This is a genomic window from Stenotrophomonas sp. YJH_SMC_64 (genome assembly GCF_059371375.1).
In genome coordinates this window covers 54656-112326 of sequence record NZ_JCAFUN010000017.1, presented here as the reverse complement: position 1 = coordinate 112326, position 57671 = coordinate 54656, and the positions used below count along the sequence as shown (strand labels likewise).

Sequence of the window (57671 nt, the reverse complement as noted above, 5' to 3'; positions counted from 1 at the left end):
TGATCGGCGCGATCAACGCCAACCACGCCCTGCTGGCCAAGCGCGCCGGCTTCCGCGCCATCTACCTGTCCGGCGGCGGTGTTGCCGCGGGCTCGCTGGGCCTGCCGGACCTGGGCATCAACACCCTGGAAGACGTGCTGGTGGACGTGCGCCGCATCACCGATGTCTGCGACCTGCCGTTGATGGTCGACATCGACACCGGCTTCGGCCCGAGCGCGTTCAACATCGCGCGCACCGTGAAGTCGCTGATCAAGGCCGGCGCGGCCGCCTGCCACATCGAAGACCAGGTCGGCGCCAAGCGCTGCGGTCACCGCCCGGGCAAGGAAATCGTCTCGCAGGGTGAAATGGTCGACCGCGTGAAGGCGGCTGCCGATGCCAAGACCGATCCGGACTTCTTCCTGATCGCGCGTACCGACGCCATCCAGGTGGACGGCGTGGACAAGGCCATCGAGCGCGCCATCGCCTGTGTCGAGGCCGGTGCCGACGGCATCTTCGCCGAGGCGGCCTACGACCTGGACACCTATCGCCGCTTCGTCGACGCGGTGAAGGTGCCGGTGCTGGCGAACATCACCGAGTTCGGCGCCACCCCGCTGTTCAGCCGCGATGAACTGGCTTCTGCCGGCGTTGCGATCCAGCTGTTCCCGCTGTCGGCCTTCCGCGCCGCCAACAAGGCCGCCGAGAACGTCTACCAGGCGGTGCGCCGCGATGGCCACCAGCGCAATGTGGTGGAGACCATGCAGACCCGCGAAGAACTCTACGACCGCATCGGCTACCACGCCTTCGAGCAGCAGCTCGATGCACTGTTCGCCGCCAAGAAATAAGCAGTACCCTGCACCATCAAGTTTTCGGAGGGAAACATGAACGATACGACCGCAACCCCGACCTTCAAGCCGAAGAAGTCCGTCGCCCTGTCCGGCACCGCTGCCGGCAACACCGCGCTGTGCAGCGTGGGCCGTAGTGGCAACGACCTGCACTACCGTGGCTACGACATCCTGGACCTGGCCAACACCAGCGAGTTCGAGGAAATCGCCTACCTGCTGGTGCACGGCAAGCTGCCGACCCGAGCCGAGCTGGTTTCGTACAAGGCCAAACTGAAGTCGCTGCGTGGCATTCCTGCTGCGGTGAAGGCGGCGCTGGAAGAGCTTCCGCCGTCGGCACACCCGATGGACGTGATGCGTACCGGCGTGTCCGTGCTCGGCTGCGTGGCGCCGGAGAAGGACGACCACAACCATCCGGGCGCGCGTGACATCGCCGACAAGCTGATGGCCTGCCTCGGTTCGATGCTGCTGTACTGGTACCACTGGAGCCACAACGGCCGTGCCATCGACGTGGAAACCGACGATGACTCGATCGGCGGCCACTTCCTGCACCTGCTGCACGGCGAGAAGCCGCAGGAATCGTGGGTGAAGGCGATGCACACCTCGCTGATCCTGTACGCGGAGCACGAGTTCAACGCCTCGACATTCACCTGCCGCGTCATCGCCGGCACCGGCAGCGACATGTACAGCGCGATCTGCGGTGGCATCGGCGCGCTGCGCGGTCCGAAGCACGGCGGCGCCAACGAAGTGGCGTTCGAAGTGCAGAAGCGCTACGACAGTCCCGATGAGGCCGAGGAAGACATCAAGGCCCGCGTCGAGCGCAAGGAAGTGGTGATCGGTTTCGGCCACCCGGTCTACACCGTCTCTGATCCGCGCAACAAGGTGATCAAGGACGTGGCCCGCGAGCTGTCCGAAGAGCAGTCGAGCATGAAGATGTACAACATTGCCGAGCGCCTGGAATCGGTGATGTGGGACATCAAGAAGATGTTCCCGAACCTGGACTGGTTCAGCGCTGTCAGCTACCACATGATGGGCGTGCCGACCGCGATGTTCACTCCCCTGTTCGTGATCGCCCGCACCGCCGGCTGGAGCGCGCACATCGTCGAGCAGCGTATCGACGGCAAGATCATCCGCCCGAGCGCCAACTACATCGGTCCGGAAGACCGCGACTTCGTCGCCATCGACAAGCGCGTCTGATCCACCTGCCGTACCCATCCGGCCGGCCGCGTGCCGGCCGGGTGCTTTCGCCGCCGCACCGCCGGCACCCGGCCCGCCCCAAGTACTCCGCCAGCCCATGAATACCGATTACCGCAAGAACCTCCCCGGCAGCGCGCTGGATTATTTCGACGCGCGTGCCGCTGTCGATGCGATCCAGCCCGGCGCCTACGCCACCCTGCCGTACACCTCGCGCGTGCTGGCCGAGAACCTGGTGCGTCGCTGCGACCCGGCCACGCTCGGCGATTCGCTGAAGCAGCTCATCGAGCGCCGTCGCGACCTCGATTTCCCGTGGTTCCCGGCGCGCGTGGTCTGCCACGACATCCTCGGCCAGACCGCGCTGGTGGACCTGGCCGGCCTGCGTGATGCGATCGCCGACAAGGGTGGCGACCCGGCCAAGGTCAACCCGGTTGTGCCGGTGCAGCTGATCGTCGATCACTCGCTGGCGGTGGAGTGCGGTGGTTTCGATCCGCAGGCGTTCGAGAAGAACCGCGCGATCGAAGATCGTCGCAATGAAGACCGTTTCCACTTCATCGACTGGACCAAGCAGGCATTCCAGAACGTGGATGTGATTCCGCCGGGCAACGGCATCATGCACCAGATCAACCTGGAGAAGATGTCTCCGGTGATCTACGTGCAGGACGGCGTGGCCTTCCCGGATACCTGCGTGGGCACCGACAGCCACACCCCGCACGTGGATGCGCTGGGTGTGATCGCCATTGGTGTGGGTGGTCTGGAAGCGGAGAACGTGATGCTGGGCCGCGCGTCGTGGATGCGCCTGCCCGACACCGTCGGTGTCGAACTGACTGGCCGCCCGCAGCCGGGCATCACCGCCACCGACGTGGTGCTGGCGCTGACCGAGTTCCTGCGCAAGGAACGCGTGGTCGGCGCGTGGCTTGAATTCTTCGGCGAGGGTGCCGCGGCACTGACCATCGGTGACCGCGCCACCATCTCCAACATGTGCCCGGAATACGGCGCGACCGCCGCGATGTTCTACATCGACGCGCAGACCATCGATTACCTGCGCCTGACCGGCCGCGAGGAATCGCAGGTGGCGCTGGTGGAGAACTACGCACGCACCACCGGCCTGTGGGCCGATGACCTGGTGACCGCGCAGTACGAGCGCGTGCTGCGCTTCGACCTGTCCAGCGTGGTGCGCAACATGGCTGGCCCGTCCAACCCGCACAAGCGCGTGGCCACTGCCGAGCTGGCCGAGCGCGGCATCGCCGACGAGGCCAAGCTGGAAGCGGGCAAGGCCGAGCAGGCGCAGGGCCTGATGCCCGATGGCGCGGTGATCATCGCGGCCATCACCAGCTGCACCAACACCTCCAATCCGCGCAACGTGATCGCCGCCGCACTGCTGGCGCGCAACGCCAACGCACGTGGCCTGCAGCGCAAGCCGTGGGTGAAGTCGTCGCTGGCGCCGGGTTCCAAGGCCGTCCAGCTGTACCTGGAAGAATCCGGCCTGCTGCCGGACCTGGAGCAGCTCGGCTTCGGCATCGTCGCCTTCGCCTGCACTACCTGCAATGGCATGAGTGGTGCGCTGGATCCGAAGATCCAGCAGGAAATCATCGACCGTGACCTGTATTCCACGGCCGTGCTGTCGGGTAACCGCAACTTCGATGGCCGCATCCATCCGTACGCCAAGCAGGCCTTCCTGGCGTCGCCGCCGCTGGTGATCGCCTATGCCATCGCCGGCACCGTCCGCTTCGATATCGAGAAGGACGTGCTGGGCGTGGATGCCGACGGCAACGAAGTGCGCCTGAAGGACATCTGGCCCAGCGATGCCGAGATCGACGCGGTGGTGAAGGCCTCGGTGAAGCCCGAGCAGTTCCGCAAGGTCTACAACCCGATGTTCAACGTGCGCGTGGAGCACGGCACCGCGGTCAGCCCGCTGTACGACTGGCGCCCGCAGAGCACCTACATCCGCCGTCCTCCGTACTGGGAGGGCGCACTGGCGGGCGAGCGCACGCTGGCAGGCATGCGCGCACTGGCGGTGCTGCCGGACAACATCACCACCGACCACCTGTCGCCGTCCAACGCGATCCTGGCGTCCAGTGCCGCCGGCGAATACCTGGCGAAGATGGGCCTGCCGGAAGAGGACTTCAATTCCTACGCCACGCATCGCGGTGACCACCTGACCGCGCAGCGCGCCACCTTCGCCAATCCGAAGCTGTTCAACGAGATGGTGCGCAATGACGACGGCAGCGTGAAGCAGGGTTCGTTGGCGCGCGTGGAGCCGGAAGGCAAGGTGATGCGCATGTGGGAGGCGATCGAGACCTACATGGAGCGCAAGCAGCCGCTGATCATCATCGCCGGTGCCGACTACGGCCAGGGCAGCTCGCGTGACTGGGCCGCAAAGGGCGTGCGTCTGGCTGGCGTCGAGGCGATCGTGGCCGAGGGCTTCGAACGCATCCACCGCACCAACCTGATCGGCATGGGCGTGCTGCCGCTGGAGTTCAAGCCGGGCACCACCCGCCTGACCCTGGGGATCGACGGTACCGAGACCTTTGACGTGATCGGCGAGCGTACCCCGCGTGCCGAGCTGACCCTGGTCATCCACCGCCGCGACGGCCAGGACGTGATCGTGCCGGTCACCTGCCGCCTGGACAGCGACGAGGAAGTGGCGATCTACGAGGCCGGCGGCGTGCTGCAGCGCTTCGCCCAGGACTTCCTGGAAGGCGCCAAGGTGGCGTGATAGCCGGCTGAATGCCCGCCCCCGGAGGCCGGGGGCGGGCTTGTCCGACCCCAGGGCAGGGCGCACACTGGCTTGGCAAAAACTGCCAAAGGAGAGTTTCATGGCCACCATGAACATTTCGCTGACCGATCCGCTCAAGCAGTTCGTGGACGAAGAAGTGCGCGAAGGCGGCTACTCCAGTACGTCGGACTATGTGCGTGACCTGATCCGCCAGCGCCAGCGCAGCAAGGCCGAAGAACTGCTCAAGCAGCTGATTGCCGAGGGGCTGGCCTCTGGTCCTTCGGCGCCTCTGGCGCCGGATCACTTTGACAAGCTGCGTGAGCGTGCACGGAACCGCAAGTGAAGCCCTCGCACTGGTCCCCCGCAGCGGTTCGAGATCTTGACCAGGCAGCAGGCTGGTATGCAGATCAGGGCGGAGAAGTGCTGGAAATCGGCTTCATCGATGCGGTGGAATCCGTTGTAAAGCTGATCGAGGCCCACCCGGGTGCTGGTTCCGCACTGCATGCGGGTCTGTTGCCCTCGCTGCCAGCGCCGTTGCGTTTTCATCCGGTTCGTCGCTTCAACGGCTACCTGATCTACTACGTGGAGCTACCTGCGCACGTTTCCATCGTGCGTATCTGGAATGCTTCGCGGGGCATGGAAGCACTGTTCGAAGACGAGAAGCTCAACCCCGATATTGGTTCGTCGCATCCAGGATACTGATCCATGACCTTCCTCCCGCAACTCCGTACTCCCGCCACCTACATGCGCGGTGGCACCAGCAAGGGCGTGTTCTTCCGCCTGCAGGACCTGCCCGAGGCCGCGCAGGTGCCGGGCGCCGCACGCGATGCGCTGCTGATGCGCGTGATCGGCTCGCCCGATCCGTATGGCAAGCAGACCGATGGTATGGGCGGTGCAACGTCCAGCACCAGCAAATGCGTGATCATCTCCACCGCTTCGGTGCCGGACCACGATGTGGACTACCTGTACGGCCAGGTCTCGATCGATACCGCCTTCGTCGACTGGAGCGGCAATTGTGGCAACCTCAGCACCGCGGTGGGTCCGTTTGCGATCGCCAATGGGCTGATCGATCCGGCCCGGGTGCCGCGCGATGGCCTGTGCACCGTACGCATCTGGCAGGCCAACATCGGCAAGACCATCATCGCCCATGTGCCGATGCGCGATGGCGAAGTGCAGGAGACCGGCGATTTCGAGCTGGATGGCGTGACCTTCCCGGCGGCCGAGATCCAGCTGGAATTCATCGATCCGTCCGATGACGGTGATGCGGGCGCGATGTTCCCGACCGGCAATCTGGTCGATACATTGGACGTGCCCGGCGTGGGCAGCTTCGAGGTGACCATGATCACCGCCGGCATCCCGACCATCTTCCTCAACGCCGCCGACCTCGGCTACACCGGTATCGAGCTGCAACCGGCGATCAACGAGGACAAGAGAGCGCTGGAGCGCTTCGAGAAGATCCGCGCCTACGGCGCCTTGCGCATGGGTCTGATCAAGAACCTGGAGGACGCGGCGACGCGCCAGCACACGCCGAAGGTGGCGTTCGTTGCACCGGCTCAGGACTATGTGTCGTCCAGTGGCAAGGCCATCCCGGCCTCGGCGATCGACCTGCATGCGCGCGCGTTGTCGATGGGCAAGCTGCACCACGCGATGATGGGTACCGCCGCCGTAGCGATCGGCACTGCGGCGGCGATCCCGGGCACGCTGGTCAATCGCGCCGCCGGCGGCGGCGAACGCGAAGCGGTGACGTTCGGTCATCCCTCGGGCACGTTGCGCGTGGGTGCACAGGCAGGTCTCGTTGACGGCCAGTGGACAGTGACCAAGGCCATCATGAGCCGCAGCGCCCGCGTATTGATGGAAGGCAAGGTGCGGGTACCGGCCGAGTGATGCGTTGGTAAACGCCAACCAAGGTTGGCGACTACCGGGCCGCAGAGATCGATTGCTTTGGTAGATGCCAACCTTGGTTGGCATGGTGCACGGGCAACCGTGCACCGCAACGAGGAGATTGACGATGTCCGACAGCCACACCCCATCCAACGAGCGTGCAGCGTGGGATGCGCTGCTGGTGGACATCGTCGATTACGTGCGCGACGCACGCATCGACTCACCGCTGGCGTTCCAGACCGCGCACCACTGCCTGCTCGATACGCTTGGGTGCGGACTGGAGGCACTTTCTTTCCCGGCCTGCAGCAAGCTGCTCGGTCCACTGGTGCCGGGCATCAGCGTGGTCAACGGCGCGCGCGTGCCGGGCACGCACTACGTGCTGGACCCGGTGCAGGCCGCCTTCAATCTCGGCGCAATGGTGCGCTGGCTGGATTTCAACGACACCTGGCTGGCTGCCGAGTGGGGCCATCCTTCCGACAATCTCGGCGGCATCTTGGCTGTTTGCGACTGGCTGGGGCGCAACGCGCAGGCCCTGCGCCGCCCGCCGCCGACCGTGCACGACCTGCTGCTGGCGATGATCAAGGCGCACGAGATCCAGGGCGTGCTGGCGCTGCAGAACTCCTTCAACCGGGTCGGGCTGGACCACGTGGTGCTGGTCAAGGTGGCCACCACGGCCGTGGTCGCCCAACTGCTCGGGCTGGACCGCGAGCGCATGCTCAATGCGCTGTCACTGGCCTGGGTCGATGGCCAAGCGCTGCGCACCTACCGGCACGCACCCAACACCGGCTCGCGCAAGAGCTGGGCGGCCGGCGATGCGACCAGCCGTGGCGTGCGCCTGGCCTTGATGGCGGCCAGTGGTGAGATGGGCTATCCCAGCGTGCTCAGCGCGCCAACCTGGGGCTTCGAGGCCGTGTCCATGCGCGGTCAGGCACTGACGCTGGGGCGACCGCTGGGCAGCTATGTGATGGAGAACGTGCTGTTCAAGATCAGCTACCCGGCCGAGTTCCACGGCCAGACCGCAGTGGAGGCCGCGGTCATGCTGCACCAGCAGTTGCGTGCGATGGGGCGGCGGGTCGAGGACATCGCGCACATCGCGATCCGGACCCAGGAAGCCTGCATCCGCATCATCGACAAGCAGGGCCCACTGCATAACCCGGCCGACCGCGACCACTGCGTGCAGTACATGGTCGCCATCGCATTGCTGCATGGGCGGCTGGTGGCAGAGGACTACGAGGACGATGTGGCGGCGGATCCGCGCATCGATGCGCTGCGCGCGAAGATGACCTGCCATGAAGACCCGCAGCTCAGCGCCGATTACCTGGACCCTGACAAGCGCAGCATCGCCAACGGCCTGAGCGTGCGCTTCACCGATGGCACCGAGCTGCCCGAGGTGCTGGTGGAGTACCCGCTCGGCCATGCCCGCCGTCGCGAGGAAGGCATTCCGCTGCTGATGGACAAGTTCCGCCGGCACTTGGCCCACCGCTTCCCGACCAGCCAGCAGCAGCGCATCCTGGCCGCATCGCTGGACCCGGTGGCCCTGGCGGCAATGCCGGTGACCGACTACGTGGACCTGTACCTGCCGGGCTAGGGCGATCGGTAGTGCCGGCCGCTGGCCGGCAATTCCATCCAACCTGCCATGCCGGTTGCCGGCCAGCGGCCGGCACTACCCGCGCCTGGGGCAATTGCCGAAATCGCGTCAACACCTTGACGCGGCCTGCCTATAATGGCCGCCTCGATCAAGGAGTGACGACATGAGCGGTCCGGCACGGCGGAAGCGGTGGGGATGGGCGGCGGCGGTACTGGCAGGAGGCCTGTTGCTGGGGCTGGCCGGCTGCCGCAATGACAGCGGGCAGCTGCCCAAGGCCAGTGGTGAGGCGATCACCACCAAGGCCGAGCAGGTGAAGGAATTCACCCTGCTGCGTGCCTACCCGGACCAGAAGAATGACGGCCTGTCGCTGGCGCTGGAGTTCTCGCGCCCGCTGGTCGGTACCCAGGATTTCGACAAGCTGGTGCGCTTCGAGGAGAAGGTCGGCACCGACGACAGCAGCTGGACGCTGTCCGATGACGGCCTGACCCTGCGCTACCCGTTCGTCGAGGCCGGCAAGGAGTTCAGCCTGGTGGTCTCGCCGGACCTGCTGGCCGCCGATGGCAGCCGGCTGGGCAAGGAGCTGAAGCAGAAGGTGTTCAGCGGCGAGCTGAAGCCGGTGGTCGGCTTCGCCTCGCAGGGCAGCGTGCTGCCGGCCAAGGACAGTCGTGGCCTGCCGGTGGTCTCGGTGAACGTGCCGGAGGTCGACGTCGAATTCCTGCGCGTGCGCGAGAAGGACCTGCCGACCTTCTTCAGCCAGTACCAGCGCGGCGGTCGCCGCGGCAGCTGGGAGCTGAGCAGCGACTACGAGCGCAGCCCGATCAACAAGCTGGCAGAGCCGGTCTACGTCAACCGCTTCATCCTGGGGGGCAAGAAGAACGAGCGGGTGCTGACCTACCTGCCGACCCAGGACATCAAGGAACTGCAGGAGCCGGGCCTGTACTTCGCCCTGCTCAAGCGCACCGGTGACTACGAAGGCGAGTTCGATACCGCGTTCTTCTCGGTCAGCGACATCGGCCTGCATACCCGCGCCTACAAGGACAAGCTGTTCGTCCATACCGCCGGCCTCAAGGACGGCGCGCCGCTGAAGGGCATCGACCTGCGCGTGCTCGATGCCAAGGGCGAGGTGGTGCTGAAGGGCAGCACCGACGGCAATGGCAATGCGCTGCTGAACTACACCCTGGATGCCACCCACGTGCTGGTCGCCAGCACCGGCAAGGACACCAGCTTCCTGCCGTTCAACCAGCCGGCGCTGGATCTGAGCGAATTCGCCGTGGCCGGCCGTGACAATGCCTGGTTCGACGTCTACGCCTGGTCCGGTCGTGACCTGTACCGCCCGGGCGAGACCGTGCGCCTGTCCGCCCTGCTGCGCGACAACGACGGCAAGCCGGTCAAGGCGCAACCGGTATTCCTGCGCCTGAAGCAGCCCGACGGCAAGACTTTCCGCGAGACCCGCCTGCAGCCGGGCGACCAGGGCTACATCAACTTCGAGCAGGTCATTCCCGCCGAGGCGCCGACCGGGCGCTGGCAGATCGAGTTCCGCACCGACCCGGCCAGCAAGGAAGCGATCCAGGGCATGACCCTGCGCATCGAGGAGTTCCTGCCGGAACGCATGAAGCTGGACCTGGACAGCGCGCAGAAGACGCTGAAGCCGGGTGAGGACCTGCGCCTGCAGGCCAATGGCGCCTATCTGTATGGCGCGCCGGCCGATGGCAACCGCTTCACCGCGCGCATGGCGGTGGCCGCCGAGCAGAAGCCGGTGGAGGGCCTGCCGGGCTATTTCTTCGGTGACCCGACCCTGCAGCTGCCGCGCGAGGCCAAGGACGTGATCGATACCACGCTGCCGGGCAACGGCCAGCTGCGTGAGGACATCGCGTTGCCGGAAGAGGCAGCCAAGGCCAAGGCGCCGATTGCCGTAGTGCTGTCCGGCAGCCTGTATGAAACCGGTGGCCGCACGGTCACCCGTACCCTGAAGCGGGTGATGTGGCCGGCCAACGCCCTGGTCGGTGTACGCCCGCTGTTCAACCCGGAGGACGGTGCCGATTCCAACGGCAACGCGCGCTTCGAATTGATGCGCGTGGATGCTGCTGGTACGCCGCAGCCGGCCAAGGGCCTGAAGATCACCCTGGTGCGCGAGCTGCGCGACTACCACTGGACCTTCAACGACAACCGCTGGGACTACGATTTCACCCGCCGTTTCGAGAACAAGGAAACCCGCACCGTCGATGCCGGCAGCAGTGCGGTCGCCTTCGATTTCCCGGTGGAGTGGGGCGAGTACCGGGTGGACGTGTTCGACCCGTCCACCGGCCTGACCAGCCGTTACCCCTTCCGCGCCGGCTGGAGCTGGGGTGATGACAACCGCGGCCTGGACGCGCGCCCTGACAAGATCAAGCTGGGCCTGGACAAGACCGGCTACAAGGCAGGCGACACGCTTGAGGTGACGGTGACCCCGCCGCACGCCGGCAAGGGCATCCTGATGGTCGAGACCGATCGCATGCTGTACGTGCAGGACATCGACGCCAAGCCGGGTTCGACCTTCAAGATTCCGGTCACTGCTGACTGGGAGCGCCACGACGTCTACATCACCGCGCTGGTGTTCCGCGGCGGCAGTGCGCCGAGCAAGATCACCCCGGCCCGTGCGGTGGGCGTGGTGCACGTACCGATGGACCGCAAGGGCCGCACCGTGGCCGTCGGCCTGGCAGCGCCCAAGCAGATGCGACCGGAACAGGACCTGCCGGTGACGGTCAGCGCACCGCAGCTGGCCGGCAAAATGGCGCACGTCACGGTCTCGGCGGTGGACGTGGGCATCCTCAACATCACCCGCTTCCCGGTGCCAGATGCCGGTGCGCACTTCTTCGCCCAGCGTCGTCTCGGCATCGATGCCTACGACATCTACAGCCGGGTGATCGAGAGCTTTGACGGCGGTGCCGGCAAGCTGAAGTTCGGTGGCGACATGGCGCTGCAGGCGTTGCCGCAGGCCAAGCGCCCGACCGCGCGCGTGCAGACCGTGGACCTGTTCTCTGGCCCGGTGCAGCTCGATGCCAAGGGCATCGCCCGCATCCGCCTGAAGGTGCCGGACTTCAACGGCACCCTGCGGGTGTCGGCACTGGTCTACAGCGATGACCAGTACGGCAAGCGCGACGTGGAAACCGTTGTGCGTGCGCCGATCCTCGCCGAAGCCAGCATGCCGCGCGTGCTCGCTCCGGGCGACCGCAGCACCGTGACCCTGGATGTGCAGAACTTCACCGGCAAGCCGGGCCAGTTCAACGTGAAGGTGGAAAGCGAGGGCCCGCTGAACCTGGGCGAAGGCAGCCGCAGCGTGCAGTTGAATGCCGACGCCAAGACCACGTTGAGCTTCCCGCTTTCGGCACGCGAGGGCCACAGCGTGGCCAAGGTGCGGGTGCGGGTGGACGGCAACGGCTTCAAGGCCGATCGCCGTTACGACCTGCCGGTGCGTGCGGCGTGGCCGCAGGTGCTGCGTTCGCAGGTGCGCACGCTTGATCCGTTGGCCGCGGTCAGCCTCGACAACAGCCTGACCGATGGCCTGATGGCCGAGTCGGTGAATGCCCGCCTGCTGGTCAGCCCGCTGCCGCCGATCCCGTTCGCCAGTGCGCTGCAGGGTGCATTGAACTACCCGTACGGCTGTGCCGAGCAGACCACCAGCAAGGGTTACGCCGCGCTGATCCTGGACCAGGCCACTTCGTCGATGCTCGGTGCCGACGGGCTGGATGCCAAGACCCGTCGCGAGCGCATGGAAGGTGCGTTTGGCCGCCTGGCGTCGATGCAGGTGGCCAATGGCAACTTCTCGATGTGGGGTGACGACGGCTACGTGAACCCGTGGCTGACCCCGTACATCACCGAGTTCCTACTCGATGCCAAGGACGCCGGTTTTGCGGTGCCCGACAACGTGCTGCAGAAGGCGCTCAACCGCCTCAGCGAGGATCTGCTGTCCGGTGGCAACCAGTTCTATGGGCAGGACGACCGCGAGAAGCTGAAGTTCGCCAACCAGGCGTACTCGGGCTACGTGCTGGCCCGGGTCAACCGTGCGCCGCTGGGTACCCTGCGCACGCTGTACGACAACGAGCGCAGCAAGGCGGTCGGCGGCCTGTCGCTGGTCCACCTGGGTGTGGCGCTGTCGCTGCAGGGTGATGCCAAGCGTGGTCAGGCCGCGCTGGCGGCGGCCTTCGCCAAGTCCAGCAGCGAACGCCCGTCGTACTTCGGCGACTACGGCAGTGCGATCCGTGATGACGCGCTGATGATCGCGCTGACCCATGAAAACAAGCTGGCCAAGCCGGCCTGGGATGCGCGTGCGGTCGATCTCGGCCGTGGCCTGGATGCGCGCCGCAATGCCGGCTGGATGTGGCTGAGCACACAGGAACAGGTGGCGATTGCCCGCCTTGGCAAGGCGCTCGCCGCCAACCAGAAGGCGCTGGTGGCCGGTGAACTGGTGATCGGTGGCAACACCGAAGCCATCGGCGAACGCAAGCTGTTCGGCCGCAACTTCAGCGCAAATGAACTCGCCAGCGGCGTGCGCTTCACCCCGCAGGGCCAGCCGCCGATGTTCGCCAGCATCGACGTGGCCGGCATCCCGCGCAGCGCACCGGCACCGGACAACAGCGTGCTGGGCGTCGAGCGCAGCTACTACGGCACCGATGGCAAGCCGTGGTCACCGCGCCCGCTGAAGGAAGGCGAAGCCCTGATCGTGCGCGTCACCGTCACTGCCGACACCACGATGCCCGATGCGCTGCTGACCGACCTCCTGCCGGCCGGCCTGGAGATCGAGAACTTCAACCTGGGCGATGCCAAGCAGTGGGCCGACGTGGTGGTCGATGGCATCACCATCAGCGACCGGGGTGAAGCGGCCGATACCAAGCACGAGGAATTCCGCGACGACCGCTACGTGGCCGCGCTGAAGCTCTCGCGTGGCAGCAAGGCCAGCGTGTTCTACCTGGTGCGCGCGGTGACCCCGGGTACCTACTCGGTGCCGCCGCCGCTGGTGGAGGACATGTACCGGCCGCAGCTGCGCGGCGTCGGCCGCAGCAACCCGACCACGATCACGGTGGTACAGCCGTGACCGCGCGGACGGGCCGCGACGGTGCGGCCCGTCCAGCTGGCAAGCTCCAATGCGGCACGCTGCAATGACGAACACGATGACGGCCCGGCTGGCGGCCCTGCGCCGCCGGCTGCAGCCGCTGTGGCCGTGGCTGCGCTGGGGTACGGCCGCCACGCTGGCACTGCTGCTGGTGCTGGATTTCGCCTTCCCGCCGCCGCTGCCGAAGCAGCGCGATACCAGCACCCTGGTGGTGGCTGCCGATGGCACGCCGCTGCGTGCGTTCGCCGATGCCGAGGGCGTGTGGCGTTATCCGGCATCGACCGACAGCGTCTCGCCGCTGTACCTTCAGGCGCTGCTGACCTACGAAGACCGCTGGTTCTGGCGCCATCCGGGCATCAACCCGCTGGCGATCCTGCGTGCCAGTGGCCAGCTGTTGCGCGGTGGTCGCATCGTGTCCGGTGGCTCGACCCTGACCATGCAGGTCGCACGCATCCTCGATCCGCATACGCGCACGCCCTGGGGCAAGCTCAAGCAGATGCTGCGTGCGGTGCAGCTGGAAGTGCACCTGAGCAAGCAGCAGATCCTGGCCCTGTACCTGGAGCGCGCACCCTACGGCGGCACCATCGAGGGCGTGGAAGCGGCCAGCTGGGCCTACCTGGGCAAGCCGGCGGCGCAGCTGTCGCATGCCGAGGCCGCGTTGCTGGCGGTGCTGCCGCAGGCGCCGAGCCGGCTGCGCCCGGACCGCCATCCGGAAGCGGCTCAGAAGGCGCGCGACAAGGTGCTGTCACGCATGGCCGAGCTGGGCGCGTGGACAGCGGAAGAAGTGGAAGATGCGCGCATCGAGAACGTGGTTGCACGCTCGCTGCGGCCGCCGCTGCATGCCGCGTTGCTGGCGCAGCGCCTGCACTCGGCGCATCCGGGCCAGGCACGCATCCAGAGCAGTATCGACATCGGCCTGCAGCGCACCCTGGAAGAACGCGTGGCCAGCTACTTCTCCACGCTGCCCGAGCGCACTTCGGCGGCCCTGCTTGTGGTCGACAACCAGACCCTGCAGGCGCGTGCCTATGTCGGCACGCTGGCGTTCGGTGACCGCCAGCGGCTCGGCCACGTGGACATGGTGCAGGCCTGGCGTTCGCCGGGCTCCACGCTCAAGCCGTTCCTGTATGCAATGGCGCTGGACGATGGCCTGATCCATTCGGAAAGCCTGCTGGTCGATGCGCCGCAGAGTTTCGGCAGCTACCGCCCCGGCAACTTCGACATGGCCTTCAATGGGCCGATCGGCGCCTCCAGCGCGCTGCGGCTGTCACTCAACGTGCCCTCGGTGGACCTGTTGCAGCGGGTCGGTCCGGCGCGCTTTGCTGCGCGCCTGTCGCACTCCGGCATCCAGCTGCGCTTCCCGCCGGGCAGCACGCCCAACCTGTCGCTGATCCTGGGCGGCACCGGCGCGCGGCTGGAAGATCTGGTCGGTGCGTTCGCCGCGCTCAACCGCAACGGCATCGCCGGGCGCGTGCGCTACACCGATGACGAACCGATGATCGAGCGGCGCCTGGCCTCGCCGGGCGCCAGCTGGATCGTGCGCGAGATGCTGGAATCGAATCCGCGGCCGGGGTATAGCGTCGGGACGTTCGATGTCGGTGGCCGCCCGCGCGTGGCGTGGAAGACCGGCACCAGTTACGGGTACCGCGATGCGTGGGCGATTGGCAGCACCCGCCACTACACCGTGGGCGTGTGGGTGGGCCGGCCGGACGGCACACCCCTACCGGGCCAGTACGGCGCGGTGACCGCGCTGCCGCTGATGTTCGAGGTGGTGGACAGCCTGCCGCGCCAGCGCGGTGACTCGGCCGCTGCACCGATGCCGGCCAGCGTCAGCCAGGAAGACATCTGCTGGCCGACCGGTGAGCGTGCCGAAGGCCTGCCTGCTGCGCTCTGCCAGCGGCTGATGCCAGCCTATCTGCTGGAAGGCGCGGCACCACCGACCTTCCCCGAACGCGAGGCACGGCGCTGGCAACCGGGTCGGCAGCGCTACCTTGCCGATGCGCGTACCGGTCTGCGCGTGTCAGCCGATTGCCGCTTGCCGCACGAAGAAGTCGCGCGCGAGATCGCGCGCTGGCCAGCGTTGCTGTCGCCGTGGCTGTCCAAGGCCACGCGCGAAGCCTCGCAGCTGCCGGCGCTGTCGCCGGACTGCCGTGATGATGGCCGCGAGGCCAGCGTTGCGCTGCACATCGATGGGCTCAACGATGGCGCCACGCTGGCGCGCGCGCCGAATTCGGAACATGGCGTACGCCTGCAGCTGCGCGCGCTGGGCAGCGAGCAGGCGGTGGACTGGTTGCTCGATGGACGCTGGATCGCACAGACGCACGGCGCGCAGCTGATGCAGCGCGAGTTCGCCGAGCCGGGCGCGCACACCTTGACCGCGCTGGCGGCAGATGGCGCGTGGACACAGGTAAGGTTCAACGTCCTGCGGTAGGTGCCAACCTTGGTTGGCACGCGATGAATGCGCCCACCAGGGTGGGCATCTGCCAAGGCGTATGCGGGGCCGCTATTCCCCGATCCACCCATCCAGCAGGTCGGCGAACTCATCGGCGTGCTCTTCTTCCTGCGCCAGGATCTCTTCAAGGATGCGCTTGGTGGTGGTATCGCGGTCGCCGATGAAGTTGATCATCTCGCGGTAGCTGTCGATGGCGATGCGCTCGGCCACCAGGTTCTCGCGCACCATGTCGCGCAGGTCGCTGCCTTCCTTGTATTCGGCGTGCGAACGCGCGGTCAGCGTATCCGGGTTGAGATCCGGCTCGCCGCCCAGCTGGACGATGCGCTCGGCCAGCTTGCCGGCGTGCGCCTGTTCCTGCTGTGCATGTTCCAGGAACTCGGCCTTGACCGCGTCGGCCAGCATGCCCTTGGCCATGAAGTAGTGCCGGTAGTAGCGCAGAACGCAGACGTACTCGGTGGCCAGTGCGTCGTTGAGCAGCTTGATCACCACCTCGCGGTCAGCGCTGTAGCTGTCTGTGATCGCGCCGTCTTCGAGGTTGCGCCGGGCGCGCTCGCGCAGGGTTGCGCGATCGCTGATGCTAGGAACGTTCGCGGCGGGCTTGCTGGCTTTGGCTGGCTTGCTGGACATGGCTGGCCGTTTCCTTCTGCGGTGGGGAATCAGGTGGGGAGATGCTCCAGCACGTACTCGGCCGAAGACACTTCGAACTGGCCGGGCTGTTCAACCCAGGCCTCTCGAACTACGCCGTCGTCGACGTACAGGGCAAAACGACGCGAGCGGATTCCCATGCCCGACGCGCTCGCATCAAGCTCCAGACCCAGGGCGCGGGTCAGCTCGGCATTGCCGTCGGACAGCATCAGAAGGCCGTCGGGCACGCTCTGGTCGGCGGCCCAGGCCTTCATCACGAACGGGTCGTTGACGGCCATGCAGTAGACGTCGATGCCGCGCTGGCGGAAGGCCTCGAACTTTTCGACGTAGCCGGGAAGGTGACGTGCCGAGCATGTCGGGGTGAACGCACCGGGCACGGCGAACAGCACCACCTTGCGCGCCTCGAACAACGAATGCGTATCAAGCGTTTCAATGCCCTCGCGGATGCGCTTGAGGGTCACTTCCGGAATGCGGTCGCCGACATGGATGGTCATGGGAACTCCTTGCTGGGGCAGGCTAGTGGGCCGGATGGGACAGGGGCGTCAAGACATTGGAAACCCGGTGTGCAGGCCCCATCTTCCGGCGTTGTGGCAGGGGCTTCCAGCCACAGCGTGGCGCACGGGGATGGCAGCCGCATTGCGCAGGATCAGTCGGCCTCACCGGGGCCGCACGAGGGGCGGCGTAGCCTCGCAGGCGCGTAGAATGAACCCGGGGCGGCGCCACCGGCGCGGCCGAAGCGAATCGAGGTAGCTGGATGGAATTCAAGGATTACTACGCCACCCTGGGGGTGGAACCGAGCGCGGGCGAGGCGGAGATCAAGACCGCCTACCGCCGGCTGGCACGCAAGTACCACCCGGACGTCAGCAAGGAGGCTGGGGCCGAAGACAAGTTCAAGGCGGTCAACGAGGCCTACGAGGCGCTGCGTGATCCGGAAAAGCGCGCGGCCTACGACCAGCTGCGCGCGCAGGGCTATCGCCCGGGCGAGGAGTTCAACGTGCCGCCGAACTACGGCGGCGCCGGTGGTTTCAATTTCGAGGAAGTGTTCGGTGGCGGCGGCCCCAACGGCGGCTTCAGCGACTTCTTCGAAAGCCTGTTCGCGCGCCAGCGCGGTGGAGCGGGCGCGGGGGCCGGTCCGGGCTTCAGCAGCCAGGGCCATGCGCCCAACCGCGATACCCGCGCCAAGCTGTCGGTGCCACTGGAAGCGGCCTACAGCGGCGACAGCCTGCGCATCACCGTCAACGGCAAGCAGCTGGACGTGCGCGTGCCCAAGGGCATCCGCCCGGGCCAGGTGATCCGCCTGGCAGGGCAGGGCAACCATGGCGGCAACCTGCTGCTGGAAGTGGAATACGCCGCCCACCCGCAGTTCGAGGTCGATGGCCGCAACATCCTCTATACGCTGCCGCTCACGCCGTGGCAGGCCGCGCTGGGCACCAGCATCAGCGTGCCGACCCTGGGTGGCGCGGTGGAGTTGAAGATTCCGGCCGATTCCGATGCCGGCCGCAAGCTGCGCCTGCGCGGGCGTGGCCTGCCGGGCAACCCGGATGGCGACCAGATCGTCGAGATCGAGATCGTGGCCCCGGCTGCGACCGATGAGGCGCAGAAGAAGGCGTACCGCAATCTGGCCAAGGCGTTCGGCGAGACCATTTGAAGGTAGTGCCGGCCGCTGGCCGGCAACTTCATTGCCCTGGACGGTGATGCGTGGTTGCCGGCCAGCGGCCGGCACTACCGCGCGCGTCTCAGCCCTGGCCCGCGAACACGCGCTCCAGCACCTCGGACAGCTCGTCCTCCGAGAACGGCTTGGTGATGTAGGCCTTGGCGCCCTGGCGCATGCCCCACATGCGGTCGGTGTCCTGGTCCTTGGTGGTCACCAGGATCACCGGGATATGCCGGGTCGCCTCGTCGCGGGCGAGGGTACGGGTGGCCTGGAAGCCGTTGAGGTTGGGCATCACCACGTCCATCAGGACCAGGTCGGGCAGCTCGGCCTTGGCGGTTTCGACCCCGGCGGCGCCATCGGTGGCGGTCAGGATCTGGTGCCCGAGCTTCTCGACGATGCGCTGTATCCCCAACAGCTGCGACGGTGAGTCGTCGACGATCAGAATGCGTGCCATGTTGTTCCCCATGTAATGCCCGCAGTGTAGTGCGGGCCCATTACCGGCGGGAGGGCCACGTCTGCCGTCCGTCGCCTGCCTGCGACGTTCAGTCGATCCGCACCACGGTGCGACCCAGCGAACCGCCCGCCAGCATCCGTTCGAATACGGCAGGAAGGCCATCGAGGCCGACTTCGGCGGTGCAGATGCGGTCCAGGTGCTGCGGCTTCCAGTCACTCCCCAGCCGCGACCACACTTCCTCACGCAGTCCGCGTGGCGCATTGGCCGAGGACACGCCCAGCAGCGAGACACCGCGCAGGATGAACGGCATCACCGTCATGTCCAGCGTCGGACTGGCAGCCAGGCCGGCACTGACCACGCTGCCGTAGGGCACGGTCTGCGCCAGCAGGCTGGCCAGCATGGCGCCTCCGGCATTATCGAGGCCACCCCCGAAGCGGCCCGACTGCAGCGCGCCGGTGTCGGCCAGCGCGTCGCGCGGCAGTACCTCGGTGGCGCCGATGCTGCGCAGGAATCCTGCCTGGTCCGGCTTGCCGCTGACCGCGTGCACGCTGTAGCCGGCACGGCTGAAGATGGACAGCGCCAGCGCACCGACACCGCCGCTGGCACCGGTGACCGCCAGCGGGCCGAGTTCCGGGGTCTGGCGGTTGTCCTGCATGCGCAGCAGGGCCAGCGCCGCAGTGAAGCCGGCGGTGCCCAGCACCATCGCCTCGCGTGGGGTCAGCCCGGCCGGCTGGGCGATCACCGCGCGCGATTCCAGCCGCACGTACTGGCTGTAGCCGCCGTCGCGGGTCTCGCTGAGGCCGCAGCCGGTGGCCAGCACCGCGTCGCCTTCACGCCAGTCCGGGTCGGTGCTGGCGACCACGGTGCCGGCCACATCGATGCCGCCCACCAGCGGGAAGCGGCGCAGGATCTTCCCTTTTCCAGTACCGGCCAGCGCGTCCTTGTAGTTGACCGAGGACCAGTGGGCGCGGATCAGCACCTGGCCGGGGTTGAGGTCGTCGACCCCGAGCCGGACCAGGCCGCTGCGGTAGCCGGCGTCGTCGTTTTCGATGCGGAAGGCGGTGAACGGGGTGGTGGGGGCCATCGGCGTTGCCTGACTTCGAGGAAAACGCCACCTTACCCCGTTGCCCCCCTTTCGATCCTGCCGATCCGCCCCATCTTGTATGATCGGTGATGGTTTCACGGCTGGCGGTGCGGGAAGGGCCCGCGCCGCAGCCCAAATCTTGATGGAGCGTGCATGGCCTGGAATACACCCGGCGGCAACAAGGGCGGACAAGGCCCCGAGGACAATCGACGCGGGCCGTTCGGGTCACGCGGCGGTGGCAATGGTGGTGGCTGGGGCGGTTTGCCCGGGCCGCTGAAGGACCTGTTCGACGGCGGCATCGTGCGTTGGGTGGTGGCAGCCGTGGTGCTGCTGGTGCTGTTCTCCAGCTTCCAGCTGATCGGCGAACAGCAGCGTGGCGTGGTGCTGCGCTTCGGCCAGTTCTCGCGCATCCTGCAGCCCGGCCCGAACTTCAAGCTGCCGTGGCCGATCGAATCGGTCACCAAGGTCAACGCCACCGAGATCAAGACGTTCTCGATCCAGGTGCCGGTGCTGACCCGCGACGAGAACATCGTCAACGTCTCGCTGAACGTCCAGTACCGCATCGACGACCCGCAGCAGTACCTGTTCGGCACCGTGGATGCCAACCAGGTGCTGGAGCAGTCGGCGCAGAGCGCCGTACGCGAGGAAGTCGGCCGCGCCGATCTCAACGCCGTGCTGAACAACCGTGGCCCGCTGGCCGTGGCCGCCGAGGAGCGCCTGCAGGCGCTGCTGAAGGCGTTCAAGACCGGCCTGACCGTGACCGGCCTGACCCTGCAGGATGCCCGTCCGCCGGAAGAAGTGAAGCCGGCCTTCGACGAGGTCAACGGTGCCCAGCAGGTCAAGGAACGCCTGATCAACGAAGCCCAGGCCTACGCCGCCAAGGTCGTGCCGGAAGCCCGGGGCCAGGCCTCGCGCGCCCGTACCACCGCTGAAGGCTACAAGCAGGCCGTGGTGTCCAAGGCCGAGGGTGACGCGCAGCGCTTCAGCCTGTTGCAGGCCCAGTACAAGGACGCCCCGGAAGTGACCCGCAAGCGCCTGTGGCTGGAGACCGTGCAGCAGGTGCTGAGCGAGAACCGCAAGGTGATCGGTGGCGATGGCCGCCAGCTGATCTACGTGCCGATGACCGGCGATACCCGTCCCAGCACGTCGGCTCCGGCCGCAGTGGCCAACCCGGACGTGGTGATGCCGTCGCTGCCGGGTGCAGCGGCGGAAGCTTCCCGTGATCCGGGCCGGCCGGTGGGCCGCCCGACCGGGCGACCGAGCGGCCGTGAGGAGGGCAGCCGATGAAGAGTCCTATCTGGATCGCCGTGATCGTGGCGGTGGTGCTGGGCCTGCTCGGCTCGGTGTACGTGGTCCGTGAGGACCAGACCGCCATGGTGCTGAACCTGGGCAAGGTGGTGCGTTCGGACATCAAGCCGGGCCTGCACTTCAAGGTGCCGGTGGTGGAAACGGTGAAGGTCTTCGACCGCCGCTTCCAGGTGCTCGACACCGCGCCGGCGCGCTACTTCACCGCCGAGCAGAAGGACGTCAGCGTCGACTTCTTCGCCATCGGCTACATCTCCAACGTGGGTGACTACTTCCGTGCCACCGGCGGCGATCCACGCATCGCCAACGCCCGCCTGGCACCGATCATCACCGACTCGCTGCGCAACCAGATCAACTCGCGCACCCTGCAGCAGCTGGTCTCCGGCGACCGCAGCGAGCTGATCGCCGAGCAGCTGAAGGGGATCAACGAAGCGGTGGCCGGCCTGGGCATGCAGATGATCGACCTGCGCATCAAGCAGGTGGACCTGCCGACCGACAGCCAGGTGATCAACGACGTGTACGAGCGCATGCGTGCCCAGCGCAAGCAGGAAGCCGCAAAGCTGCGCGCGGAGGGCGAGGAGCAGTCGCTGACCATTCGCGCCCAGGCCGACCGTGACAGCACCGTGCTGATCGCCGAGGCCGAGCGTGATGCCCAGCGCCTGCGCGGTGAAGGCGATGCCGAGGCGGCCCGCATCTACGGCAAGGCCGGCTCGGCCGATCCGTCGTTCTATGCGTTCTACCGCAGCCTGGAGGCCTACCGTGGCTCCATGACCGACGGCAACGGTGTGATCGTGCTCGACAAGAACGACCCGTTCCTGCAGTACCTGAAGAACGACCGCTGAGGTCGCAGGGCAGTACCCCACGGGGCCCGGCCATATGCCGGGCCCCGTGCTTTTTCCGGAGTCCCCCATGAAAGATCTGTTTGCCGCTGTCTGCCTGGTCGCGGTGCTGGAAGGCCTGTTCCTGTTCGTCGCCCCGTTCGCCTGGAAGCGCATGGCCGAACGTCTGCTGGACCTGCCCAGCCCGGCCCTGCGCAGCTTCGGTGGGCTGGTGCTGCTGGCCGGCCTGAGCCTGCTGTGGTGGGCCCGCCACTGAAAGGGTAGTGCCGGCGTTCACATGCATGGCCCGGCTCTGGTGGATGCCAACCTTGGTTGGCGTTGCCGGCCAGCGGCCGGCACGACCGGGCGGGGCGGCTGACCGGCCGGTAAAGCCACCCGTCGGAAAGGTGGCATCCGACCCCGGAAACCCGGATAATGCACAAAAGCCGGACGGGCCTCCCCGTTCGGCTTTTTCCGTGTCTGGGCCTTCCATCGCCGGCCGCTCCCCGTTTGGAGCCGCCTTGCAGGTGCTGGCCAGCCCCGCCACGGTTTACCCGTCCGCGGCCCCGATGGCCGCAACAAATCGAGGAGCCCGTCATGGGTCAGTCTGTCGTAGTGTTGGGTGCCCAGTGGGGCGATGAAGGCAAGGGCAAGATCGTCGATCTGCTCACTGAGGAAATCGGCGCCGTCGTGCGCTTCCAGGGCGGCCACAACGCCGGCCACACCCTGGTCATCAACGGCAAGAAGACCGTCCTGCACCTGATCCCGTCGGGCATCCTGCGTGACGATGCGCTGTGCCTGATCGGCAACGGCGTGGTGATCTCGCCGGCCGCGCTGCAGAAGGAAATCGCCGAGCTGGAAGCCTCCGGCGTGGAAGTGCGTTCGCGCCTGAAGATCTCCCCGGCCGCGCCGCTGATCATGCCGTACCACATCGCCCTGGACCAGGCGCGCGAGCGCGCTGCCGGTGGCAAGGCGATCGGCACCACCGGCCGTGGCATCGGCCCGGCCTACGAAGACAAGGTGGCGCGTCGCGGCATCCGCATCGCCGACCTGCATTATCCGAAGCAGCTGGAAGAGCTGCTGCGCACTGCGCTGGACTACCACAACTTCGTGCTGACCAAGTATCTGAACACCGATGCGGTCGATTTCCAGAAGACCTTCGACGAAGCGCTGGCCTTCGGCGAATACGTGCAGCCGATGAAGTCCGACGTGGCCGGCATCCTGCACGACCTGCGCAAGCAGGGTAAGCGCGTGCTGTTCGAAGGTGCGCAGGGTGCGCTGCTGGATATTGACCACGGCACCTACCCGTACGTCACCAGTTCCAACACCACCGTGGGTGGTGCGCTGGCCGGTTCCGGCGTCGGCGCTGATTCGATCGACTACGTGCTGGGTATCGCCAAGGCCTACGCCACCCGCGTCGGCGGCGGCCCGTTCCCGACCGAGCTGGACGACGAAGTCGGCCAGGGCATCCGTGACCGCGGCGCCGAGTACGGTGCCTCGACCGGCCGTCCGCGGCGTTGCGGCTGGATGGACATCGTCGCGCTGAAGCGCGCCGTGGCCATCAACGGCATCAGCGGCCTGTGCATCACCAAGCTGGACGTGCTGGATGGCATGGAAAAGCTGAAGGTCTGCATCGCGTACGAATACAACGGCAAGCGCACCGAGTACGCGCCGCTGGACGCGCAGGGCTGGGAAGACTGCACCCCGGTGTACCTGGAGTTCCCGGGCTGGAGCGAGAACACCCACGGCATCACCAACTGGGACGACCTGCCGCCGGCCGCACGTGCCTACCTGCGTTCGCTGGAAGAGCTGGCCGGTTGCCCGATCAGCATCGTCTCCACCGGCCCGGACCGCGACCACACCATGGTCCTGCAGGATCCGTTCGCCTGAGGTAGCGCCGGGCGCTGCCCGGCGTAGGTGACAGGAAAAGCCCCGCGCAAGCGGGGCTTTTTCGTTACTGTGTCGCCAGGGCCAGCGGGGAAGCGACGCGATGACCAGGATGTCAGCGTGAAGGGCACGACGGTGATACGGGTCACCCTGTGGGTGTTGTGGAGCCTGTGGGGCATCGCCTGCCTGGTACTGGTGCTGGGTGCGGCTGCCAATACCCTGGCTTCGCGCACGCAGACGGTGCCGTTGGTGCTGAGCCCTGGCGCAACCGCCTAGTTCACCGTCTACCGCCTCATCGATGACCAACTGCGGCTGCGCCTGCGCTATGCCGCAGACGGTACAGAGGCTGACCCCGAGGTGCTGCTGCGCATCGAAACTCCGACCGATCATGGAGACTTCCGCGCAGGGGAGCGTTCGGGAGTGGCCGGACAGGGCATCAATCGTGGGCTGGCTTCGGTTGAGTCCAGCGGCCTCATGGCGTCCTACTTCGGCTATGGTCGCGGCGATGCATTGCCACGCGGCCGCTCATGGGTGCGGCTAACCGTGCTGGAGGTGGACCCGGCGCTGGCCGATCGCGCGGCCACCGTCGAGCTGCAGCCGCCACTGGACCTGTTGAAGCTGACTGACCTGGATTATGTCTGGTTGTGGCCGTTCTTCTTCTGGAAAGTGGCGGCACTGCTCCTGCTGATTCCAGGAGCTGCCTTGGCGGTGTTCACGTTCACTTTGCGGCGCTGGCAGCACCGGGCTTCGAAGCAGGCGGATTCAGCAGTGGATACGGATTGATCGATTCCCCCTTCCACCACTGCTTCTCCGGCCCCAGCACGTGCACTTCAAAGTGCAGATGCGGAGCCTCAGCGCTGGCGTTGCCGGTACTGCCCACGTAACCGATCACCTCCCCGCGCCTGATCACCTGCTTTTCGGTCAGGCCGTCGGCATAGCGCTGCAGGTGCGCGTAGTAGTAGCACCAGCGTCCGCTGGGCTCGAACTGGTAGATCGTCAGGCCACCGCGCTCGCTGTTGAACAGTTTTTCCACCGTGCCATCGGCCACTGCCAGCACCGGCGTACCGGCGGTGGCCATGATGTCGATGGCATCGTGCACGCGGCCTTCGCTACGCGCATCGGTGAACGTGTCGCGCAGCTGGGAGGCCAGGACGCCCTGTACCGGCAGCAGCAGACCCGACGGCGCATCCGCAGTCCGCGCGGCTGACGGTGCGATGGCGGCGGGGGCAGGGGCCGTGTCGAGCGGCGCTACCGATCCCTTGGCCGGCGCCACAGCGGCTGCCGGTTGTGCTTCCGGCAGCGAGGCGGCTACCGGCTCGCCTGCATCGCGGCGCAGCCACCAGCCGGCCCCCAGTCCCAGCAGCACGCCCAGCACGATCAGCTGCGAAAGACGCATCGGCTCACTCCTGCATCACCACGGGGACGGAGGTATCCACCGCATCGGCCACGCGCAGCGCATCCCAGTTGGTCATGCGCACGCAACCATGTGACTCGGTCTTGCCGACATGGCCGGGCTCGGGCGTGCCATGCAGGCCGTAGTGTGGCTTGGACAGGTCGATCCAGACCCGGCCGACTGGATTGTTCGGGCCCGGCGGCAGTGTCGCCTTCTTTTCGCCCTTGCGCGCATCCCAGAACAGCTTGGGGTTGTAGTGGAACGGCGGGTCGCGATACACGCCCAGGATCTTCCATTCGCCGATCGGCAGCGGATCATGCTGGCTGCCGGAGGAAACCGGCACCTGAGCGATCACCTTGCCTTGCGCATCCAGCAGCTGCAGGCTGGAATCGGACTTGTCGACGACCACCTTGGCCGCCTTCGGTAGCGGCGATGGTGCGATATTGGGCACCTGGATGCGGTTGCCCGCCTTGCTCAGATCCACGCCCGGATTGAGCAGCTTCAACAGCTCAGGGGATGCGTGGAAGCGTTCGCCCAGCGACTCTTCGACGTTGTTGAAGCCCAGCGATTTCAGTTTGGCCTGTGCGGCGGGGCCCTTCGGCACCGCCTGGAACGGCCCGGCGACATCCTCGCTGGTCAGCGTGTAGCTGGCCAGGGGGGTGACCGTATCAGCCTGCAGGGCCTGCCAGGTCGCGTCGTCCAGTTCACCGGTGACGGTCAGGCCGTGCGCTGCCTGGAAACCCGACACCGCGCGCCGCTGGTTGCTGCCCACTTCACCGTCGATCTGGCCGGGCGAGAAATTCGCGCGATCCAGCAGCACCTGGGCATGCAGGGCGGAACGTGCTGCGGTGTCCGGTCCGGCCTTCTCGGCGATGGGGGCGGGCAGTCCAGGCGGCGGTGCCTGCGCGAACGCCGGCGATGCCAGCAGCGAGAGAGCGAGCAGGGTGGATCGGTACACGGGTAATGGCATTGGGAACTCCAGCAGATGACGCCACCACCTTGCCTGCAGGCCGCGCCGAGCCGCCGTGAAAGAGATCTGACGTCTGCATGAGCAGTCGGGTCGTTGCGCCACCGTCCCCGCGCGGGTGCCGCCGGCCAAGGGCTCACCAAGGTGAATGGTGCCCCACGCCGTTGGCGGTTGGCGATCAAGATTGCCTGGCGGGCCGCCGATAACGCCACATCCCCCCGTTTTGGATGTACCGATGAACTACTTGAGGAATGTCAGGGTTGCCTGGCGTCTTGGGCTGGGCTTTGGCCTGTTGCTGCTGTTGGTTGCGGCCGTGGTGGCCACCGGCGCCACCGCCAGTGTCGTGCAGAAGCGCGCGATGCAGCAGGTGGTCGATGTCAGCGTGGCCAAGGTGCGCCTGTTGTCGCAGATGCTCGATGCCAACAACCAGATGATGGTCGTTCGCCGCGAGATGCTGATCCGCCAGGGCGATGACCGTGGCCATGATGAGCAGCGCATCGCCGATCTGGTCAAGCGCTATGAGGCCAGTTGGACGGCCTACCAGGCGCTGCCCAGCGACGCCGAGGGCAAGGCCATTGCCGAAACCATCGCCGCCAAGCGTGCCATCGCGCGTCCGCTCAACAAGCAGACCAGCGAACTCATGGAGCAGGGCGACTACCCGGGCGCCGTGGCGCTGACCCTGGGCCCGGTGCAGGAAGCCGCCAACGGCTGGAACAAGGCGCTGTCCGATGGCGTGGACTTCGAAGAGAAGGAAAGCCGTGAGGCGGCCGCCGAGGCGATCCGCCTGGGCGAGCGCAGCCTGCTGCAGCTGCTGGTGCTGGGCGGCGTCGCGCTGCTGGTGGGCATCGGTGCCTCGGTGATGATCGGGCGCAGCCTGACCGGCCCGTTGGCCCGCGCGGTGAACGTGGCCGAACGCCTGTCCAAGGGCCAGCTGGACCAGGAGTTCCGCCTTGGCGGCCGCGATGAACTGACCCAGCTGGGTGAAGCCATGGCCAGCGTGCGGCAGAGCGTGCAGGCGGCGATCGGCGCACAGCTGCAGATGGCCGAACAGCACGAGGCGGGTGCGATCCGCTACCGCATGGACGCCAGCGCCTTCCCCGGCGATTTCGGCCGCATGGTGCAGGCCACCAACAGCCTGGTCGAATCGCACGTGCAGGTGGAGCTGCTGATGGCTGAAGTGATGCAGCGTTACGCCATCGGTGACCTCAGCCGCGACCTGCCGGACTACCCGGGCGAGAAGGGTACGCTGACCCGCACCCTGGCCGCAGTGAAGCAGAGCCTGATGGCGATCAACGCGCAGATCGATGCACTGGCCCGGGCCGCGCGCGCCGGTGATTTCAGCATGCGTGGCGACGCCGCTGCGTTCCAGTTCCAGTTCAAGGCGATGGTCGAGCACCTCAACGGCATGATGGCCAGTTCGCAGGCCAGCATCGCTGATGTCTCCGATGTGCTGCGTGCGATCTCGCACGGCGACCTGACTGCACGCATGGACGGCGAGTACGACGGTGTATTCGCCCGCATGCGTGACGACGCCAACACCACCACCGCGCAGCTGACCGGCATCGTGCGTGGCATCCAGGTGGCCGCCGACAGCATCAACAACGCGGCGCAGGAACTGGCTGCCGGCAACAACGACCTGTCGCGCCGCACCGAGCAGCAGGCCGCCAACCTGGAAGAAGCCGCCGCATCGATGGAGGAACTGACCTCGACTGTGCGCCAGAATGCCGAGCTCGCTCGTCAGGCCGACAGTGAAGCGCATGCCGCCGGTGCCGCCGTACGCGAAACCGAGCAGGCGATGGCGCAGATGGCGTCGGTGATGGGTGAGATCGATCAGTCCTCGGCACGCATCTCGGAAATCTCCACCGTGATCGACGGCATCGCGTTCCAGACCAACATCCTGGCGCTGAATGCTGCGGTTGAAGCCGCGCGTGCAGGTGAGCAGGGCCGTGGTTTTGCCGTGGTCGCCAGCGAGGTACGTACGCTCGCACAGCGTGCCGGTGTCGCCGCCAAGGAGATCAAGGAGCTGATCGAAGACGCTGCTGCCAAGGTGAAGAGTGGCCTGGCGGTGACCGTTGAATCGGAAGCCGCGATCGCCCGCGTGGCCCAGGCCAGCTCGCGCACCACGCAGCTGATGAGCGACATCGCAGCGGCCAGCAAGGAACAGGCCGCCGGTATCGAGCAGGTCAACCAGGTGGTGGTGCAGATGGACCAGGTGACCCAGCAGAACGCTGCGCTGGTGGAAGAAGCCACCGCCGCCAGCCGCGCGCTGGAGGAACAGGCGCATGCGCTGACCACGTCGGTGGCGGTGTTCAAGGTGGAGCAGGGCGCGCGCATGCCCATCGTGCCTGCGCAGGCGGCGTAAGCAACCTGCGACTGGATGTTGGATGACGCTCTGCATGTGATGCCCCGCATGCAGGGCACCGCATGCACGCAACCGGTCGGTGCCGCTGGCTAGCGGCCGCGCGCGGCGCGTTCGATCAGCCAGCCGGCTGCGTACAGCAACAGCAGTGTTGGCGGAACCAGTACTGCATACGCGGTCGACCAGGGTTTGCCGTACAGCAGGCTGCCTGCGCCGATGGCATCGAGTGCAGCAGACTGCAGGGTGATGGGGAGCGACATCAGGATATAGGCCCCCTTCGGGTCCGCATCCGACTGCGCGCCGTGAACCAGCCATGCGGTCAACAGCAGGTAGACCACGCAAAGCGCAAGACCGGTCCAGCTCAGTAATCGCCGCATCTTCATCCGCATGCCTCCGTTCAACGGACGTCGAAGTGAGCCTGCAGAGGCAGGCTCACATTCCGCAGCAGATCCCTGACCACCACCTGCGCAGTCCACGTGCCTTTCGGATCACTGGCCTCGGCCACGAACTTCAGGTGCAGGTTGGTCATGTACAACAGGGTTGGCGGGCCGGGCAGGGCAGCGGTGAAACAGGGAACATCGCGTTCGTCGATGCTGGTACTGCCGTCCGGGCGCAGCATGCGCAGATCGCAGTGCACCTTGGGTACGCGGTTCTCATCCAGTTGCGGGTTGGACAGGAATGTCAGCAGGAACAATTCACCGCCCGGGTGGACTTCGTCGGCCTGGGTAAAACCGGGAGTGGTCTCTGGCGGGGTCTCCCACTTGGCCTGCCAGTCGGCATCGGAGGTGACCAGCAGCGATGCCGCAAAGCCACCGCTGGATTTCATGGCATCGGTCTCCGGCATCGCCTTGCCTGCCCCGTTTATCCAGCCATCGTTGGCGGAACTGTTCAGTGGCAGCATCATGGCCATCATGGCCAGCGCGTAGGTCCATCGCATCAGAGGCTCTCCTTGGCAGCCGCGTCCCGCGGCAGAGCGGGGAGTATCGCTCAACCTTGACCGGCAAAGCAGCAGGAGAGCCGGAGCGGAGGTTCCGCTGCCTGCCGATGTGGGCGATGCTTGCCAGCAAAGGAGGTGACATGGGAATCGGGAGCGAGGAAAAGCCGGGCTGTGATTCAGCATCACCCACGCCGCAGCACGTGCTGATGCTGCCCGGGCTGGATGGCTCCGGCAGGCTGTCGATCCCGTTTCTGTCAGCACTCCAGGCTCATGGGCTGACGACGCAGGCGATTACGCTGCCTGCGCAGGGAGGGCAGGATCACGCCACGCTGGCCCAACGGCTGTGGTCGCAGCTGCCCGGCCATCCCTTCATCCTGCTTGCCGAGTCCTTCTCGGGCCCGTTGGCGGTTGAACTGGCCACGCGACAGCCCGCCGGGCTGCGCGGACTGGTGCTTGCCGCGACCTTTGCGTGTCGGCCGGTGCCATTGCCGGCAGCCAGCGCAGCCCTGCTGACGCCGGCCTGGCCTCTGCCTCCCGTGGCGTTGCTGGCGCGCCTTCTGCTGGGGCGGTGGCGCACCCGCGAGCACCTGTCGATGCTGCGCGATGCGCTGGCCCGGATTCCGGCGGCCACACTGCGGCAACGCGCCGCAGCGACCCTGCGCGTCGACGTACGCGCATTGCTGCCGGCAATCGACGTGCCGACGCTGTGCCTGCACGCGTGCCATGACCGCCTGCTGTGGCCGCCCAGCGTGGCAGAACTGCAGGCCCTTTTGCCGGATGCCCGGCATGTTTCGCTGGAAGGGCCGCATCTGCTGCTGCAGGCACGCGCTGACGCAGCCGCAGCCGAAGTTGCCGCGTGGATGAGGACGCTGTCGCCCTGATCGAAGGACTCAGCCGCGCGCGCGGGTACGCGCGGCCTTCTTCGCCGCCACCTTGCGCACGGTCTTCTTCGCCGCACGTGTCTTCGCCGCCTTCTTCGCTGCAGCACTGCGCGAGGCGGCTGTACCGGCCTTCTTGGCCGCTGTCTTCTTTGCGGTCTTCTTTGTGGCTGTCTTGCGAGCCGGTGCCTTCTTCGCCGCCGTCGTCTTGGTCGTGGCCTTCTTTGTGCCCGACTTCCTGGCAGGCGCCTTCTTGGCAGCCTTCTTGCTGGTCGCCTTCTTCGTACCCTTGCGCGCGCTGCCGCTACGCTTGCCACCACCATCCTGCTTGTTCACGGTCGCCCAGGCAATGCGCTCGGCAGTGCCTTCGCTGGCACCGCGCTCGCGCTCGCTTTCCTCGATGTGCTCGGCCTGGCGCTTTTGTTTATCGGAGTATGCGGATTTGTCACCACGGGGCATGACAGTTCTCCTGTTGTTGTAGTCAGGCCAGCAGGCGCAGCTTGGGTTCGCGCGCCCACTGGCGGGTGGCGGCCGCCGCCAGGAATGCCTTGGCGTCTTCCGCTTCGACGATGCCGGCGTCGTTGCCGACCCTTGCCGCCTTCAGCAGCGTCTGGCCGCCCGCATCGCTGGCGATGGCCTTCAGGTGCGCCCACGCCTGGCTGACGAATTCGATGGCTGCACTCTCTTTCGACAAGGCCTTCGCCGCTTCCGGGCTGAGCACCACGGCTACTGCATCGAACACGGCCGACGGGGTGCCCGCCAGTTGCCCATCCGCCGCCTGCAGCGCGCCATCGCTGAGCGTGGCGCCACCCACTCTGGGGGCGACCAGCTTCACATCCGCACCTGCTTTCCTGGCTGCCTTGCTCAGGCTGGCAATGATCCGGGCATCAGAACCCTCATCGAACAGGATGCCGATGCAGCGCCCTTGCAGGGTGGGTTTGTTGCGACCGATCACCCGCACTTCGGGGGCGGGGGGCATGTCCCGCACTGGGGTAGCGGTCGGCGCCGGGTCGGGCAGTGCAGGCAACGCCAGACCATCGGCCACGCGCTGCGCCAGTGAGTCATCGATGTTGCGCAGGTGACTGACGGTGCGTACCCGCACCTTCAGCGTTTCCACCTTGGACAACTCGAACACCAGCGCCGATGCCAGGTGCGCCTGCTCCGGCTTTTCGAGGCTGCGGAAGAACATGCGGGCCTGGCTGTAGTGGTCGGCGAAACTCTCCGCGCGGGTGCGACCCTTGCGGCCATCGTCGGCGCTGGCATGGCTGCGGAATCCGGCAGGCGTCTCGCGCGGGGTGTCCTCCTGCAGCGAACTGGGATCGTAGGCCACCCGGCCCTTGGGAACCTGCATCTGCATGTGGCCGTCGCGCTGATGATTGGCAAACGGGCACTTGGGCGCATTCACCGGGATCTGGTGGAAGTTCGGGCCGCCCAGGCGCAGCAGCTGGGTGTCCAGGTAGGAGAACAGGCGCCCCTGCAGCAGCGGGTCGTTGCTGAAGTCGATGCCCGGTGGCACGTTGGCCGGGCAGAAAGCCACCTGCTCGGTCTCGGCGAAGAAGTTGTCCGGCCAGCGGTCCAGCACCATGCGTCCGATGACCTGCAACGGCACCAGCGATTCGGGAATGATCTTGGTCGGGTCCAGATGATCGAACGGGAATGCGTCGGCGTCTTCTTCGGTGAACAACTGCACCGCCAGTTCCCATTCCGGGAAGTCGCCGCGCTGGATGGCCTCGAACAGGTCACGGCGATGGAAGTCATTGTCGGCCGACTGCAGCTTCAGCGCTTCGTCCCAGACCGTGGACTGGATACCCAGCTTGGGCCGCCAGTGGAACTTGACGAACGTTGACTCGCCGGCCTCGTTCAGCAGGCGGAAGCTGTGCACACCGAAGCCTTCGATCATCCGCAGCGAACGCGGTATGGCGCGGTCGCTCATCGCCCACATGATCATGTGCATCGATTCGGGCATCAGCGAAATGAAGTCCCAGAACGTGTCATGGGCCGACGCGGCCTGCGGGAAGGCACGGTCCGGTTCCATCTTCACCGCGTGCACCAGGTCCGGGAATTTCATGGCGTCCTGGATGAAGAACACCGGGATGTTGTTGCCGACCAGGTCCCAGTTGCCCTCCCTGGTATAGAACTTCACCGCGAAGCCGCGCACGTCGCGCGGGGTGTCCACCGAACCTGCGCCACCGGCCACGGTCGAGAAGCGGGTGAACACGGGTGTCTTCACGCCAACCTCGGTCAGGATGCGCGCGCGGGTATGCGCCTTCAGTGATCGGGTCAACTCGAAGTAGCCATGCGCAGCGCTGCCGCGGGCGTGCACGATGCGCTCGGGAATGCGCTCATGGTCGAAGTGGGTGATCTTCTCGCGCAGGATGAAGTCCTCCAGCAGCGTAGGCCCCCGAGGTCCCTGGCGCAGGGAGTTCTGGTTGTCTGCCACCGGGATGCCCTGATCGGTGGTCATCGCCGGATGACTGCCCCCGGCCTGCTGGTGCAGTTCATCGCCGTTGCCGCGGTGGTGGTTCTCGGCGTGGGTGGTTGCGCGCTTGCCGGTCGGCTTGCTGGCGGCCATTGACGTTGGCTCCGGATGCTCAAAGAGAACCACGACACTGGAACCGGGCCCGTTAAACCGAGGTCCGGCAAAGGTGAACGTACAGGCAAAAGCAGGCTCGGGTATGCTTGTTCCATGCGAGTCGAGCCCGCCGACATCGAAGCCCTGTTCGACGCCATCCCGGATGTGCTGTTCTTCATCAAGGACCTTCAGGGGCGTTACACCCACGTCAACCAGACCATGCTGCGGCGGCTGGGCCTGCGCGCCCGCAAGGACGTGATCGGGCGTACCGCGGCGGAGATCTACCCGACCGGGCTGAGCGCCGACTACGTGGACCAGGACGCCCGCGTGCTGGCCGGTGAGGTGATCGAGAACCTGATGGAGCTGCACCTGTTCGCCAACCGCGAACCGGGCTGGTGCCTGACCTGCAAGCGTCCGCTGGTGGTCGATGGGGCCATCGAGGGCCTGATCGGCATTTCCCGCGACCTTGGCCAGAAGGACAGCCTGGGTACCCAGTACGAGCAGCTGCGGCTGGCGCTGGCCCACCTCAACGCGCACTACGCCGAGAACGTGCGCATGCAGACCCTGCTGGACATCACCGGCTTTTCGCTGTCCAAGCTGGAGCGCAGCTTCCGCAAGGTGTTCCAGATGACCCCGCAGCAGGTGCTGACCCGGCTGCGGATCCAGATGGCCATGCACCTGCTGCACGGTGACGAGAGCATCGCCAGCATCGGCCAGGCCTGCGGTTTCAGCGACCAGAGCGCCTTTACCCGCAAGTTCAAGGCTGAAACCGGTTTCTCGCCGCGTGCCTACCGTGCCCGTATTGGTGGCAGTGTCGGAGAGCCGGCACTGGCCTGAGCCGCCTGCTGCGCTGTGCCTATCCCCGCGGGCATGGGACAGGGTAAGGTGTCGCCCCTGTAGCCCGCCGCCAGCCCTGCCGATGCCCAACTCGATTCCGACCGCTTCGCCGTCCCGCCTCGGACATTCGCTCAAGCCCCGCCAGCTGATCATGATGGGCCTGGGCAGCGCCATCGGCGCCGGCCTGTTCCTCGGCTCGGGCGTGGGTGTGCAGGCGGCCGGTCCGGCGGTCCTGGTGTCGTATCTGGTCGCCGGCGCGCTGGTGATCATCGTGATGAACGCTCTGGGCGAAATGGCGGCGGCCAAACCGACCAGTGGCGCGTTCTCGGTCTATGCCGCCGATGCCATGGGCGCCACCGCCGGTGCCACCGTCGGCTGGTTGTGGTGGGTGCAGCTGGTGATCGTGATCGCCGCCGAGGCGGTGGGAGCGGCCGGGCTGCTGGCCACGGTCTGGCCAGCAGTACCTGTACCGATGGCGGCGCTGGCCTTCATGCTGTTCTTCACCGCGATCAACCTGCTCGGGGTGAAGAACTTCGGCGAGTTCGAATTCTGGTTCGCCATCCTCAAGGTGGCGGCGATCCTGGCCTTCATCGCCATCGGCGTGGCGCTGCTGATGGGCTGGCTGCCGCAGGTGACCTCGCCGGGCCTGAGCAACTTCACCGAGCATGGTGGCTTCGCGCCGAAGGGCCTGGCGGGTATTGGCGCTGCACTGCTGGTTGTCGTTTTTGCCTTCGGTGGCACCGAGATCGTGGCCGTTGCGGCGGCGGAGACCGAAGATCCGGAGCGCAGCATCGCCCGTGCCATCCGCACCGTGGCGTGGCGCATCCTGGTGTTCTACATCGGCTCGCTGAGCGTGATCATCGCCGTCGTGCCGTGGACCAGCGAAGCGTTGAAGTCGCCGTTCGCCGCCGTGCTGGACATTGCCCGTATTCCGGGCGCCGGCACCGCCATCACCCTGATCGCGGTGATCGCGCTGCTGTCGGCACTCAATGCCAACCTCTACGGCGCCTCGCGCATGATGTATTCACTGGCGCAGCGCCGCGAAGCCCCGGCCGTGCTGGGCTGGACCGATCCGCGCCAGGTGCCGGTGATTGCCGTGCTGGCCAGCGTGCTGTTCGGTTTCGCCGCCACGGTGATGGAACTGCTGTTCCCGGACCGGGTGCTGCCGGTGCTGCTGAACATCGTCGGTTCCACCTGCCTGCTGGTGTGGACGCTGTCGCTGGTCTCGCAACTGGTGTTGCGCCGCCGCGCAGATCGCCTGGGTACCCGGCTGCCGTTCCGCATGGCGGGCTTCCCGTGGCTGACCTGCTGCGCGCTGGCGATCCTGGCGCTGATCTTCGGCCTGCTGCTGAGCGAGTCGCACACCCGCCTGCAGTTCCTGTCGATGGTGGCGCTGACCGCCACGATCGCCGCCGGCAGCGCCATCGCACGGCGCATGCGCGAGGCGTGACTGAAGCTGCCGGCCAGCGGCCGGCACTACCACGGGGGCTGCACATCTGCCGTGCCATCCTGATCGTGTGGGCCGTCATCGGCCCGTCGACCGGGAGTACCGCATGCTGCGCAGTCGCCCCTTCCTGATGTTTACCGGCCAGGCCGAGGCCGCGCTGGCCCTGTACGCCGAGGCCTTCGCCGATTTCCGCCTGCTGGCAATGCAGCGCCATCCGGACGGCGCCGGTGCCGGCGTGCCCGGGCAGGTCCGACAGGCCATCTTCCTGCTCGGTGGCACCCACTACCTGTGCTTTGACAGCCTGGACGTGCACGATTTCACCTTCAGCCCGTCGATCTCGCTGTTCGTCGAGTGCTCCGGCGCCGAGCAGTTCGAGCGCGCCGCGCGCGTGCTGGGCGAGGGCGGCCACTGGCTGATGCCGGTGGGCGACTATGACTTCAGCAACCGCTACGGCTGGGTGCAGGATCGCTTCGGCGTGTCGTGGCAGTTGAGCCTGGGGCAGATGCCGGACCCGTGATGCACAATGAGAACGGCCCGCTTGCGCGGGCCGTTCTCTTTACCGATGCCGCGAGGAATCAAGCCTCGACTTCATCATCCTTGTAGGCATCGACCGGGATGCAGGCACACATCACGTTCTTGTCGCCGTACACGTTGTCGACGCGTGCCACCGGCGGCCAGTACTTGCTCTGCTTCAGGCTGGCCAGCGGGAAGGCAGCCAGTTCGCGCGGGTAGGCGTGGGTCCACTCGCTGGCGGTCACCGCGGTGGCGGTGTGCGGCGCGTTCTTCAGCGGGTTGTCCTCGCGGTCCAGGCGGCCGTCTTCGATCGCGGTGATCTCCTCGCGGATCTGGATCATCGCGTCGATGAAGCGGTCCAGCTCGTGCAGCGATTCGCTCTCGGTCGGTTCGACCATCAGCGTGCCGGCCACCGGGAAGCTCAGGGTCGGGGCGTGGAAGCCGAAGTCGATCAGGCGCTTGGCGACGTCCTCGGCGCCGATGCCGCTGGTCTTCTCCAGCGGGCGTACGTCGAGGATGCACTCGTGTGCCACCAGGCCGTTGCGGCCGGTGTACAGGGTCTTGAAGTGCGGGGCCAGGCGCTTGGCGATGTAGTTGGCGTTGAGCTGCGCGACCTGGGTGGCCTTGCGCAGGCCTTCGCGGCCCATCATCGCGATGTACATCCAGCTGATCGGCAGGATCGAGGCGCTGCCGAAGCTGGCGGCGCTGACCATGCCGACCGGGCCGTTGTCACCCAGCTTGCCCGGCAGGAACGGGGCCAGGTGCTCCTTGACCGCGCACGGGCCGACGCCCGGGCCGCCGCCGCCGTGCGGGATGCAGAAGGTCTTGTGCAGGTTCAGGTGCGAAACGTCCGAACCCCATTTGCCGGGCTTGGCCACGCCGACCAGGGCGTTCATGTTGGCGCCGTCGGTGTACACCTGGCCGCCGTGCTGGTGGATGATCTCGCAGATCTCGACCACCTCTTCCTCGAACACGCCGTGCGTGGACGGGTAGGTCATCATGATCGCGGCCAGGCGGTCGCTGTACTTCTCGGCGTTGAGGCGGATGTCTTCCACATCGACGTTGCCGTTGGCATCGGTCTTGGTGACCACCACCTTCATGCCGCACATCTGCGCCGAGGCCGGGTTGGTGCCGTGCGCCGAATCCGGGATCAGGCAGATGTCGCGGTGGCCTTCGCCGCGCGAGCGGTGGTAGGCGCGGATCGCCAGCAGGCCGGCGTACTCGCCCTGTGCGCCGGAGTTCGGCTGCAGGCTGACCGCGTCGTAGCCGGTGCATTCGACCAGCATCGCTTCCAGCGTGTCGATCAGTTCCTTGTAGCCCAGCGCCTGGTCGGCCGGCACCAGCGGGTGGATCTGCGAGAACTCCGGCCAGGTCACCGGGATCATCTCGGCGGTGGCGTTGAGCTTCATGGTGCACGAACCCAGCGGGATCATCGTGCGGTCCATCGCCAGGTCCTTGTCGGCCAGCGAACGCAGGTAACGCAGCAGTTCGTGCTCGCTGTGGTGGGTGTTGAACACCGGGTGGGTCAGGAACGCGGACTGGCGCAGCAGGCCGGCCGGCAGCGCGTCGGCGGTGCTGGCATCCAGCGCGTCGACGTCCAGCGAGGCACCGAACACCGCAGCCACGGCGACGATGTCGGCGCGGGTGGTGGTCTCGTCCAGACTGATGCCGACCGAGTCGCTGTCGATCGCGCGCAGGTTGTAACCGGCGGCGCGTGCCTTGGCATGGATTTCATCGGCATGCACGCCGGTGACGTGCAGGGTGTCGAAGAAGTCGCCACCGACCTGCACGCCGGCATTGCGCAGCGCTGCGGCCAGGATCGAGGCCAGTCGATGGGTGCGGCGGGCAATGCGGGTCAGGCCTTCCGGGCCGTGGTAAACGGCGTACATCGAGGCCATCACCGCCAGCAGCACCTGCGCGGTACAGATGTTGGAGGTGGCCTTCTCGCGGCGGATGTGCTGTTCGCGGGTCTGCAGGGTCAGGCGGTAGGCCGGGTTGCCCTGGGCATCGATCGAAACGCCGATCAGGCGGCCTGGCATCGAGCGCTTGTAGGCGTCACGGCAGGCCATGAAGGCGGCGTGCGGGCCACCGAAGCCGAACGGCACGCCGAAACGCTGGCTGTTGCCGACCACGATGTCCGCGCCCCATTCGCCCGGGGCAGCCAGCAGGGTCAGGGCCAGCAGGTCGGTGGCCACGGCCACCAGGCCGCCGCGTGCGTGCACGGCATCGACCAGCGCCTTGTAGTCGCCGACCTGGCCGAAGGTGTCCGGATACTGCAGCAGCAGGCCGAAGGCTTCTGCTTCCAGCGCTTCGGCCGGGGTGCCGACGCGCAGCACGATGCCCATGGGCTCGGCGCGGGTACGCAGCAGTTCCAGGGTCTGCGGGTGCACGGCGTCGTGCACGAAGAAGGTGTCCGACTTCGACTTGGCCGAACGCTTGGCCAGGGTCATCGCTTCGGCGGCGGCGGTGGCTTCGTCCAGCAGCGAGGCGTTGGCGATTTCCATGCCGGTCAGGTCGGCGCACAGGGTCTGGAAGTTGATCAGCGCTTCCATGCGGCCCTGCGAGATTTCCGCCTGGTACGGGGTGTAGGCGGTGTACCACGCCGGGTTTTCCAGGATGTTGCGCAGGATCACGTTCGGCGTGTGGGTACCGTAGTAACCCTGGCCGATGAAGCTGCGCAGCACGGTGTTCTTGTCGGCGATCGCACGGATCTTCGCCAGTGCCTGCACTTCGGTCATCGACTCCGGCAGTGCCAGCGGTGCCGGCGACTTGATCTTGGCCGGCACGATGGCGTCGGTCATCGCATCCAGCGACGCGTGGCCGACGACGTCGAGCATCTGCGCGATCTCGGCGTCGTTGGGGCCGATGTGGCGCTCGACGAACGCGTTGTGGTGCTCGAGCTCACGCAGGGAAGGGGTGTTCTGGGACATGGCGAAGGATCCGTCAGGAAAGGGCACACGCACGGGCACAAGCCGCCGGTCGGCGGTCTGCGGGGCGCCCCTCTGTCCTTTTGCCTGAGAGTTTAAAAGCGCGGCGGACCGCAGCTTCGTGCCCCTTCGGCGCCGGATCGAACCGGTCTCTCCAGAGTTGTGTTACGGGTGGTATCGGGCCTGAGCGATTACGGGCGTTGCGCCTTCGGCAGCGGTATTCCGCTTCTCCCACCGTGTTGCCCGCCGATTATAGCCCGTTGCGGGCGCGGCGGCCGCCTTCGGTCCTGGAGGCCGCGCCTGAATGGCCGATGGCCCGTCCGTGCGTTTTGTGCACTGCTGCATGGCATCAGGCGCAATCCCCACCTATGATGGGCGGATACCCGAATTCATCTGGCGCCGTCCCTGCTGCAGGGGACCGGCGCCCGCCGTGCGTGCCGCGCATGGCCCTGCCGGACGCCTTTCCCATGACCGCCGCTGTTGCTCCCTCCACCCGCCGCATGGCCCTGCTGCTCGCCGGCCTGGCCATGTTCGGTCCGTTCTCGATCGACACCATCTTCCCGGCGTTCCCGCAGCTGGCCCAGCGCCTGGCTGTGGACGAGGTGGCGGTGCAGCAGACCATCAGCGTGTACCTGCTGTTCTACGGCCTGATGAGCCTTGCGCACGGCCCGCTGTCCGACGCCTGGGGCCGCAAGCGGGTGATTCTCGGTGGCCTGGTGGTGTTCGTCGGCGCTTCGGTCGGCTGCGCGCTGTCCACCGACCTGACCACGCTGCTGGCGTTCCGCGCGCTGCAGGGCCTGTCAGCGGGCGTCGGCATGATCGTCGGCCGCGCGGTGATCCGCGACCTGTACCACGGACACGACGCGCAGCGCCTGATGAGCCAGGTATCGATGCTGTTCGGCATCGCTCCGGCCATCGCACCGATCATCGGCGGCTGGATCCTGCTCAGTGGCGCCGGCTGGCCACTGATTTTCTGGTTCCTGGTGATGTTTGCGCTGCTCCTGCTGGCGGCCACCGCACGCTACCTGCCGGAAACCCATCCGGTGGAGGCACGGGTGCCGTTGTCACCGCGCGTGCTGCTGCGTGATTACGTGCGCATCGGTTTCAACCCGCGGTTCCTGCGCCTGGCGCTGGCCGGCAGCATCGGTTTCGGCGGCATTTTCCTGTACATCTCCTCGGCGCCGGTGTTCGTGATGCAGCACCTGCATCTGGGCGAGGGTGGTTTTGCCTGGCTGTTCATCCCCACCATCGGCGGCATGACCACCGGCTCGTTCCTGTCCGGGCGCATGGCCGGGCACACCACGCCCACCCGCCAGGTGTCCATTGGTTTCGGCCTGTGTGCGCTGTCGGTGCTGCTGAATGTCGGCTACGTGGCGCTGTCGCCGCAGTTCGTGCTGCCGTGGGCGGTGCTGCCGATCTTCCTGGGCGGCATGGGCATGGCATTGATCTTCCCGATCCTGGCGCTGGCGGTGCTGGACATGTACCCGCATCAGCGCGGCCTGGCCTCGTCGCTGCAGGCCTTCGTGCAGCTGATGATCAGCACGGTGGTGGCCGGCGTGGTGTCGCCGCTGCTCAGCGCCAGCCCGCTGCACCTGGCGCTGGGGCAGGCCGCGTTCTTCGCCGCCGGCTTCGTGTTCTGGTACTGGGAACACCAGCGTGAACGCGCGGCACAGGCGGCCTGCACGGGCCATTGAGCAGCGCGCAGGGGTAGGGCCGGCCGCTTTGCCCGCAACGCTTGCGAAGAGGAACGACCGGACTAGGCTGGGCACTCCAGCCAGCCGGTGCGTGGATGCACGACAGCCAGCCAATCCGATGTCGTTGCATGAGGTTCCCCATGGCTGCGCAGCAGACCTACCGCCTGTTCGAGGTGGCGCTGAAGGAGCGCCGCGTTCTTTCCCCTTCCCTGGACCGCATGGTGTTCACCGGTGCCGACGTGGCGCGGATGAAGACCGAAGGCCCTGACCAGCGCATCAAGGTGTTCTTCCCCTTGCCCGGCCAGGAGGTGCCGCAGGTCCCCAGCGGTGAAGACTGGTACCCACGCTACCGGGCCCTGCCGGACGACAAGCGCCCGCCGATGCGTACCTACACCATCCGCCAGTTGCGCGCCGAGCAGGGCGAGGTCGACGTCGATTTCGTCATCCATGGCGAAACCGGCCCCGCCTCGCGCTGGGCCATGCACGCCCGCCCTGGCGACCGCGTGGTGCTGCTGGCCCCGGACGCCGACTGTGCCGGGAGCAGCGAGGGCTGGGAGTGGAAGCCACCGGCCGGTGTCGGCCAGGTGCTGCTGGTGGCCGATGAAACCGCGTTGCCTGCGGTGGCCGGCATCCTCGAGGAGCTGGCGGCCATGGTCGACCCACCGCGCACGCTGGCGCTGCTGGAGGTGGCGCAGGCCGGTGATGCGGTGCACCTGAGGGCGCCCTCCAGCGCCGAGCTGGTCTGGCTGCCGCGCGGGCAGGCCGCCTACGGACAGCGGTTGCTGCAGGCGGTCCAGGCGCGGTTGGCAGCGACCTCGGGCGTGACTGCCGGGGATGCGCTGGAGGAGATCGACGTCGATACGCAGATCCTCTGGGAGCAGGCCGATACCCGGGTGACCGGGCCGCTGTACGCCTGGGTGGCGGGCGAGGCGGGGGCCGTGATGGCGATCCGTCGCCATCTGGTGCGCGACTGCGGGCTGGACCGCCGCGCGATCACCTTCATGGGCTACTGGCGGCACGGCAAAGTGCTGGACTGAGGGGTGTGAAGCGGTGCTGCGGGCGGGGTGCGCTATCCTTGCGCCCCCCTTCGCAGCGGTACCGCACCATGTCCACCAGCTCCAAGACCCGCCGCGACCAGCGCCGTCGCCAGGAAAAGCAGGCCGCCAACAAGGCCGCCGCGCAGGCCTCGCCGGTGGAGCCGCATGCGGAACTGCGCGATGCACAGCGCACCCTGCTGGCCGGTGTCGTGCGCCGCGACGGCGAATGGGTGCTGGGCATGGATGGCCGCATTGCCGGCCACAGCGAAAGCGCCGCACAGGTGCTGGCGCTGATCATGCAGGCCGGTGAGCTGCACGAACGCAATGGCACGCCGGTGCGCCTGATGTACTCCGACGCGCTGCGCGATGCCGCACAGGCCGAAGCCAGGGAGAAGGGCCAGACCTTCGAGGAATTCAAGGCCGAGCTGGCCGCAGCGATGGCCGCGAAGAAGAACAGCTGACCGCTGTTGCGGTAGAGCCGGCCGCTGGCTGGCTGCCAGACGGATTTCCACCGTGCAGTTGCCGGCCGGCGGCCGGCACTATCGGAAAGGTGCGGATCCTTTCGGACCCGCCCCTTTTTTCATTTCGCCGCCGGGGCCGCGCTGGCCTGCCAGCCGCACATCTGGCCTTTGACTGCTGTTTCGGTAGAGCCGGCCGCTGGCCGGCTGCCAGACGGATTTCCACCGTGCAGTTGCCGGCCAGCGGCCGGCACTACCGGAAAGGGGCGGATCCTTTCGGACCCGCCCCTTTTCTCATTTCGCCGCCGGAGCCGCGTTGGCCTGCCAGCCGCACATCTGGCCTTCGTTCTGCTGCTTCAGCCACTCGTTGACCGGGGTGAAGTACTCGATCATCGGGCCGGCATCGAGCTTGTCGGTACCGGTCAGCTCCTTCAGCGTGGCCTGCCACGGCTGGCTGGCACCCTTGCTCAGCATCGCCCAGTACTTCTGGCCGGCTTCCTTGTTGCCGTAGAAGGTGCACTCATGCAGCGGGCCCTTGTAGCCGGACGCGTCGCACAGGCCCTTGTAGAACTGGAACTGCAGGATGCGCGCCAGGAAGTAGCGGGTGTACGGAGTGTTGCCCGGCACGTGGTACTTCGCGCCCGGATCGAAGAACTCTTCGCCACGGGTGCTGGCCGGCGCCACGCCCTGGTACTTGGCCTTCAGGTCCCACCAGGCCTTGTTGTAGTTGTCGGCAGTGATCGAGCCATCGAACACGCCCCAGCGCCAGCGGTCGATCATCAGCCCGAACGGCAGGAACGACACGCCTGACAGCGCCATGCGCATCTGGTTGTTGATGACCGCCTCGCGGCTTTCGGTCGGCGCATCGACCAGGCCGATCGAGCTGAGGTACTTGGGCGTCATCGCCAGCACGATGGTGTCGCCGATCGCTTCATGGAAGCCATCGTTGGCACCGCCCTGGAACAGCGGCGGCAGCGGGTTGTAGGCCAGGTCGTAATAGATGTGGCCCAGCTCGTGGTAGATGGTGGTGAAGTTCTCTTCGTTCGGCTTGATGCACATCTTGGTGCGCACGTCGCCTTCCATGTTCATGTCCCAGGCACTGGCGTGGCAGACCACGTCGCGGTCGTCAGGCTTGATGAACTGGGTCTTTTCCCAGTAGGACTGCGGCAGCGACGGCATGCCCAGCGACACGTAGAAGTCCTGCGCGCGCTCGGTCATCTGCTTGGCGGTACGCAGTTCGGCCTCGCGCTGCGCCTTGTACTGCGCGGCCACGTTGGCATCCTTGCCGGCCTTGGCCAGCGCCGCGCTCAGGTTGGTCTGGTACTGCTTTTCCAGCGCCGCGGTGATGTCCAGGCTGCCGGCGCCCGGGTACGGTTCCAGCTGGTCCCACAGGTTCGACCAGTCCTGCTGCCACATGTTGCCCAGCAGGTGCGCGGCGATCAGGCCATTGCCTACTTCGGCCTTGTCCTTGCCATAGGTCTTGTCCAGCTTGCCGCGCGCGTAGCAGTGCAGCTGCTCGTACATCGGCTTGACCTGTTCCCACAGGCGGTCGGTTTCCGGGCCGATCTGCTCCGGCGGCATGTCGTAGCCGCTGCGCCACATCTGGCCGGCATCGGTGAAGCCCATGCCCTTGGCGCCTTCGTTCACCAGGCCGACGAACTTCTGGTAGTCGCCGCGCATGCTCTTGGTGGTGCTGTGCCAGCCCTGCCAGGCGTCAAGCTGCTTGTCGTAGTCGCGGCTGCGCGCCAGTACCTGTTCCAGCTCGCCCAGCTGGCGGCAGGAGTTCGGATCGTTGGCGTCGGTGCAGTACTTGCCAGCGCCGTAGCTGCCTTCCATGCGGGTGGCGATCTGGGTCAGCTCGGCCAGCTTGGCCGGATCGCGCGGCGCCGGCATCGAGGACATCAGTTTCAGCAGGTGGATCGCACGCTTGCTGTCCTCGCTCATCGGCTTGCCGTCGAACTTGGCGGCCTGCTCGATCCAGCTGTTGAGCTGGGTCAGCGAGCGCTCGTTGGCCTTGGCCGCGATGCGTTCGGAATCACTGTTGATGTAGGTGGAAGACAGCCACTGCGCCGAGGTCATCTCCGGGTAGGCGGCCTTGAATTCGGCATTGATGCGGGCCACGAACTGGTCGGCGGTTTCGCCGGCCGGGACGCTGCTGCTGGCGGTATCGGTGCCTGGGGCAGCTTCCTTCTTGCAGGCGGCCAGGGCCAGCGTGGCGGCGGCGATTGCCGAGGCCAGCAGGAGATGACGGTGTTTCACGGGCGGTCCTTGGGTGGTGAACGACGGCCGAAGGCTAGTGGGCAGTGGCTGCGACCGCAAGTGGCGGAAGTCGGCCGGGCGGCGCCCGGCACCCGCAGAGGCTTTCAAGCAACGGCGAAGGCCGAAGCAACAGCGGACTATCCGTGATTTGGCGGGGCGGTGTCGGAGTGCGGGGACGCCGCAAGTACGTCCGTGTAGGCTTGGCAGCCGCATCCATGCGGCTGACACCCCGCACTCCGACACCGCCCCACCTCTGACAGATTCCATGTGCTGTCGGTAGGTGTCGACCTTGGTCGACACATCTGTCAGATATCGACAATCAAAATGGGGTCGGATCCGTTTTCCTACGGAAAACGGATCCGACCCCATCGGCATGTCCAACAGAGCGCGGAAAACTGTCGAAGGCGGGGTGGGTCCGGTGGCGGGGGCGTGAGCCGCATGGATGCGGCGACCGAGCTTACATGGACGTACTTGCAGCGTCCCCCGCCACCGGACCCACCCCGCCAATCCACGGAATGCCAGCATTTGCTGTTGCTGTTGCTGTCGAGGCTGCCGACCAGCGGCCGGCACTACCGCGGGTGCAGGGCTGAAAGCCCTGCCGAACAACCCTCAACCTTCGCAGTTGGCGAACAGGTCGCGATCGCGCTCGTACAGCGAGGTCTTGACCTGCATCAGGCCCAGCACCGACGGGAACAGGTTGTCGTGGTCGGTATACGCCGCCGAACGCTTGCGCACGCACTGCAGGTCCAACCCACGGCTGCTGGCGAAGCCCGGCGAGAACCACATCGTCATCGGTACGCGGGTCTGCTCGGCCGGAGCGATCGCATACGGCACGCCATGCAGGAACAGGCCCTTCTCGCCCAGCGATTCACCATGGTCGGACAGGTAGATCATCGCCGTGTCGTAATCCTGCATGCCCTGCAGGGTGCCGATGGTCTTGCTCAGGAAATGATCGGTGTACAACACCGCGTTGTCATAGCTGTTGGTGATCTCTTCGCGAGAGCAACGGCCGATGTCACGGGTGTCGCAGGTTGGCTTGAAGCGCGCGAAGGCTGCCGGGTAACGCTCGAAGTAGGCCGGGCCGTGGTTGCCCAGCTGGTGCAGCACCACCACGCGGTCGCCGGGCTTGGCACGCACCTGGGTGGCCAGGTCCTGCAGCAGGATCTCGTCCATGCAGCGGCCATCGGCGCACAGCCCCGGCGTGGTCGCATCGGACAGCGACTGGAACTCCAGCCCTTCGCAGACGCCCTTGCAGCCGGACTGGTTGTCACGCCACAACGGTGCGATGCCGGCGCGGTTCAGCACGTGCAGCAGCGACTGGTGTGCACGGATCTTCTTTTCATCATAGTCGTGGCGTCCCCACGGCGAGAACAGGCACGGCAGCGACACTTCGGTGCTGGTGCCGCAGGAGTGCATGTCGGGGAAGTTGATCACCGGTGCCTGGGCCAACTCCGGGGTGGTGTTGCGGCCACCGTTGAGCCCCCAGTTCTGTGCACGCACGGTCTCGCCCATGACGATCACCAGCAGGCGCGGCTTGCTGGCCGGGGCGCGTGGCGTGGCCTTGGCGTCGGTGCCGATCGGCAGCTTCGGCGCGCGCTGCACCGGGTTGTCGCCACGCAGCGCGCGCGGCATACCGAGCAGCACGTTGGCCGGGGTAGCGAGATAGCGTACTTCGCGCTGGTTGCGCATCAGCGCCGAGACATCCTGGAACGAGATCAGCGCACCGCCAACTGCGGTCGTCGCCGCCACGACCAGGAAGCCGAGTCGCCACAGCAGGCTGCGGCCCCAACTGCGTCGGCGCAGCTGCACGCGCCACAGCACCACCATCGGCAGTACGGCCAGCAGCAGCACCGGCCACAGCAGCGATACGGTCATCAGCTCGCGGCTCTCCTTGGGGTCGGTCGCCAGCACGTTGCGCAGCATGTCCGCATCCAGATAGATGTGGTAGCGGCTCATGTAGTGCGCAGCGAACGCCGTCACCAGCAGCAACAGGCTGATTACCACTTTGGCATTCCAGCGCCAGACCAGGATGCCCAGCAGCACGCCGTGCGCACCCAGCAGCAACAGCAGCAGCGAAAGCGCGTAACGCAGGCTGCCCGGATGGCTCGCCATCGCGCTGTGCCAGAACAGGCCGTTGCCGGCCACCGCGAAGAACAGGCTGGTCAGCGCGATCAGTGCTTCCGTGGAGAGCTGCGGCCGCCAGTTGCGAAGACCCGCAAGGGCGGGGAGGCGGGCGGGGCGTTGGACCGATGCACTCATGCGTTTGCCTCCTGGCGGTGGGGACGGTCCAGCTGACGGTGGATCAGAACATACAGGCCCAACGAAAGCAGCCAACATATCAACGCGCTGGCAATGTCATGCGAAAGGAAATGGGCGCCCCGCAACTGCTGGCTGATCCCGAACACCAGGCCGGTGCCGAGGCCGATCCAGAGCCCGGTCCAGCGCCAGGACGGCCGCCACAGCAACGCGAAGAAGTACAGGCAGAGCCACGCATAGCCTGCGCTGGCGTGGCCTGCCGGGAAGCAGGCCTGTGCTGGCATGCCTTCCGGGCGCAGGGTGAACAGACCGATGAAAGGCTGGTGGCCACCGTAGCGCAGCAGGTCCCACGGGCATTCCATCGGCACCAGCGACTTCAGCAGGGAGATCACGCCGGTGCCCAGTGCCATGGCAATCACGACATAAAGCAGCGCCCATTGCAGGGTGCGATCGCGACCCTTACGCCAGTGGTGGAAGCACAGCAGGATCACGACCAGCGCCGCCGCCGTGCTCAACCATTTGCCGGCCTTGTGCACGACGCTGCGGGTGATCCAGGCGTCCTGCAGCGCCCAGTGGCTGCCTTCAAGACGGAACAGGTGATCGGCCACCCATTGATCGCCGCCGAAGCCCATCAGCAGCGTAAACAACGGCAGACCGATTGCGACAGGCAGCCAGAGGTGAGTTACGGCAAATCGAGACGCCAGTGGTGATGTCGCAAGCGGCGCTACCGAATCAAGGGGACGGACGGGCATGCTGGGAAGGGGCGGTTCGGGAATCCGCGCTCATGCTCGTCACCTTGATGTCGGAGAAGGGTCGGACGCCCGTTCGCGCCGGGTTAATGAGTCCCCGGCGCATGTCAACGTTCAGTCTTCTTCGGCAGTCGATCCTGTCCGCTCGGCGTGACACTCCGGGTTCCATGCGGTACCGGGAAGCAGTTGCCAACGATTCCTGTTGGCAACACCGATGTCGATCACTTTGGCCGGGTCCACGCAGGGGCTCATCGCATCGTCCAGCACCAGCAGCCAGCGCTTGTCCGGCGCCTCAGCGAGCCAAGGGCCGGCGTCATGCCATTGCTCTGCCCAAGGCCGCTTGAAGCCGAATTCGCGTACCGGGCGGTCGGCCTGCAGCAGGTTCTGCTCGCGCCAGGCCACCAGCGCCAGTTCGGCATCCGGTCCGATCCGCGCGCCGACCCGGCGCATCAGCGCTGACGCCGATGCATAGGGATCCAGCGCCGGGATCAGTACCAGGCCGTAGAGCATCCACAGCATGCCGTGGGTCAGCAGCACCAGCGTCGCCGCGCGGCGCACCCGCAACCACACGATCAGCGTGGCCAGCGCGATGGCGAAGGTCAGCAGGCCATCGCCCAGCACCGGCAGCAGGGTATCGGGCATGGCGCGGCGTTCCAGCTGGGCCACCGCCCAAGCGTGTTCGGTCAGCAGCATCACGCCCAGCGTGCCAGTGGCCAGCATCAGCACCACGCTGTAGCCGAACAGGTAGCGGCGAACGCACAGGCGGCGCAGCAGGCCGGGCAGCAGCGGGGCTACGGCCAGCGCCATCGCCGGCAACATCGGCAGCAGGTACACCTCGCGCTTGCCCGGGCTGGCGCTGAAGAACACCAGCACCAGCACGGCCCAGCCCAGCAGCAGCCACTGGCGGCGGTCGCCACGGCGGATACGGCGCCACCAGGGCTTGAACAGCATCGGCAGCAGCAGGCTGCCCGGCAGCCACAGGGTAAGGATCACCTGCAGGTAATACCAGGCGGGCTGCCGGTGGTGCCACGCATTGGCATAACGGGTGCCGGTCTGCTTGAACAGCAGCTCGTGCGCATAAGCCTGTAGTTCGGCACTGGGCGTGTGCAGCAGGGCCCAGCCCAGCGGCGCCAGCCACACCCCGACACCCAGCAGGAAGGCCGGGATCAGCCACAGCAGGGTTGCCGGATGCGGACCCTCCACCGTGCGTCCGCGGCGGCGCTGGTACAGCCACCAGCCGAACCAGGGCAGCACCATCAGCAGCGGCAGGAAACCCACGCCCTTGGTCACCGTGCCGACGCCTGCGGCGAAGCCGGCCAGCCACAGGGCAGGCAGGTTGCGGCGTTCACACAGATGACGCATCAGGCCCCAGAGGGCCACGGTGGTCATGCCCACCAGCACCATGTCGATCTGCGCGCGCTTGGCCATCAGCCCGAACTGCAGGGTGCAGAACAGCGCAGCGAGGGCGTAGATGGAATGTCGTGGCGACCACAGCCGCCGCGCCAGGTCCGACACCAGCCACAGGCTGAGCAGGGCGCCCAGCAACGACGGCAGCAGGAAGGACCACTGCCAGCTGCCGACGATCTCGTAGGCGGCGGCCTGCAGCCACATGAAGACGGGTGGCTTCTCCGCATACAGTTCCACGCCACGGTGCGGCAGCAGCCATTGCCCGCTCTCGACCATGGTCCGGGCCGCCAGCACGAAGCGCGGCTCGTCCGGCGGCTGCGGCTGCCGAAGGCCGATCCCCGCTGCCAGCGCAGCAATGATCAGCAGCCACAACAGGGGCAGGCGCCAACGGCGGGGCAGGGCTACGGGCACGGCAGGCTCCGGGAGCAAAACGGCCATTCTGAGGTGGCGGGGGTGGGAAAAGCGTCAGAGCGGCGCCGGGGCGACCGCATTCCGACATGTGCGGCGCTACCATGGTACGAACTTCCGTGGGTGTTTCATGCATGCGTCTGTTGGTGATCGAGGACAACCGCCAGCTGGTGGCCAACCTGTTCGACTATTTCGAGTCGCGCGGGCACGTGCTCGACGTGGCGCCGGATGGCATCACCGGACTGCACCTGGCCGGGAGCCATCCGTATGACGCCGTCATCCTGGACTGGATGCTGCCGCGCATGGAGGGCCCGGAGGTGCTGCGCCGGCTGCGCGCCGAGCATGCATCGGAAGTGCCGGTGATCATGCTGACCGCGCGTGACGAGCTGCCGGACAAGATTGCCGGCTTCCGCGCCGGTGCCGACGACTACCTGACCAAGCCGTTCGCACTCCCGGAGCTGGAGGTGCGGCTGGAAGCGCTGCTGCTGCGTGCGCAGGGCCGCAACCCGCGCAAGCGCCTGCAGGTGGGCGATCTGGTGCTGGATCTGGCCACCCTGGAAGCCCAGCGCGGCACCCAGGTGCTGCACCTGTACCCGGCCTGCCGCAAGCTGCTGGAAGTGCTCATGCGCGCCAGCCCCGGCGCGGTGACCCGCCAGCAGCTGGAATTCGCTCTGTGGGGCGACGAACCGCCGGATGGCGACCTGCTGCGTTCGCATGTCTACGAGCTGCGCCGCAGTGTGGACGGACCGTTCGCCGAGAAACTGATCCATACCCTGCCGCGGGTGGGTTACCGCTTGGCCGTGACCACGCCCAGCGATGCCGGCAAGGATGATGATGAAGGCGAGTAAGCCGGGGCCGTTGTACCGGCGCGTGGTGTGGTGGTTGCTGGGCTATCTGGCGCTGCTGTCGATCGCGGTGTTCAGCGTCGGCAACTACGTGCATGAACATGCGGAGCACGCTGCCTGGCGCGCGCTGCTCAATTCCGAACTGGACAGCATCGTCGAGCACACCGAGCACGAGCCGCACTATCGCTGGCAGGACTCGGACACGCTCAGCCTGTTCCGCTTCGATGAAGGCAACATGCCGGAAAGCGTGCGCCTGCTGCACCCGGGGCTGCATGACGGGGTGCCGATCAAGGGGCGGCAGACTGCGGTGATGGTGCGTGACACCGGCTCGATGGGGCGGGTGGCGCTGGCGCTGGACATTTCCGACTTCCATGACCTGGAACAGTTCGCCACGCGCTGGGTGATGCTGGCCGGGGTGATCATGATCTTCGTCACCGTGCTGATGGCGTCGTTCGGCATGGAACGCATGGTGCGCCCGTTGAGCCTGCTGGCGCAGCACATCGCGGCGCTGCGGCCGGGTGTCCAGGGCCAGCGCATCGAGGTCGACCCGCGTGGCAGCTCCGAGCTGCATACCATTGCCGATGCACTGAACGACTATCTGGACCGCAACGAGCAGTTTGTCGAACGCGAGCGGGTGTTCATCAGCACCGCCAGCCACGAGCTGCGTACGCCGATTGCGGTGATGACCGGTGCCGCAGAGCTGGCACTGGAACAGCCGGGCCTGCCCGAGCGCGCGCGCCAGCAGATGCAACGCGTGCTGCGCACCGCGCAGAGCGTGGAGCAGCTGATCGAACTGCTGCTGGTGCTGGCCCGTGACCCGGCGCGCCTAGCCGCACGCGCCGAGCGCATCGCCCTGGACCAGCTGCTGCCGGAAATCGTCGACGACCATCGTCACCTGCTCGGTGACAAGGACCTGAGCATCGGCATCCAGGCGGCCCCGGTGGATATTGTCGCGCCGCTGGCCGTCGTGCAGGCCGCGATCGGCAACCTGCTGCGCAATGCCATCGAGAACAGCGGGCGTGGCCACATTGAGTTGCGCCTGAGCTCGTCGGCGGTGCTGACCCTGCAGGATCCGGGACATGGCATGAGCCCGGAGGAGATTGCGGCGATCCACGCGCGGATGGCCCGCGGCGAGCGCGCCGACCGTGGCGGCGGCATCGGCCTGGACCTGATCGCCAGGCTCTGCGAGCACCTTGGCTGGACCCTGCAGCTGCAGCCCTGCGAGCCGCGTGGCACGCGCGCCACGCTCGATTTCAGCGCTTCACGTCCGGCCTGAACCGGCCGTCCTGGTAGATGCCAACCTTGGTTGGCATGCTGCCCGTCGACCAAGGTCGACGCCTGCCCACGCAATGTCCGTTCGCATTACCAGCCGTTCGGCCGCGCCACATGCTGGTCGATCAGGATCACATTGCCGTCGGGATCGGCCAACTGCAGGTAGCCGGTGCCCCGCCCATGAGGGTCGGTACGCACCGCCAGTTCAATGCCCTTCGCATCCAGTTCCGCCTGCAGTTCACGTACATCCTGGAAGTGGGGCAGTTCCTGCTTGTGCTGGTCCCAGCCCGGGTTGAAGGTGAGCAGGTTGCCCTCGAACATGCCCTGGAACAGGCCGATGACAATGCCGTTGTTGCGCATCACCAGCCAGTTCTGCGCCGGCTCGCCACCGGTCACCGAGAAGCCCAGTGCTTCGTAGAAGCTGCGGGAGGCCGCCAGGTCCCTGACCGAGAGGCTGACGGAGAAGGCGCCGAGCTGCATGGGAGTGGCTCCGGGAAAGGGCAGCCGGCACTGCAGCATGACCCGGCGTGAAGACAATGTTAATCTCGGGGTGCGCCGCTTCATGCGGCGCTTTTTTTTCCCGCTCTTTCGATCGACAGAGGATCCCATGCCGACCGAACCCGCTACTGCCCTGATCAGCAACGACATCGTTGGCCTGGGCCTGATTGCCGCCACCCTGGCCCTGATCTTCTGGGCTGCCAGTGGCCCGACCCCGTTATTGAAGAAGATCTTCGCCTGGGTGCCGGCGCTGCTGCTGTGCTACTTCGTCCCCGCCATCTACAACACCGCCGGTGTCATCGACGGCCACAACACCTCGCTGTACAACCCGGTCGCGCGTGACGTGCTGCTGCCGGCCGCGCTGGTCCTGCTGACCCTGTCGATCGACCTCAAGGGTATTGCCAAGCTCGGCCCGAAACTGCTGATCGTGTTCTGCGCCGGTACCGCCGGCATCATGCTCGGCGCCATCGTCTCGTTCCAGCTGATGAAGTTGATCCACCCCGAAACCGTGGCCGGTGATACCTGGGCCGGCATGGCGGCGCTGGCCGGCAGCTGGATCGGCGGCGGCGCCAACATGGTGGCCATGCGTGAAGTGTTCGGCACCGATGCCACCACCTTCGGCCAGTTCGCGGTGGTCGACGTGGCCTGCGCCAGCCTGTGGATGGCCATCCTGCTGTTCCTGGCCAACCGCGCGCAGCAGATCGATACCCGCAACGGTGCCGATACCCGTGCCATCGACGAGATGAAGGCGCGCATCAGTGCCTACGAGGCGCAGAACGCGCGCATTCCCAGCATGACCGACCTGATGGTGATCGTCGGCGTGGCACTGGGCGGCGTCGGCCTGGCCCATGCCATCGCCGCGCCGCTGGCGGGCTGGTTCAAGGCCAATGTCAGCTGGGCCAGCCAGTTCAGCCTGGACAGCCAGTTCGTATGGGTGATCCTGCTGTCCACCGCGATGGGCCTGGGCCTGAGCTTCACCCGTGCGCGCCGGCTGGAAGCCGCGGGCGCTTCGCGGCTGGGCACGGTGTTCCTGTACTTCCTGATCGCCTGCATCGGCATGCAGATGAACCTGCTGTCGCTGCTGGACCGGCCGTGGCTGTTCCTGCTCGGCGCGATCTGGATGGCCACGCATGTGCTGGTGCTGTGGGTGGTGGCCAAGCTGCTGCGCGCGCCGCTGTTCTTCTTCGCGATCGGTTCGCAGGGCAACATCGGCGCAGCCGCTTCGGCCCCCGTGGTGGCTGCGGCGTTCCATCCGACGCTGGCTCCGGTGGGCGTGCTGCTGGGCACGGTGGGCTACGCCACCGGCACCGGGCTGGCCTATGTCACTGGCCTGATCCTGAAGTGGATGGCCAACGGCTGAGTCCGGGCCGCCCCGGCGTCATGCTTGTGTAGATCCACGCCATGCGTGGATGCACTTCATGGGCCTCCATGAACATGGAAGGGGTCAGATCCGTTTCCCGGAGGAAACGGATCTGACCCCTGATGCATCTCGCCGTCACCGGAAATCTGTCGAAGGTGGGGTGGTGTCGGATGGCGGGGTGTCCGCGGCATGGATGCCGCGGCCAAGCCCCCAGGGATGGGTTTACGGCGTCCCCGCCATCCGACACCACCCCGCCAACCACACAGAAACCCAGAGCCGACGCCTCAGCTGTTGCCGTTGCTCCGGCCTCTGCGGGCGCCGGGCTGCAAGCCCGGCACCCACCCTGGAACCTCAACAGCAGCGACCACCGTTGCGTCCGCCGTAGCGCGCTTCCTGGCGCTCGCGGAAGAACGTCTTGTAATCCATCGGCTCCTGGTCCGGATGTTTTTCCAGCATGTGCCGGACGTAGTTGTCGTAATCAGGAATGCCACAGCACAGTCGTGCGGTCTGCACCAGGCGCCGCCAGATACGGCGGTGTGCCTGGTACTGGCCGGCGGGAACCAGTTGCGTGCTCATCACAGATCCACCATTTCATGCGGCTTCAGCGCCACGTATGGGGTCTCGCGGTCGCTGCGCTGCGGATTGCGGCGGGCCGCCAGGATGGTCTTGATCGAATACACCAGCACTGCGCCCACCACCAGCAGGAACAGCGCGGTCAGGCCGGTGTTGACGTAGGCGTTGACCACGATCTGCTTCATCTGCGCCACCGATTTGGCCGGTGCCGTGATGGTGTCGCTGGCGAGGGCGGCCTGGAACTTGTGTGCCTGGGCCAGGAAGCCCTGCGCCGGATTGCTGTCGAAGATCTTGATGAAGCCGGCGTAGGTGGTGCAGATCAGCAGCCAGATGGCCGGCACGGCCGTCACCCACGCATAGCGGTCACGCTTCATCTTGAACAGCACCACCGTGCCCAGCATCAGCGCGATACCCGCCAGCATCTGGTTGGAGATGCCGAACAGCGGCCACAGCGTCTGGATGCCACCGAACGGATCGACCACGCCGGTGTAGAGCAGGTAGCCCCACAGCGCCACGCAGCCGGCGGTACCGATGATGTTGGCGGTCCACGATTCGGTCTTCTTCAGGGCCGGCACGAAGTTGCCCAGCAGGTCCTGCAGCATGAAGCGACCGGCACGGGTGCCAGCGTCAACTGCCGTGAGGATGAACAACGCTTCGAACAGGATCGCGAAGTGGTACCAGAACGCCATCATCGCGTCGCTGCCACTGGGAATCGCTTCGTGCAGGATCTGCGCGATGCCCACCGCCAGTGTCGGTGCGCCACCTGCGCGATGCAGGATGGTCGGTTCACCAATGGCCGCCGCGGTCGCGGTCAGCTGCTCGGGCGTGATGGTGAAGCCCCAGGTGTTGGTGATGTAGTGCGCCGCCGAGGCCGCATCGGCACCGATCACCGCCGCCGGGCTGTTCATCGCGAAGTAGATGCCCGGATCGATGATCGAGGCCGCCACCAGCGCCATCACCGCCACGAACGATTCCATCAGCATGCCGCCGTAGCCGATGTAGCGCATGTGCGCTTCATTGGCCAGCAGCTTCGGCGTGGTGCCGGAGGAAATCAACGCGTGGAAGCCGGAGACCGCACCGCAGGCGATGGTGATGAACAGGAACGGGAACATGCCGCCCTTCCACACCGGGCCATCACCACTGGCAGCGAACTGGGTCAGCGCCGGCATCTTCAGTTCCGGCATCACAATCAGGATGCCGACGGCCAGCGCGATGATGGTGCCGATCTTGAGGAAGGTCGACAGGTAATCGCGGGGGGCCAGCAGCAGCCACACCGGCAGCACCGAGGCGACGAAGCCGTAACCGATCAGCATCCAGGTGATCTGGGTGCCGGTGAAGGTGAAGGCCGGGCCCCAGACCGGATCGGCGGCGACCTTGCCGCCGTACCAGATCGCGGCCAGCAGCAGGATCAGGCCGACCACCGAAATCTCGCCGATCCTGCCGGGGCGGATGTAGCGCATGTACACGCCCATCAGGATCGCGATGGGCATCGTCGCGATCACCGTGAACATGCCCCACGGGCTTTCGGCCAGCGCCTTGACCACCACCATCGCCAGCACCGCCAGGATGATGATCATGATCAGGAACGCACCGAACAGCGCGATGGTGCCGGGCACCTGGCCCATCTCTTCCCGCACAAGATCGCCCAGGGAGCGGCCGTTGCGGCGGCTGGACAGGAACAGGACCATGAAGTCCTGCACCGCGCCGGCCAGCACCACGCCCACCACCAGCCACAGCAGGCCGGGCAGGTAGCCCATCTGTGCGGCCAGCACCGGTCCCACCAGCGGGCCGGCACCGGCAATGGCGGCGAAATGGTGACCGAACAGCACGTGCTTGTTGGTCGGCACGTAGTCCAGGCCATCGTTGTTGATCACCGCCGGGGTGGCCCGGGTCGGATCCAGCTGCATCACCTTGTTGGCGATGAACAGGCTGTAGAAGCGGTAGGCCACCAGGTACAGCGAAACGGCGGCGACGACGATCCACAGGGCATTGATGTGTTCGCCGCGGCGTAAGGCCACGGTGCCCAGACAGAAGGCGCCGAGCAGGGCGAGTACCGCCCAGCCTATTTTGGAAAACCCTTTCATGAGGTGCTCTCTCCCGGAAAGACAGTCAAAGAGTCCCGCGTGCCCTCGGCAGGGTCAATTGGCACAGGACGAATCGGCGGTAGTACTTTGGTCGTACGCTTGTTGTGCTGACATGCAGCGAACATCAGGGATGGAACAATCGGTTGCGGCGCCGTCCATTGGCGTGCGGCCATGTGGCGTCCATCTTCAGTGGCATCCATCCAACAGGAGTCGCCATGAGCTTTCCCGAACCGGTCCGCGTATTGCGGACCATCCGTGGCATGCCCACCTCCGACGGTGCCGGCGTGCGCCTGACCCGCGTCATCGGCGGCCCGACGCTGCCTGACCTGGACCCGTTCCTGCTGCTCGATGAATTCGGCACCGACCGTGCCGAGGACTACATCGCCGGCTTCCCGGAGCATCCGCATCGCGGTTTCGAGACCGTCACCTACATGCTCGACGGGCGCATGCGGCATCGCGACAACCACGGCAACGAGGGCCTGCTTACCCCGGGCAGCGTGCAGTGGATGACCGCAGGCCGTGGCCTGGTGCATTCGGAAATGCCCGAGCAGGAAAGCGGTCAGATGCGCGGCTTCCAGCTGTGGGTGAACCTGCCGGCGAAAGAGAAGATGACCGAGCCGAAGTACCAGGAGTTCGCGCCCGAGCGCATTCCCGTGGTGCAGCCGGACGCCGGCGTGGAAGTGAAGGTGATCGCCGGCAACGTGGATGGCACGCAGGGCCCGATCGTGCAGCCGGCCACCGATCCGCTGTACCTGGACATCACGCTGGCCCCGGATCGCGCCTGGACCTATGCCTTGCCGGAAGGGCACAACGCCTTCGCGTATGTGTTCGAAGGTGCGGTGACGGTGGGTGAGCAGGACGCGGCGCGCGACGTCGCCCGCCAGGAACTGGCGGTGCTGGGCGGTGGCGAGCAGCTGCATCTGTCGGCCGGCAGCGAGGGTGCGCGGCTGATCCTGGTGGCTGGTCGTCCGTTGCGAGAACCGGTGATGCGCCATGGCCCGTTCGTGATGAACACGCGGCAGGAACTGATGCAGGCCTTCGTCGATTTCCAGGAAGGCAAGTTCTGAGGCGGTGCCGGCCGCTGGCCGGCAACTGCCTGCGGTCACGGCGGATCGAGGTGCCGGCCAGCGGCCGGCACTACCGTCAGGTCGGCTCGCATTGCGGGGATGCTGCAAGGCAGTCATCCCCGCCATCGTCAGTTCCCGGCAGCCACGGCCGACGGGGTCAGGCTCATCCCCTGCGCCAGCTGTTGCAGCGAACCCAGTTCCTGCGCGCTGTCCGGATACAGCGAAATCTGCGCGTAACGCCCTTTGTCGAGCTTGACCACGCTGATGCGGCGCTCGGCATAACCGGGCGGCTGCTGGCCTCCCAGATCGGGCTGGTACCAGTACAGTGATTCACCGCCGAAGCTGCCCTTTTCGTGGCGCAGCGAGCGGTTCAATGGAAGGTTGGGATCGCGTGCACTGAGCATCAGGCTCAGTACCTCGCGGCCATCGCTGGTGCTGGCACGGCAGACCAGGAAATCGGCCTGTGCCTGCTGTTGCCACTGCAGGCCGCTGTTGGCCGGCAATGAAGGACATTCGGTGGGAGCCTGCGCGGCGGCCTGGGCCGCAGCGAACAGCAGGCTCGACAACACTACAGGCGCGAACTTCATGCATCCCCCAAGGTGGTGTGTCGTGGCTCCGTCGGATGGACCGGCGGCCTTGGCATCCCATCCCCGGATGCCCCGCCGGCCGGCATGTGCACGGACGGTCAACTCAACCTTAACGGAACGTGAGCGATCGCACAAATTGCGGTTACAAGCGTAACCATTGCGGCCGAAGGTCGGCCGCAATGGTCCGCACAGGCCTCAGCGGTCGTTGCCGAGCCACTTGTAGATGATGCCGCCGATCGCACCGCCCAGCAGCGGGGCGACCCAGAACAGCCACAGCTGGCTGACCGCCCCGCTGCCGGCGAAGAAGGCCACGGCGGTGGAGCGGGCCGGGTTCACCGAGGTGTTGGTGACCGGGATGCTGATCAGATGGATCAGGGTCAGCGACAGGCCGATCGCCAGCGGCGCGAAGCCAGCCGGTGCCTTGCCGTGGGTGGCGCCCATGATCACGATCAGGAACACGGCGGTCAGCACCACTTCGCACAGGAAGGCCGCCGCCACGCTGTAACCGCCGGGCGACAGCGCACCATAGCCATTGCTGGCGAACGCACCGGCCTGGCTGCCGTCGATGGCGAAGCCGCTGGCCCCCGAGGCGATCTGCAGCAGGATGAAGCCGGCCAACAGGCCACCAGCCACCTGGGCGATGATGTACGGCACCAGGTCCTTGGTCGGGAAGCGGCCACCGGCCCACAGGCCGACGCTGAC

The 57671-nt window shown here is 66.7% G+C and carries 46 protein-coding genes, 1 pseudogene and 1 riboswitch (2 of these 48 running past the window's edge); of the genes and pseudogenes, 27 read left to right on the top strand and 20 right to left on the bottom strand.

Features of this window, described 5'->3' with window-relative positions; translation table 11 throughout:
* The 9 genes from prpB to pbpC all read left to right on the top strand — a co-directional run.
* Window positions 1-821: the 3' portion of a methylisocitrate lyase gene (gene prpB / locus AC5P9L_RS18140; protein ID WP_010482769.1), read on the top strand. The gene continues 73 nt to the left of window position 1, outside the view; 821 of the gene's 894 nt are visible here — the last part of the coding sequence; its start codon lies beyond the left edge, outside the window; it ends in the stop codon at window positions 819-821.
* Between the two features lie 36 nt (window positions 822-857).
* The gene (prpC, locus tag AC5P9L_RS18135; protein WP_005410655.1) at window positions 858-2015 is read left to right on the top strand and encodes a bifunctional 2-methylcitrate synthase/citrate synthase; all 1158 of its coding nucleotides are present in this window, start codon (window positions 858-860) and stop codon (window positions 2013-2015) included.
* A gap of 97 nt (window positions 2016-2112) precedes the next feature.
* Complete coding sequence (gene acnD / locus AC5P9L_RS18130; protein ID WP_495218137.1) at window positions 2113-4731, top strand: Fe/S-dependent 2-methylisocitrate dehydratase AcnD; 2619 nt, start codon at window positions 2113-2115, stop codon at window positions 4729-4731.
* A 100-nt stretch (window positions 4732-4831) separates the two neighbouring features.
* Window positions 4832-5074 carry a type II toxin-antitoxin system ParD family antitoxin gene (locus AC5P9L_RS18125; protein WP_005410653.1) on the top strand — a complete coding sequence of 81 codons (243 nt, stop codon included), beginning with the start codon at window positions 4832-4834 and terminating at the stop codon, window positions 5072-5074.
* A complete protein-coding gene (locus AC5P9L_RS18120; protein WP_005414161.1) occupies window positions 5071-5433 on the top strand; it encodes a type II toxin-antitoxin system RelE/ParE family toxin in 363 nt (120 codons plus the stop codon). The genes AC5P9L_RS18125 and AC5P9L_RS18120 overlap by 4 nt, the downstream gene beginning before the upstream one ends.
* A 3-nt stretch (window positions 5434-5436) precedes the next feature.
* Window positions 5437-6615, top strand: a complete 1179-nt coding sequence (prpF, locus tag AC5P9L_RS18115) for a 2-methylaconitate cis-trans isomerase PrpF (RefSeq protein ID WP_099497727.1) — start codon at window positions 5437-5439, stop codon at window positions 6613-6615.
* A 124-nt stretch (window positions 6616-6739) separates the two neighbouring features.
* Window positions 6740-8200, top strand: a complete 1461-nt coding sequence (locus tag AC5P9L_RS18110) for a bifunctional 2-methylcitrate dehydratase/aconitate hydratase (protein WP_111117965.1) — start codon at window positions 6740-6742, stop codon at window positions 8198-8200.
* A 163-nt stretch (window positions 8201-8363) separates the two neighbouring features.
* Window positions 8364-13271, top strand: a complete 4908-nt coding sequence (locus AC5P9L_RS18105; protein ID WP_279915797.1) for an alpha-2-macroglobulin family protein — start codon at window positions 8364-8366, stop codon at window positions 13269-13271.
* Between the two features lie 64 nt (window positions 13272-13335).
* Window positions 13336-15717 (top strand): penicillin-binding protein 1C, encoded by a 2382-nt coding sequence (gene pbpC / locus AC5P9L_RS18100; RefSeq protein WP_279915798.1) that lies wholly within the window; start codon window positions 13336-13338, stop codon window positions 15715-15717.
* Window positions 15718-15789: 72 nt separating this feature from the next.
* On the opposite strand, the gene AC5P9L_RS18095 is transcribed toward pbpC, so the two are convergent.
* Together AC5P9L_RS18095 and AC5P9L_RS18090 are read right to left on the bottom strand one after the other, a co-directional pair.
* A complete protein-coding gene (locus AC5P9L_RS18095) occupies window positions 15790-16365 on the bottom strand; it encodes a ferritin-like domain-containing protein (protein ID WP_279915799.1) in 576 nt (191 codons plus the stop codon).
* Between the two features lie 29 nt (window positions 16366-16394).
* On the bottom strand, window positions 16395-16877 hold the full coding sequence (locus tag AC5P9L_RS18090; RefSeq protein ID WP_279915800.1) for a peroxiredoxin: 483 nt from the start codon (window positions 16875-16877) through the stop codon (window positions 16395-16397).
* Between the two features lie 260 nt (window positions 16878-17137).
* Here AC5P9L_RS18090 and AC5P9L_RS18085 point away from each other — a divergent pair, with 260 nt between their 5' ends.
* Window positions 17138-18031 (top strand): DnaJ C-terminal domain-containing protein, encoded by an 894-nt coding sequence (locus AC5P9L_RS18085; protein ID WP_005410645.1) that lies wholly within the window; start codon window positions 17138-17140, stop codon window positions 18029-18031.
* Between the two features lie 88 nt (window positions 18032-18119).
* On the opposite strand, the gene pilH is transcribed toward AC5P9L_RS18085, so the two are convergent.
* Window positions 18120-18491, bottom strand: coding sequence for a twitching motility response regulator PilH (gene pilH, locus AC5P9L_RS18080; protein WP_005410644.1), 372 nt, complete (start codon window positions 18489-18491; stop codon window positions 18120-18122).
* Between the two features lie 88 nt (window positions 18492-18579).
* Window positions 18580-19575, bottom strand: a complete 996-nt coding sequence (locus AC5P9L_RS18075; protein WP_043034522.1) for a YhdH/YhfP family quinone oxidoreductase — start codon at window positions 19573-19575, stop codon at window positions 18580-18582.
* Between the two features lie 153 nt (window positions 19576-19728).
* Between AC5P9L_RS18075 and hflK the strand changes: the two genes are divergently transcribed.
* From hflK to AC5P9L_RS18050, 5 genes and pseudogenes are all read left to right on the top strand, one after another.
* A complete protein-coding gene (gene hflK / locus AC5P9L_RS18070; RefSeq protein ID WP_005410642.1) occupies window positions 19729-20862 on the top strand; it encodes an FtsH protease activity modulator HflK in 1134 nt (377 codons plus the stop codon).
* Window positions 20859-21722, top strand: coding sequence for a protease modulator HflC (gene hflC / locus AC5P9L_RS18065; protein ID WP_005414169.1), 864 nt, complete (start codon window positions 20859-20861; stop codon window positions 21720-21722). Before hflK ends, hflC begins: the two co-directional genes overlap by 4 nt.
* A gap of 67 nt (window positions 21723-21789) precedes the next feature.
* Window positions 21790-21975 (top strand): DUF2065 domain-containing protein, encoded by a 186-nt coding sequence (locus AC5P9L_RS18060; RefSeq protein ID WP_005410640.1) that lies wholly within the window; start codon window positions 21790-21792, stop codon window positions 21973-21975.
* Window positions 21976-22295: 320 nt separating this feature from the next.
* Complete coding sequence (locus AC5P9L_RS18055) at window positions 22296-23588, top strand: adenylosuccinate synthase (protein ID WP_014038120.1); 1293 nt, start codon at window positions 22296-22298, stop codon at window positions 23586-23588.
* Window positions 23589-23705: 117 nt separating this feature from the next.
* Window positions 23706-24368: pseudogene (locus AC5P9L_RS18050) on the top strand (hypothetical protein).
* On the opposite strand, the gene AC5P9L_RS18045 reads toward AC5P9L_RS18050, so the two are convergent.
* Both AC5P9L_RS18045 and AC5P9L_RS18040 read right to left on the bottom strand, forming a co-directional pair.
* The gene (locus AC5P9L_RS18045) at window positions 24304-24981 is read right to left on the bottom strand and encodes a M23 family metallopeptidase (RefSeq protein ID WP_279915770.1); all 678 of its coding nucleotides are present in this window, start codon (window positions 24979-24981) and stop codon (window positions 24304-24306) included. The pseudogene AC5P9L_RS18050 and the gene AC5P9L_RS18045 overlap by 65 nt on opposite strands.
* Window positions 24982-24985: 4 nt before the next feature.
* Entirely contained in the window at window positions 24986-25948 is a 963-nt protein-coding gene (locus tag AC5P9L_RS18040; protein ID WP_005410636.1) for a L,D-transpeptidase family protein, read from the bottom strand.
* A 232-nt stretch (window positions 25949-26180) separates the two neighbouring features.
* Here AC5P9L_RS18040 and AC5P9L_RS18035 point away from each other — a divergent pair, with 232 nt between their 5' ends.
* Entirely contained in the window at window positions 26181-28307 is a 2127-nt protein-coding gene (locus AC5P9L_RS18035; RefSeq protein WP_062607916.1) for a methyl-accepting chemotaxis protein, read from the top strand.
* Window positions 28308-28396: 89 nt separating this feature from the next.
* On the opposite strand, the gene AC5P9L_RS18030 is transcribed toward AC5P9L_RS18035, so the two are convergent.
* Window positions 28397-28687 (bottom strand): hypothetical protein, encoded by a 291-nt coding sequence (locus tag AC5P9L_RS18030; RefSeq protein ID WP_005410634.1) that lies wholly within the window; start codon window positions 28685-28687, stop codon window positions 28397-28399.
* Window positions 28688-28701: 14 nt separating this feature from the next.
* Window positions 28702-29241 carry a hypothetical protein gene (locus tag AC5P9L_RS18025; RefSeq protein WP_171968980.1) on the bottom strand — a complete coding sequence of 180 codons (540 nt, stop codon included), beginning with the start codon at window positions 29239-29241 and terminating at the stop codon, window positions 28702-28704.
* 140 nt (window positions 29242-29381) lie between these two features.
* Between AC5P9L_RS18025 and AC5P9L_RS18020 the strand changes: the two genes are divergently transcribed.
* Window positions 29382-30122 (top strand): alpha/beta fold hydrolase, encoded by a 741-nt coding sequence (locus AC5P9L_RS18020; RefSeq protein ID WP_005414175.1) that lies wholly within the window; start codon window positions 29382-29384, stop codon window positions 30120-30122.
* 9 nt (window positions 30123-30131) lie between these two features.
* Here AC5P9L_RS18020 and AC5P9L_RS18015 read toward each other — a convergent pair whose 3' ends face one another.
* A complete protein-coding gene (locus AC5P9L_RS18015) occupies window positions 30132-30578 on the bottom strand; it encodes a hypothetical protein (RefSeq protein ID WP_133050362.1) in 447 nt (148 codons plus the stop codon).
* Window positions 30579-30600: 22 nt separating this feature from the next.
* A complete protein-coding gene (locus AC5P9L_RS18010; RefSeq protein WP_005414177.1) occupies window positions 30601-32691 on the bottom strand; it encodes a catalase in 2091 nt (696 codons plus the stop codon).
* 114 nt (window positions 32692-32805) lie between these two features.
* Between AC5P9L_RS18010 and AC5P9L_RS18005 the strand changes: the two genes are divergently transcribed.
* The 3 genes from AC5P9L_RS18005 (at window position 32806) to AC5P9L_RS17995 (ending at window position 35492) form a co-directional block, all read left to right on the top strand.
* Window positions 32806-33528: a helix-turn-helix transcriptional regulator gene (locus AC5P9L_RS18005; protein WP_005410629.1), complete on the top strand. Its 723-nt coding sequence runs from the start codon at window positions 32806-32808 to the stop codon at window positions 33526-33528.
* 82 nt (window positions 33529-33610) lie between these two features.
* Window positions 33611-34978 (top strand): amino acid permease, encoded by a 1368-nt coding sequence (locus AC5P9L_RS18000; RefSeq protein ID WP_005410628.1) that lies wholly within the window; start codon window positions 33611-33613, stop codon window positions 34976-34978.
* A gap of 103 nt (window positions 34979-35081) precedes the next feature.
* Window positions 35082-35492: a VOC family protein gene (locus AC5P9L_RS17995; protein WP_005410627.1), complete on the top strand. Its 411-nt coding sequence runs from the start codon at window positions 35082-35084 to the stop codon at window positions 35490-35492.
* 58 nt (window positions 35493-35550) lie between these two features.
* Here the strand turns inward: AC5P9L_RS17995 and gcvP are convergent, their stop codons facing one another.
* On the bottom strand, window positions 35551-38418 hold the full coding sequence (gene gcvP, locus AC5P9L_RS17990; protein WP_024956945.1) for an aminomethyl-transferring glycine dehydrogenase: 2868 nt from the start codon (window positions 38416-38418) through the stop codon (window positions 35551-35553).
* Window positions 38419-38480: 62 nt separating this feature from the next.
* Window positions 38481-38583, bottom strand: a riboswitch (glycine riboswitch).
* A gap of 299 nt (window positions 38584-38882) precedes the next feature.
* Here gcvP and AC5P9L_RS17985 point away from each other — a divergent pair.
* From AC5P9L_RS17985 to AC5P9L_RS17975, 3 genes are all read left to right on the top strand, one after another.
* Entirely contained in the window at window positions 38883-40109 is a 1227-nt protein-coding gene (locus AC5P9L_RS17985; protein ID WP_024956946.1) for a multidrug effflux MFS transporter, read from the top strand.
* Window positions 40110-40249: 140 nt separating this feature from the next.
* Window positions 40250-41146 (top strand): siderophore-interacting protein, encoded by an 897-nt coding sequence (locus AC5P9L_RS17980; protein ID WP_088436294.1) that lies wholly within the window; start codon window positions 40250-40252, stop codon window positions 41144-41146.
* A gap of 68 nt (window positions 41147-41214) precedes the next feature.
* A complete protein-coding gene (locus AC5P9L_RS17975; RefSeq protein WP_005410623.1) occupies window positions 41215-41607 on the top strand; it encodes a hypothetical protein in 393 nt (130 codons plus the stop codon).
* Between the two features lie 291 nt (window positions 41608-41898).
* Here AC5P9L_RS17975 and AC5P9L_RS17970 read toward each other — a convergent pair whose 3' ends face one another.
* The 4 genes from AC5P9L_RS17970 to AC5P9L_RS17955 form a co-directional block, all read right to left on the bottom strand.
* A complete protein-coding gene (locus tag AC5P9L_RS17970) occupies window positions 41899-43863 on the bottom strand; it encodes a M2 family metallopeptidase (RefSeq protein ID WP_279915767.1) in 1965 nt (654 codons plus the stop codon).
* Between the two features lie 609 nt (window positions 43864-44472).
* A complete protein-coding gene (locus tag AC5P9L_RS17965) occupies window positions 44473-46122 on the bottom strand; it encodes a phosphoethanolamine transferase (protein ID WP_279915918.1) in 1650 nt (549 codons plus the stop codon).
* Window positions 46119-46871 carry a phosphatase PAP2 family protein gene (locus AC5P9L_RS17960; RefSeq protein ID WP_133050364.1) on the bottom strand — a complete coding sequence of 251 codons (753 nt, stop codon included), beginning with the start codon at window positions 46869-46871 and terminating at the stop codon, window positions 46119-46121. The genes AC5P9L_RS17965 and AC5P9L_RS17960 overlap by 4 nt, the downstream gene beginning before the upstream one ends.
* 111 nt (window positions 46872-46982) lie before the next feature.
* The gene (locus AC5P9L_RS17955) at window positions 46983-48686 is read right to left on the bottom strand and encodes an ArnT family glycosyltransferase (RefSeq protein WP_005410618.1); all 1704 of its coding nucleotides are present in this window, start codon (window positions 48684-48686) and stop codon (window positions 46983-46985) included.
* A gap of 131 nt (window positions 48687-48817) precedes the next feature.
* Here AC5P9L_RS17955 and AC5P9L_RS17950 point away from each other — a divergent pair, with 131 nt between their 5' ends.
* Both AC5P9L_RS17950 and AC5P9L_RS17945 read left to right on the top strand, forming a co-directional pair.
* On the top strand, window positions 48818-49531 hold the full coding sequence (locus AC5P9L_RS17950) for a response regulator transcription factor (RefSeq protein WP_005410617.1): 714 nt from the start codon (window positions 48818-48820) through the stop codon (window positions 49529-49531).
* Window positions 49518-50804, top strand: a complete 1287-nt coding sequence (locus tag AC5P9L_RS17945; protein ID WP_012480983.1) for a sensor histidine kinase — start codon at window positions 49518-49520, stop codon at window positions 50802-50804. The genes AC5P9L_RS17950 and AC5P9L_RS17945 overlap by 14 nt, the downstream gene beginning before the upstream one ends.
* 86 nt (window positions 50805-50890) lie before the next feature.
* Here AC5P9L_RS17945 and AC5P9L_RS17940 read toward each other — a convergent pair whose 3' ends face one another.
* On the bottom strand, window positions 50891-51280 hold the full coding sequence (locus AC5P9L_RS17940) for a VOC family protein (RefSeq protein ID WP_012480982.1): 390 nt from the start codon (window positions 51278-51280) through the stop codon (window positions 50891-50893).
* A 127-nt stretch (window positions 51281-51407) separates the two neighbouring features.
* Here AC5P9L_RS17940 and AC5P9L_RS17935 point away from each other — a divergent pair, with 127 nt between their 5' ends.
* The gene (locus AC5P9L_RS17935) at window positions 51408-52658 is read left to right on the top strand and encodes a DUF819 family protein (protein WP_005410614.1); all 1251 of its coding nucleotides are present in this window, start codon (window positions 51408-51410) and stop codon (window positions 52656-52658) included.
* A gap of 351 nt (window positions 52659-53009) precedes the next feature.
* Here AC5P9L_RS17935 and AC5P9L_RS17930 read toward each other — a convergent pair whose 3' ends face one another.
* Both AC5P9L_RS17930 and AC5P9L_RS17925 read right to left on the bottom strand, forming a co-directional pair.
* Window positions 53010-53234, bottom strand: coding sequence for a YbdD/YjiX family protein (locus tag AC5P9L_RS17930; RefSeq protein ID WP_005410613.1), 225 nt, complete (start codon window positions 53232-53234; stop codon window positions 53010-53012).
* Complete coding sequence (locus AC5P9L_RS17925; protein ID WP_005410612.1) at window positions 53234-55315, bottom strand: carbon starvation CstA family protein; 2082 nt, start codon at window positions 55313-55315, stop codon at window positions 53234-53236. Before AC5P9L_RS17925 ends, AC5P9L_RS17930 begins: the two co-directional genes overlap by 1 nt.
* A gap of 215 nt (window positions 55316-55530) precedes the next feature.
* Here AC5P9L_RS17925 and AC5P9L_RS17920 point away from each other — a divergent pair, with 215 nt between their 5' ends.
* A complete protein-coding gene (locus AC5P9L_RS17920) occupies window positions 55531-56382 on the top strand; it encodes a pirin family protein (RefSeq protein ID WP_005410611.1) in 852 nt (283 codons plus the stop codon).
* A 128-nt stretch (window positions 56383-56510) separates the two neighbouring features.
* Here the strand turns inward: AC5P9L_RS17920 and AC5P9L_RS17915 are convergent, their stop codons facing one another.
* A complete protein-coding gene (locus AC5P9L_RS17915; protein WP_005410610.1) occupies window positions 56511-56969 on the bottom strand; it encodes a hypothetical protein in 459 nt (152 codons plus the stop codon).
* A gap of 195 nt (window positions 56970-57164) precedes the next feature.
* Window positions 57165-57671 carry the 3' portion of an aquaporin Z gene (gene aqpZ / locus AC5P9L_RS17910; RefSeq protein ID WP_005414195.1) on the bottom strand. It continues 213 nt past the right edge of the window, so 507 of the gene's 720 nt are visible here — the last part of the coding sequence; its start codon lies beyond the right edge, outside the window — the gene reads right to left on this strand; the stop codon is at window positions 57165-57167.

Bases quoted from the DNA above. Each gene is read 5' to 3' on its own strand.
- prpC (WP_005410655.1), top strand. From the start codon at position 858: ATGAACGATACGACCGCAACCCCGACCTTCAAGCCGAAGAAGTCCGTC.
- acnD (WP_495218137.1), top strand. From the start codon at position 2,113: ATGAATACCGATTACCGCAAGAACCTCCCCGGCAGCGCGCTGGATTAT.
- AC5P9L_RS18125 (WP_005410653.1), top strand. From the start codon at position 4,832: ATGGCCACCATGAACATTTCGCTGACCGATCCGCTCAAGCAGTTCGTG.
- prpF (WP_099497727.1), top strand. From the start codon at position 5,437: ATGACCTTCCTCCCGCAACTCCGTACTCCCGCCACCTACATGCGCGGT.
- AC5P9L_RS18110 (WP_111117965.1), top strand. From the start codon at position 6,740: ATGTCCGACAGCCACACCCCATCCAACGAGCGTGCAGCGTGGGATGCG.
- AC5P9L_RS18105 (WP_279915797.1), top strand. From the start codon at position 8,364: ATGAGCGGTCCGGCACGGCGGAAGCGGTGGGGATGGGCGGCGGCGGTA.
- pbpC (WP_279915798.1), top strand. From the start codon at position 13,336: ATGACGAACACGATGACGGCCCGGCTGGCGGCCCTGCGCCGCCGGCTG.
- AC5P9L_RS18095 (WP_279915799.1), bottom strand. From the start codon at position 16,365: ATGTCCAGCAAGCCAGCCAAAGCCAGCAAGCCCGCCGCGAACGTTCCT.
- AC5P9L_RS18090 (WP_279915800.1), bottom strand. From the start codon at position 16,877: ATGACCATCCATGTCGGCGACCGCATTCCGGAAGTGACCCTCAAGCGC.
- AC5P9L_RS18085 (WP_005410645.1), top strand. From the start codon at position 17,138: ATGGAATTCAAGGATTACTACGCCACCCTGGGGGTGGAACCGAGCGCG.
- pilH (WP_005410644.1), bottom strand. From the start codon at position 18,491: ATGGCACGCATTCTGATCGTCGACGACTCACCGTCGCAGCTGTTGGGG.
- AC5P9L_RS18075 (WP_043034522.1), bottom strand. From the start codon at position 19,575: ATGGCCCCCACCACCCCGTTCACCGCCTTCCGCATCGAAAACGACGAC.
- hflK (WP_005410642.1), top strand. From the start codon at position 19,729: ATGGCCTGGAATACACCCGGCGGCAACAAGGGCGGACAAGGCCCCGAG.
- hflC (WP_005414169.1), top strand. From the start codon at position 20,859: ATGAAGAGTCCTATCTGGATCGCCGTGATCGTGGCGGTGGTGCTGGGC.
- AC5P9L_RS18060 (WP_005410640.1), top strand. From the start codon at position 21,790: ATGAAAGATCTGTTTGCCGCTGTCTGCCTGGTCGCGGTGCTGGAAGGC.
- AC5P9L_RS18055 (WP_014038120.1), top strand. From the start codon at position 22,296: ATGGGTCAGTCTGTCGTAGTGTTGGGTGCCCAGTGGGGCGATGAAGGC.
- AC5P9L_RS18045 (WP_279915770.1), bottom strand. From the start codon at position 24,981: ATGCGTCTTTCGCAGCTGATCGTGCTGGGCGTGCTGCTGGGACTGGGG.
- AC5P9L_RS18040 (WP_005410636.1), bottom strand. From the start codon at position 25,948: ATGCCATTACCCGTGTACCGATCCACCCTGCTCGCTCTCTCGCTGCTG.
- AC5P9L_RS18035 (WP_062607916.1), top strand. From the start codon at position 26,181: ATGAACTACTTGAGGAATGTCAGGGTTGCCTGGCGTCTTGGGCTGGGC.
- AC5P9L_RS18030 (WP_005410634.1), bottom strand. From the start codon at position 28,687: ATGAAGATGCGGCGATTACTGAGCTGGACCGGTCTTGCGCTTTGCGTG.
- AC5P9L_RS18025 (WP_171968980.1), bottom strand. From the start codon at position 29,241: ATGCGATGGACCTACGCGCTGGCCATGATGGCCATGATGCTGCCACTG.
- AC5P9L_RS18020 (WP_005414175.1), top strand. From the start codon at position 29,382: ATGGGAATCGGGAGCGAGGAAAAGCCGGGCTGTGATTCAGCATCACCC.
- AC5P9L_RS18015 (WP_133050362.1), bottom strand. From the start codon at position 30,578: ATGCCCCGTGGTGACAAATCCGCATACTCCGATAAACAAAAGCGCCAG.
- AC5P9L_RS18010 (WP_005414177.1), bottom strand. From the start codon at position 32,691: ATGGCCGCCAGCAAGCCGACCGGCAAGCGCGCAACCACCCACGCCGAG.
- AC5P9L_RS18005 (WP_005410629.1), top strand. From the start codon at position 32,806: ATGCGAGTCGAGCCCGCCGACATCGAAGCCCTGTTCGACGCCATCCCG.
- AC5P9L_RS18000 (WP_005410628.1), top strand. From the start codon at position 33,611: ATGCCCAACTCGATTCCGACCGCTTCGCCGTCCCGCCTCGGACATTCG.
- AC5P9L_RS17995 (WP_005410627.1), top strand. From the start codon at position 35,082: ATGCTGCGCAGTCGCCCCTTCCTGATGTTTACCGGCCAGGCCGAGGCC.
- gcvP (WP_024956945.1), bottom strand. From the start codon at position 38,418: ATGTCCCAGAACACCCCTTCCCTGCGTGAGCTCGAGCACCACAACGCG.
- AC5P9L_RS17985 (WP_024956946.1), top strand. From the start codon at position 38,883: ATGACCGCCGCTGTTGCTCCCTCCACCCGCCGCATGGCCCTGCTGCTC.
- AC5P9L_RS17980 (WP_088436294.1), top strand. From the start codon at position 40,250: ATGGCTGCGCAGCAGACCTACCGCCTGTTCGAGGTGGCGCTGAAGGAG.
- AC5P9L_RS17975 (WP_005410623.1), top strand. From the start codon at position 41,215: ATGTCCACCAGCTCCAAGACCCGCCGCGACCAGCGCCGTCGCCAGGAA.
- AC5P9L_RS17965 (WP_279915918.1), bottom strand. From the start codon at position 46,122: ATGAGTGCATCGGTCCAACGCCCCGCCCGCCTCCCCGCCCTTGCGGGT.
- AC5P9L_RS17960 (WP_133050364.1), bottom strand. From the start codon at position 46,871: ATGCCCGTCCGTCCCCTTGATTCGGTAGCGCCGCTTGCGACATCACCA.
- AC5P9L_RS17950 (WP_005410617.1), top strand. From the start codon at position 48,818: ATGCGTCTGTTGGTGATCGAGGACAACCGCCAGCTGGTGGCCAACCTG.
- AC5P9L_RS17945 (WP_012480983.1), top strand. From the start codon at position 49,518: ATGAAGGCGAGTAAGCCGGGGCCGTTGTACCGGCGCGTGGTGTGGTGG.
- AC5P9L_RS17940 (WP_012480982.1), bottom strand. From the start codon at position 51,280: ATGCAGCTCGGCGCCTTCTCCGTCAGCCTCTCGGTCAGGGACCTGGCG.
- AC5P9L_RS17935 (WP_005410614.1), top strand. From the start codon at position 51,408: ATGCCGACCGAACCCGCTACTGCCCTGATCAGCAACGACATCGTTGGC.
- AC5P9L_RS17930 (WP_005410613.1), bottom strand. From the start codon at position 53,234: ATGAGCACGCAACTGGTTCCCGCCGGCCAGTACCAGGCACACCGCCGT.
- AC5P9L_RS17925 (WP_005410612.1), bottom strand. From the start codon at position 55,315: ATGAAAGGGTTTTCCAAAATAGGCTGGGCGGTACTCGCCCTGCTCGGC.
- AC5P9L_RS17920 (WP_005410611.1), top strand. From the start codon at position 55,531: ATGAGCTTTCCCGAACCGGTCCGCGTATTGCGGACCATCCGTGGCATG.
- AC5P9L_RS17915 (WP_005410610.1), bottom strand. From the start codon at position 56,969: ATGAAGTTCGCGCCTGTAGTGTTGTCGAGCCTGCTGTTCGCTGCGGCC.